The organism is Nocardia sp. NPDC003979 (genome assembly GCF_053605015.1).
In genome coordinates this window covers 509,024-566,694 of sequence record NZ_JBSGIJ010000004.1, presented here as the reverse complement: position 1 = coordinate 566,694, position 57,671 = coordinate 509,024, and the positions used below count along the sequence as shown (strand labels likewise).

Genomic DNA, 57,671 nt, shown 5'->3' with positions numbered 1-57,671 from the left:
CCCGAGCCGGATACCGCGGCCCGGCGCGGCCTTCGTCCGCGCCCCGTCTACCTGCTGATCGCGCTGACCCTGGCGGGGGGAGCGGTGTATGTGACGATCGGGTCGGTCGCCAACTTCTTTCAGCAACCCGGCTGGGTGGCCGATATCGCCTGGCTGCTCAGCCTTTCGCTCGCCGTGGCGGTCGCGGCCCTCGCCTACGCGGTGGTCTCGGCACTGGTGTTCGTCCACTACCCGTCGCCCCCTCGGCGGTTGGCGCGCGTGCTCACCAACACCCCCTTGACGACGCGGCCGGTGGACGGTGCCGAATGGTCGGCCCGCCCACCCTGGCAACTCGGTGCCGGGTTCATGGCCGCGGCGGCCGCTTCCGCGCTGCTGTCACTGGTTGTCGCGGCGTCTCCCTATGTGGTCGACGGGTTCGATCGCCGGGTCGCGGCATGGTTCCACGGGTTGTCGACTCCGGCCTTGTCCCGCTTCACGGACGCCGCGTTCGATACCAGGACGGTGCTGGCACTGGTGATCCTCGTCGGGCTGGCGTCGATCCGGTGTCGCGCGCTCGCCGTCACTTATGCCGTGGCCACCGGCTTCGGGTTGCTGGCCAGTGTGGGACTTCGGGCGGTGATCGAACGACCTCGCCCGCTCGACGGGCCGATGGCCGGTGCGCTGGATTCCTACCCCAGTGGACACGTGATGCAGGCGGTCCTCATCGCGGGCCTGGTTCCGCTGGCGGTCGCGACGCTGCTGCATCGCCGCCGGCTCATTCCGGTGCTCACCGTGGTTCTGGGGGTAACGGCCGCGGCCGCCGCCGTCGATCGCGTGGCCGAAGGTCTGCACAGCCCGACCGATGTGTTGGGCGGGGTGGGGATCGGCTTGGCTCTGGTGCTCGGAGCGCGCTGGGTGATCGTGCGCCCCCGCGCCCACGTAGCCTGCCGGAACTGCCTGTGGTCGCCGCATCCGCAACAGCCTCATGCCGCTCGCGGCGCGATTCCGCTGACGACGTCGGCAGCCCAGATCGTGCGATTGCTCGCGCACCTGTCCGCCGCGGTTGTCGCCCTGACCCTGGCCGTGCTCACTCTGACGGTGGGTGTGCCCTCGAGTGGTGAAGGCTTCGTATTCGGTTCACGCGTCGAGACGCCGGTGCAGTTGGCGCTCGCGGGTGTGGTGTCGCTCGGTGCGTTGATCTCGTGGCGATGGGAGGCGGTCGGTGCTGTGCTCATCGCGGTAGCGGCGAGCTGCCTCGGTGTGTTCGCCGCTGTCGAGTACGAGCCGATCTACGCCATGCTGCTCGCCGGCGGCGCGATGGTGCCTTCGGTATTGCTGTGGCTCAGTTGGCAGCACCGCCGCACGGCCGTGGAACTGGTCGCGCTCGCGGTGGTCACTCTGCTGTTGCTCGCCGGTACCTGGTTCGGGGCGAACCGGGTGTACGCGATCTATTTCGGGCCGACCCACCCGGAGAGCAGCGCCCCGGCACTGTCGGTGGACCGGGTGGAATGGGTCTGGTCGGGCGGTCTGCGCAGCGACGGGGTCACCGTGAACGCCAGGTTGGCTTCCGGCCGCAGCACCGCGCTGCTTCGGGTCACCGCGGCCGACGGCGGTGTCGTGGAGTCGAAACCGGCAGTCGCGCAGGAACATCGGATCGCTCGCATGGAGGTCGACGGGTTGCGGCCAGGCATCGCCTACACCTACCAGGTCGTCGTCGACGGAACACCGGACAGTTCGCGCGGTACCGGGCGTTTCACTACGCCGGTGGACGGTCCGATGTCGTTTCGTGTCACCGCGGGCGCCTGTGCTCGGGTGGGTTCCAACGGCGCGGTCTTCGACGCGCTGGCAGCCGAGAACGGACTGTTCCACCTCGCCCTCGGCGACCTGCATTACGCGAATATCGAAAGCACCACGCCCGGTGAGTTCTTCGCGGCGTACGACAGGGTGCTGACCAGTCCCGGCCAATCCGCCCTCTATCGGGACAGCCCGGTGGCCTACGTGTGGGACGACCACGACTACGGCCCCAACGACGCCGGCGCCGACTCGCCGGGACGGGACGCGGCGCGCACGGCGTTCGGCGCCACCACCCCGCATTATCCGTTCGGCTCGACGCGAGGAACCATCAACCAGGCCTTCACCATCGGCCGGGTGCGGTTCATCATGACCGATGGCCGCTCGGAGTCGACGTCGGAGTCGGTGCTCGGCATTGACCAGCGGAACTGGCTGATCGAGGAGCTGAGGCGTTCGAGCCGTACCCACGCCCTGGTGGTGTGGGGCAACTCCCTGCCGTGGATCGGGGAAGCGCGTGCCGGTGGGGACGGTTGGCCCGGACATGCCCGCGAACGCCAGGAAATCGCCGACGCGATCGCCGACGCCGGGATCCGAAACTTGGTGATGGTCGGCGGCGACGCGCACATGGTCGCGATCGATGACGGCACCAACAGCGACTATTCCGGCAAGGGCGGTGCGGGTTTCCCGATTCTGCAGGCGGCGGCTCTGGACCGCCCCGGCAGTGTGAAGGGCGGTCCCTACAGTGGTGGGACATTTCCCGGTGGCGGACAATACGGGGTGCTCGACATCACCGACGACGGGACGAACCTGCAGGTCGATCTTCTCGGAAAACGCTGGGATGGAACCGTTCTCACCAGCTACAGGTTTCTTGTTCCCCAGCGGTCCGAGTGACCGGGTCGTTTTGTGAGCGGGCCTTTTCCAGCTGCGAGCGCGCCAGGTTGACGGTCAACGGGATCAGGTGTGTACGGATGCGAGCGGTCCGGGCCAGCCGCTGGTGCGTGAGTTCTACTACTTGTCGTACGTATGCTTCGGGCAAGCTGGGGAACTTGGTGACGAACGCGCGCGCTATCGCATCGATCTCGTCTGTCTCCACTCGTGGTGCGGCGACGACCTCACCGGGGGATACGCCATCCGGTTCGGCGGCGGTATCCGAACAAGCGTAGGTAGACCTGGTCACGAATCTCTCCCTCGATGAGAACTGCGCACATCTGTGAGATGTAGATTCGCCACTTCCCGGTCGGGGCCATAGGGGCATCCGGCCTCTGGGCGAAGATCGAACGGCCCTACTCGGTCCCGCTCGGCCACCGGTTCACGGTTCGTTCCAGCGACGATGACCCGAAGTCCCTCGCAACGGGGTCGTCCTGCCCTTCTCGGTGGCCAGGTCATACGCGGACAGTACGAGTACTGACCGATCGACACCGAGGACGGACACCATGGACCGCGGACTTCCCGACGACGACACCGTGAAGGCGGCGCTGGCACTGGCCGGCCGTGCGCCATCGGTGCACAATGTGCAACCGTGGCGCTGGCGCATCGCCGACCACAGTATTCACCTGTATCTCGACCGTGAGCGGGCGCTGCCCGCGACCGATCCCGACGCGCGCGACCTGGTGCTCAGCTGCGGCGCCGCACTGCACCACCTGTCGGTGGCGCTGACGGCGATGGGCTGGGCGCCGGTGATCCACCGCATCCCCGATCCCGCCAACCCTGATCACCTGGCGGCGTTGACCCTGGTCAGGCATCGGCCCACCACACTCGATGTCGACCTGAGCAAGGCCATCACCGCCCGCCGGACCGATCGGCGTCACTACACTTCGTGGCCCGTGCCGCCGGGTTTCCTCGGATTGTTCACCGAACGTGCTGCGGCACTGGGCGCCATCGTTCACCGGATCGAGGACCGGCAACGGGTGATAGCAGCGGCACAGCAGGCGAGCGAACTCCATGCGGCCGACGAGTCGTACCGGTTCGAACTCGCCCTGTGGTCGGGTCGCCACAGCAGCGCCGACGGTGTCCCCGCACGCAACGCCCCACCCATCGATCCCGACGACGACTTTCCGCCACGAGCGTTCGCGGCGGCCGGATTTCCCGACCCGGCTACCGAGCCCGACCATGCCGAACTGCTGGTGGTAGGCACCGGGGCCGACGATCTCGGATCCAGGCTACGGGCGGGGGAGGCGCTGAGCGCGCTGCTGCTGACGGCGACGGGAATCGGGTTGGCCACCTGTCTGCTCACCGAGCCGCTCGAGGTCGGTTCGCAGCGCGCCCGGCTGCGCGACGAGTTGTTGTCCGGCACCGCTTATCCGCAGGCTTTCGTGCGCGTGGGATGGGCTCCTACCAGCGCCGGCTTGCCTCCAGAAACGCCGCGGCGCCCTGTAGAGGAACTGCTGCTGTCCGAGGAGACCTCCGATCACAGGAGCACGCGGTGGAACTCGGTCGGGAAATGAGCGGAGACAGCGTCGAAACCGCCATCGCGATTTCGGGGCTGACCAAGACCTTCGGTCGCACCAGGGCACTGGATGCCCTGAACCTCACCGTTCGCGCGGGTGAGGTCCACGGATTCCTCGGCCCCAACGGAGCGGGCAAGAGCACGACCATCCGGGTGCTGCTCGGGTTGCTTCGGGCGGACTCGGGCACGGTCCGAGTACTCGGGCTCGATCCCTGGGCCGATGCGGTAGCCCTGCACCAGCGGCTCGCCTACGTTCCGGGGGAGGTCGCCCTGTGGCCCGGCCTGACCGGCGGCGAGACCATCGATCTGCTCGCTCGGCTGCGTGGCGGTATCGACCCCCGCAGGCGTGCCGAGTTGCTCGCTCGCTTCGAACTCGACCCTTCGGTGAAAACACGCGCCTATTCGAAGGGGAACCGCCAGAAGGTGGCCTTGGTCGCCGCGCTGGCCTCGGACGCGGAGCTGTTGTTGCTCGATGAACCGACCGCGGGGCTCGACCCGTTGAAGGAGGCGGAATTCCAGCGGTGTGTGCGCGAGCTGGCAGCCGAAGGACGCACTGTGCTGCTGTCGAGCCATCAGCTAGCCGAGGTGGAGGCCCTGTGCGATCGCGTCAGCATCATCCGCGGCGGTGCAACGGTGCAGAGCGGCTCGCTGACCGAGCTGCGGCAGCTGCGAACCACCTCGATCAGTGTCGAAACAGTCTGTCCAGCAACGGGACTCGCCACGGTACCCGGGGTGAGCGGCCTGACCGTGGAGGGTTGTCACGCTCGCTTCGAGGTGGAGGGCGCGCACTTCGACGCCGTCCTGCGTGCGTTGGCCGACCTCGGCGTCGTCGCGATGACCAGTAGCAAGCCGACGTTGGAGGACATCTTCCTGCGCCAGTACACGGGAGAACCGCAATCGGTGGGAGCCCTCTCGTGAGCACCGACATGCTTCGCCGGGAGGCGACGGGCGTAGCGGCGCTCGTCCGCTTCATTCTGCGGCGCGAACGGTGGGTGCTGCCCTGGTGGCTGCTCGGCGCCGCTGCCCTGCTGGCCATGCAATCGGTGAGCAGCCAGAACTTCTACGACTCGCCTGCGAAGCTGGCGCAGCTGCGATCCACCATGAGTGCCAACGCGGCGATCGTCGCGATGGGCGGGCCGGTTCGTTTGCTGCAAACAGTCGGTGGGGAAATCGTTTTCGAGATATTCGCCTACCTGGCGATCGTCGTCTCGCTGATGAATATGTTCCTGATCGGCAGGAACACCCGCTCGGACGAGGAGACGGGCCGGACCGAACTGATCCGGTCGGCACGCGTGGGCCGGCGCGCGCCGGTCGTGGCAGCACTGTGCGTCGCCGCGCTCGCCGATGTGGCCGTGGCACTGCTGCTCGCCGTTACGGCGGCGGTGACCGGGTTACCCGTGCAGGGCGCTGTACTGGTCGGGGTGGCGATCGGCGGGCTCGGGTTCACCGTCGCCGCGGCGACGACTGTAGCCGCACAGGTATTCGAGAACCCGCGCAGCGTCTACGGGGCGATCAGCGGACTGGTCGCGGTGGCGTACGTCCTGCGCGCGGTCGGTGATGTGGGAACGGATGCGGTCGCCTGGCTTTCGCCGATCGGGTGGGGACAGCGGACCTATCCTTTCGTCGACGATCGACGGTGGCCACTGCTGCTCTTCGCGGCGGTGTCGGTGGCGCTGACAGCGGTGGGGTTCGCGCTGGCCGAACGCCGGGATTTCGGTGCGGGGCTACTGCGATATCGTCCGGGCCGCGACACCGCATCGCGCCGGCTCGGCTCGCCGATCGGTCTGGTGTGGCGTCTGCAACGGCACAGTGTTCTCGGGTGGTGCCTCGCGGCATTCGTGCTCGGCCTCGCCTACGGCTCCTTCGCCGACAGCATCGAGCAGTTCATCGCCGACAATCCTGAGATCGCGGCCTATCTGACGGGTAACGCGCGCGACGCCGTGAACGCCTACCTGGCAGTGACATTGTCGATCATCGCGCTGCTGGCTGCCGCGGCCGGGGTTTCGGCTGTGCTGCGTGCGCGGTCGGAGGAGGTCTCGGGCCGAGCCGATCTCATCCTGGCCGCACCGGTAGGGCGTGGGCGGTGGCTCGCCGGATACCTCACCGTGGCGATGGGGGGCAGCGCCATGGTGCTGATCGCCGGTGGATCGGGTGACGGTCTCGCCTACGGACTGGCGACGGGTGATCCGATGCGGATACCGCACCTGGCGGCCTCGGCGCTCGGTCACGCCCCGGCAGTCTGGGCGATCGTGGCGGTGACGGCCGTTGTTGTCGGCTGGATGCCGCACCTCGCAGTCGCCGTGTCGTGGCTGTATTTCACGTACGTGGTCGTGGCATCGCTCTTCACCGAGGCGTTCGAATTGCCCAGGTGGTTCCTTAGGGCGTCGCCGTTGCACTACACCGAGCGCCTGCCACTGGAGTCGTTCGAACTTCGAACGGGTCTGGTGTTGCTCGCGCTGGTCGCCGGTGCGACGGGTCTGGCCTGGATGGGATGCGCCCGTCGCGATCTCGGCGACTGACGGCGTGACCGTCAGCTGCCGAGGACGATCGGCCGGTCGGGCAGGGCCTTTCGCCCCTGCCCGCCGCCGTCGTCCCCGACGAGGCTGGATACCGACCCCACTGCTGATGGAAAAGGAAGCCGCGATGACATCGACGACATTCCGTATCGACGCGCTGATGTCGCACGCGCTGCGCTCTTGGCGATGCCGTCCTTGGAACTCCAATCCACTGATGAGGTGGCCGGATCGGCTGCTGGCCACAGTTCGGTTGATCAGCGTGATAGCGGTGCTCATCTCGATTCCGGTGGCAGGCGCGGTGGGCACGGTCGTTTACGCCGACGATGCCGCGCGACTGCGCGTCGAGCGCTCGCAGACGACCGTTGTCGAGGCGCTCGTGCTGGACAGGCCGCACAACACCTCCCTCCACATCCGGGTGGCATCGGCGGCCTGGACCGGTGCTGAGGGTACGACGGTCGGTATCGTGCGGGTCGGCAACCGGGTGGAGAAGGGCGATCGCATCCAGGTGTGGTTGAACCAGTCCGGTGAACCGACCTCCGCACCACGCCCACCGGAAGGCCCGGTGATGAACGGGATCGGCGTCGCGGCCGTGATCATGGTCGGCACCGGTTTCGTGGGCTGGTGTTCGAACGCGCTGACCGAGCGGCTCGTAGCGTGGCGCCGCAAAACGATCTGGGATCAACAGCTTTCGCGATTGGTGGGGTGACAAGCGCGAAAGCTGTTGATCTGCACCGCTCGAGGTCTTACGCCGGGGCGGGCGCCCACCGATCGGGGCCGAAGACCTCGTAGTGGATCTTCTCGACCGCCACACCCTTGTCCAGGAGCGCATCGCGTACGCCGAGCATGAAGGGAAGCGGCCCGCACACATAGGCACGGGTGCCTTCGGCGACGGTGATCTCGCCGAGATCGACGCGGCCTTCGCTGAGCCCGTCCCCGGGCCGGCGGGCGCCGAGATCCTCGTACCAGCGATGCATGACGGCGAAGGGCAGCCGGTCGACGAGTTCGGCCAGTTCGGCTCGGTGGGCGTGGCTGCTGGGGGCGCGATCGGCGTGGATCACCGAGATCGAGCGGGTGTCGGCGGTTTCGGCGAGGTGGCTGAGCATGCCCATCATCGGGGTGCATCCGATGCCCGCCGAGATCAGCAGCAGCGGTGCCTCGTCATCGATGAGTGTCAGGTCACCGAACGGGGTGGTCACGTCGAGTACATCATCTTCGAAGATGTTGTGGTACAGGAAGTTCGATACCTCACCAGCCGGAGCGATCGAGCCGTCGGGCAGGGTGTGTGCGTCCACGCGCTTGACGGTGATGCGCCAGTCGCCCGCCGAGGGTGCCGAGGAGAGGCTGTACTGGCGGATCTGGCGGGCGCCGTCTTCGAGCCGCACGCCCACCGACAGGTACTGTCCCGGCGCGTACGACGGGAGGGGGCTGCCGTCGAGCGAGGTGAGTACGAAGGACACGGCATCAGCGGATTCCTGGCGTCGCCCGCGCACGCGAGTCTGCCGCCAGACGTCACCGTCGGCGACACCTGCGGCCCGATACAGCCCGGCTTCCATCCCGATCAGCGTTTCGGCCATCAGCCAGTACAACTCGTTCCAGGCTGCGGCGACCTCGGCGGTGACCGCGTCGCCGAGGACCTCAGCGATTGCTTGGAAGAGGTACTTGTGCACGATCCGGTACTGTTCGGGCCGAATCCCCAAGGAGGCGTGCTTGTTCGCGATACGCGACAGAATGAGATCGACACGAGCCTGATCTGGCTCGAGCTGCAGCGCGGCGAAGGCGGCGATGGCGCCGGCGAGCGCTTTCTGCTGGTCGCCCTGCCGCTGGTTGCCGCGGTTGAACAGGTCACGTTCGAGGTCGGGGTGGGCGGCGAACATCGCGCGGTAGAACCGCGTGGTGATGTCCCCGATGGCCGCGCCCACGGTGGGCAGAGTTGCGCGAATGGTTTCCTTCGCGGTGGCAGAGAGCATGTCATTCTCCATTCGTTGTGGCAGGTGCGAAGTCTGTGTCGCTGACCTGGGGTAGGGCGAGAAGTACTGTGCGCGTGGGTGAGCCGACCGAGGCACAACGTCAAGCCCGGCGGAGCAGGTAAGCCAGCAGGCAGACGGTCATACCGAGCAGTCCGAATATCGGTTGCCACCAGTAGAATCGACCGATCACGAACGGCTGGACCATGCCCCATCCCATGAGGACGGCGCCGCCGCGGACGCCCACCGTCGAGGCGATCGGGTCCGCGCGCAGAGCGAGAACTGTGGTGGCAGCCATCGGCGCGCCGACGACCGCGGCCAGCAGCAGACCCACCAGGACCGGACTGTTGAACGGCAGGCGCGCGGTGATCTCGTCGCCGAGATCGGCGGCGCCGCCGACGAGGCCCACGGCGCCCACGAAGGCGGACAGGGCGACGAATCCGGCAGTGCCGACCAGGCCGGCGCGCAGAGCATGACGAGTCCTGCGTTGTTCGAAGGTCGACATGGCATTACTCCCGGTGAGCTATCGGCCCCAGCCGAGCACGTCGGGCAGGTCGGCGCGGCACGCCGGTTACGCCCCTGTGCCGGAGCACAGGCCGGTCTGGGGGCACCGCGACTTACCTTGCCCCTTGTCAGCCAGTGTGCGCGGACACCTCGCCCTCCGCGACGGCCGTTATGCCTGTTCGGTGAGGACCAAATGCCCTGGGTGTGGTCGCCGCGGTGACACCGCGCTCGAGGCCGCACGGCGATCAGTTGCGTCGGTGCATCGACGACAGAGTCTCGAGGCGTGCACCGGTAGGCCCTTCGTCCTGGACATCCGCGCCGTGGATCGGGGACCGCAGCGGCCGAACGGCCCTGTTTTCGCGGGAGCCGGGGACGGAATCGTGAAAGGCGGATATCGAACGCCGTTGACACATCGAGGAGATCGTGATGAGCATCGAGACTCGAACGGACGCCGAGGCAGTGCCCGAGAGAGGGCAGGCGCAGGTGAGCCGGATGCTGGCCCGCTATCTGCACGCGCAGCGGGAAACCATCATGGACGGCCAGATCGCCGCGTGCCACGACGACCCGGACTCGGTGGTCGGGGTGGTCAAAGCTGCGCGCCGCGCCCGCTGTGCGCTCAGCGCACACCCGACGGCTGTCCGCAGACAGTCCGAAGTCCGTCGCCTCGTCGAGGAACTGCGGTGGCTCGGCATCACCACCGGCGCGGCGCATGACCTGCGAGCCCAGTCGGCCCGACTGCACGCGGCGGTGGATGTGCTCCGCCCGCGATACGTCCGAGGCCCGGTGCGAGAGAGAATGGCGGCCTATTTCGACGTCCGCATCCGTCCGGCGTGGACCGCGGCGCGAGATCTGCTCGCCTCACCCCGGTTCGTGACCGTCGTCGAGGACCTGATGGCCGAAGAGCGGTTGCTGCACACCGGTGTGGTGCCCGGGATCGATGAACCGGACAACTCCGTGGTCCTGGACGCGCTGCTCGCCCGGGTTCGGCGACGGATGCGAAGAGTCGGTTCGGCAAGGGGCGAGGACGCCATCGATGCCGCGATGCACGATCTGCGGAAATCGGTGCGGCGCACCCGGTACTACGTGGAGTCGGTCCGTGATCTGGACCCATCACGAAGCGACCAGACCGTGGCGGGCCTGATCGCTGTGCAGAATCTGCTCGGCGAGTACCAGGACGCGGTGGTGGCCAAGCATCATCTGATCCAGCTCACCAGGGAAGCCGAGAACGCGGGGGAGTCCGCGTTCACCTATGGGCTGCTGCTGCAGCGCGAAATCGATCGCACCGCCGAACTCGTCGCGGCACTGCCCGGCACGTACTGGCGATCACTGCGCACTGCCCGTGTCATGGCCGACATCCATACCGACACCGGCGGCGCGGCTTCGCGAAAGACACCGTGAGAGTCACTGCGCAGCGGTCTGGCCGTTAGCGAACGAAGATCACGTCGCCCAGGACGAAGGCCGCCACCGCGAAGATCAAAACGGCGAACCACCGCTGTAGCCGCGCGACGTCGATTCGTTGTCCATAGCGGCCCGCGAGTAGCGATCCGCCGATTGCCGTAGCGGCGAAGAGCGTGGCGATTCGCCAGTCGAGGCCGAGGCCACCGAGGTAGGCGAGGAAACCGGAGGCCGAGTTGGCGGTGACGATCACCAGGGAGGTGCCGATCGCCACCGACATCTCGATGCCGAGCAGCAGGACGAGGGCGGGGACGATGAGGAATCCGCCGCCGACGCCGAACAGGCCGGTCAGGAAACCGACGCCGAGGCCGACCGGAACGGCACGTGAGGTGCATCGACGCCAATCGACGGTCGAGCCCTCCACTCGGCACGCGGTACCGATGCTGTCCTCACTCGCCAGCATCCGAGCTCCGGAGGCGACCATGACGAGCGCGAATCCGGCGAGGGTCAACGCTGGAGGAAGCTGGCGGTTCGCGGCGCTCCCGGCTAACGCGGCCGGCAGTCCGCTCACGGCCAACACGCTGGCGACCCGCCACTGGACTCGGCCGGATCGCATCTTGGGAACAGCGCCCACCAGTGCGGAGAGACCCACCACCAGCAGTGACATCGGAACCGCCTGTCCGAGCGGGATCCCGAGCCCGTAAACCAGCCCCGGCACTGCGAGGATCGACCCACCGCCGCCCAACAGGCCGAGCAGGATTCCGATGACAGCACCCAGCAGCGCGGTGACGAGGATCGTCATCGGTGACTCCTTTCGAGCCCAGGTGTTGCGGTGCCCTCGTCCGGGCCCGGCGCTCTCGCGGTCAGTCTTCGGCGGTGGTCAATGCATCGATCGCGGACTGCAGGCGGCGGCCCGCGTCGTCGGCGATCGGCGCGAGCGCGGGTTCATCGGTGACCTGCACGAGAAGTTGCGGATTCATTGCCTCGACGTGAACCGTGCCCGGCGCGGCCGGATCCTCGCGCACGATCACATTGCACGGCAGCAGCAATCCGATCTGCCGGTTCACCTCTACAGCTCGGTGCGCCAGCGGCGGATTACAGGCGCCGAGGATCAGATACCGCTCCATGTCGGTGCCGAGTTTGGCCTTCATGGTGGCTTGCATGTCGATCTCGGTCAGTACGCCGAAACCTTGTTCCTGCAAGGCCGCTCGGGTCCGCGCCACGGCTTCGTCGAAGGATGTTGTCAACGTGGTAGACACTGCGAGGTTCATCGGTGATCTCCGCTCTCGTCGGTCCAGGTTGGTGGTCGGGAGCTTGCGGTTTCTGTCAGGCCAGGGCGAGGAAGAGCTTTTCGAGCTCGGCTTCACTCATGGGTTCCTTGCCGTCGGCGGCGTCGCCGGCCAGGCATTCGCGTAGTCCACTGGCGACGATCTTGAACCCGGCCTTGTCCAGTGCGCGCGAGACCGCCGCCAGCTGCGTGACGACATCTTTGCAGTCGCGCCCGTTCTCGATCATCGAGATCACCCCGGCGAGCTGCCCGTGCGCGCGGCGCAGCCGGTTGAGGACCAGCGCGATACTCTCGTCGTTTCCGACCATGACGATTCCTTTCTCGTACCTGACTCCACTATACCCCAGGGGGTATGTGTGGTGCGGTAACCCGCACCACACATGATCTGACTTCTCAGCCGTGCGAAAAGCTGATCTTCGGCAGCGCGCGGCGTAACCAGGCGGGTGTCCACCAGGCGGCGTGACCGGTCAAGCGCAGCAGTACCGGCAGCAGGATCAGGCGGATGAACACCGCGTCCAGCAGCACCGCGACGCCGAGGATGATTCCCATCTCCTTGGGCGGCAACGGCTCGGCGAGCGCGAAGGTGAAGAACACCGCGACCATCACCGCCGCGGCGGCCGCGATGATGCGGCCCGAATGCGCCAGGCCCATGACATGCGCGACGTTCGGATCGCCTGATTCCTCATAGTGCTCCTTCGCCGTCGCGAGCAGGAACACCGTGTAGTCCATCGCGATCGCAAAGATCATCGCGAAGAAGAACACCGGGCCCCAGCCGTCCAGAAAGCCCTGCGGGGTGAAGCCGAGCAGGCTCGCCCCGTGGCCGTCTTGGAAGATCAGCTTGGCTACGCCGAACGCCGCCGCGGTCGAGAGCAGGCTCACCACGGTTCCGAGGACGGCGATGAGGGGAGCCTGGAGCGCGACCAGCAGCAGAACGAAGCCGAGCACGAGGATGACACCGATGATCACCGGCAGATAGTCGTCGAGTGCTTGTTGGAGGTCGAGGTTCTCCGCGGGGGCGCCACCGACCAGTGCCCGCGTCGGCAGATCGGCGCGCAAGCGATCGAGGATCGCGCCCATCGCCTCATCCGACGGGTCGACAGCTGGAATCGCCTGGAGCATCACAAGATCGGAGCCGTCGGTGCTCGGCATCGGCGGGGTGACCATGGCGATGCCCTCGGTTGCCCTCGCGGCGGCGGTGATCGCCTCGGCATCGGCGGTGGGGCCGATGATCTGGAACATGCCGGGCGCTCCCTCGCCCATCTGGGCTTGAATCAGTTCGTAGCCCTGGCGCACCGAAGCATCGGCGGGCACGACTTGAATCGAAGGCATGGCCACTTTCAGGCCGAGTACCGGGATCGCCAACGCCGTCAGGGCCAGAAGGGAACCGATGGCGAAGGGCCACGGGTGCCTGTGCAGCAGATTGCCCCAGGATTCGAACCGGGGCGACCGGTGTTGCTGGCGGGTCGCGTAGGGCAACGATCCGGCGTTGATCTTCGGGCCGAGCGCGCCCAATGCCGCCGGAAGCAGTGTCAGCGTGGCGGCGAGGACGAAAGCGACGGCGAGCATGATACCCACGGCCATGGTCCGCACCGCGGGCGCGGGGACGAGCAACACCGCGGACAAGCTCACCAGCACGGTCAGGCCGGACAGGACCACCGCCTTGCCCGCCGTGTCCATTGTCTCGGCCACGGCGGCACGGGTATCCGCAGCCTTTCGCTGCGCGTCACGAAACCTCGCGACGATGAAGAGGGCATAGTCGATGCCGAGCGCCAGGGCAAACATCATGGCGAAATTCATCGCCCACACCGAGATCGGCGTGGCGGAATTGAGCAGCACCAAGCCGCCCGCGGAGGCAACCAGGCCTGCGAGAGTCAGCAGCAGCGGCAGGCCCGCGGCGACGAGTGATCCGAACGCGAGCACCATGATCGCCAGTGTCACCGGCCAGGACAGCATCTCCGCCTTGATCATGGCATCGTGGTTGGCCTTGTTGAATTCGCTCCACAATGCGGACGCGCCGGTGGGGTAGACCCCGATGTCGTCGGTCGACAGTGCGCTCAGCGTGCTCCCGAGCTCGTCGACCGCCTTGACCATCTCGTCCGTGCTCGCGGCGGCGCCGGCGATCATGACGCCGGTGTGCCCGTCCGGACTGATCGTCATCCCGGGTCGAGGAGCGATGACCTCACCGAAGCGGTCGTCGCCCTGGAATACGGCGATCGCCTCGGTGAGGACCTCCTGCACCGCAGGATCGGACACCAGTGCGGAGTCGGAGTGTACGACTACCTGCACCGCAGCGGAGGAGTTCCCGCCGAAGTGCTGCTGTGCCAGCTCGCGGGCGCGCACGGACTCCGAGCCGTTGGCCTGCCAGCCTGCGCCCGCCAGGGCGTCGAACACGCTCGGTGCCGCGGCGCCGAGGGCGGCCAGCGCGATCAACCACACACCGAAAACCCACTTCGTGTGCGTGGCCATCCGCGCCCCCCAGCCGGCCAGCGCACCGCCTGGCCGCCCCGGCGGGGCGGATTCGTGCCCGCGTTTCGATGTCGTCGGGGTCTGCTCGCCGACGGTTGGGGTATTGCTGCTCAACACAAGACTCCTTATACGGGAGGGGGTATATTCTCGGGCGCGATTCGCCCCGAGGAGTAGGGAATCGGTGGAGGCGCGGCGCCTCAGGCGGTGTGGCCGCTCGTTACTCGGCCGGGCGGCTCATCGTGCCCCCGGCTCGGGTGCTCAGCGGCCCAGGATGCGGCCGAAGATTCCACGGTCGCCGGTGTGCTCGGGTTGTGTCTCGCAGGTGCACCGCCGAGATGCGGGTACTGAGTTCATCACGCTGGCGATGTGCGATCCGCAGCCGCCCCACGTGGTCTTCTTGCAGGTCGAACAGGTGACGGGGTAGCACATGAGCTCCTCCTGGGAAGTGTGGGAAGGTGAAACCAAAGATACCCCCAGGGGTACTTGCATACCCTAGGGGGTATATGGCAACCTGTCCACAGCGGCAGCGAGCACGTGTCGTCGCGGAATGGAGGAAGCGTGATGATTCTCGAGCAGTACTACCTCGAATGCCTGTCCCATGCCTCGTACCTGATCGGCGACGAGAGCACCGGCCGGGCCGTCGTCGTCGATCCGCGGCGCGATGTCACCGAGTATCTCGACGACGCACGGCGATTCGGGTTGACGATCGAAGGCGTGATCAACACGCATTTCCACGCGGATTTCGTCTCCGGGCATCTCGAACTGCTCGAGGCGACCGGCGCGTGGATCGGATTCGGTGCTGCGGCCGAGACCGCCTATTCGATCCGCCGGCTCGCGCACGGCGAACGCGTCTCGCTGGGCGAGGTCGAGCTGGAGGTGTTGTCCACTCCCGGGCACACCTGGGAATCGATCAGCCTGCTGGTGCGCGAAGACCCGACGGCCCGGCCGACGGCGGTGCTGACCGGTGACTCGCTCTTCATCGGGGACGTGGGGCGACCCGACCTGGTCAACCTGGGCGACGGCTCCACCACCGACCTCGCGCGAGCGATGTACCGGACCATCCACGAGACTCTGCTGGCCCTGCCGGACTCGGTGATCGTCATGCCCGCGCACGGTGCGGGCTCCTCGTGCGGGAAGAACCTGTCCGCGGAGCTGACCTCGACGATCGGGGAGCAGCGCAGAACCAATCCGTCGGTGCGGCCGATGAGCGAGGAATCCTTCGTCGCGCTGATCACCGACGGGCAGCCGGCGGTCCCGGAGTACTTCCACGTCGACGCGGCCCTCAACAAGGGCAAGCGCGCGGTGCTGGATCCGCACCGTGCGATTCCGGCGTTCACCGCGCGGCAGGTTCGGGACGAATCGGCCTCTAACACAGTGATCCTCGATGCCCGTACCCCTGAGGATTTCGCCGCCGGGCATCTGCGTGGATCGGTGAATGTCGGTTTCGACGGCCGCTTCGCCGAAACCGGCGGAATGGTGGCCGGGATCGGTGACCGGATCGTACTGATCGCCTATCCCGGCGAAGAACAGGACGCCGCGCTGCGACTGGCCCGCATCGGGTCCGACGAAGCAGTCGGCTACTTCACGGTCGACCACGACGGAGTCTTCCCCGCCGAGCTGGCGGATCTCGTGCAGGCGGCACCGCGAACGACCGTCGAGCGGCTACGGCAGCTGCTCGACGCAGACCGGGTCGTCCTCGTCGACGTCCGCAATCCCGGCGAGCGGGAGTTCGGCTACATCCCCGAAGCGAAGCCCATTCCGTTGGCACAGTTGCGTTCCAGGATCGGTGAGCTGCCTACCGGGGTGCCGATCGTGGTGCACTGCGCGGGTGGATGGCGCTCGAGTGTCGCAGCGTCACTGCTTCGCTCGCTGGGCATCGAACAGGTCAGCGACCTGGTCGGCGGCTACAACGCGTGGATCGATCACCGGGCGCCGGCGACGGCCTGACTTCGGCAACGCTGCCGGCCGATCGCTCGCCGTTGAGGGCGAAGGGCGGTGCACTCCTTATAAGCCAGCGAACGATACGTGGCGCCGGCGATCCTGATCGTCGAATCCCTTATGGTTTTCACCTCTTGCGGGTGAGGGAAGAAAGCACGAGGGAGTGTGAGGCTGCAATGCACCGGTCCGGTCGAGCGAGGAGTCTCAGATGAGCACAATGGTCGACGTCGACAACTTCACCAAGGTCGAGACGAACACGATGCTCATGAAGATGCTGCCCATCATCGGCGGGCTCGGTGTGTTCCATCACGACCGTGACCTGGCTCCGCTCGACGAGCAACCGGTCATCCGCCAGAATCGCGACACGTTGTACTCGGTCGCGGTCGTCTCGATCGCGGAGGCCGGAGCGACACTCGTCGTCCCGGACGCCGGGACGCGGTACCTGTCGGTGATGGTGATCAACCAGGACCACTACATCAATCGGGTGATCCACCAGCCCGGCTCCTACGCATTGAACCGGAGCGAATTCGGCACCGACTATCTCGTGATCGCCGCGCGCATCCTCTTCGACCCCCACGATGCGCGGGATCTCGCCGAAGTGCACCGGCTCCAGGACGGTCTGACACTCGATGTCGGGCCGCAGCGAGAATTCGACTATCCCGACTACGACCGTGCCAGCCATCAACAGGTATGCGAGGCATTGCTGGCACTGGGCAGGACGATGAACGGCTTCACCAGGTCGTTCGGCAGCGCTGGGGAGGTCGACCCGGTCATCACCTGATCGGCACCGCGGCGGGGTGAGGCGGCTCTACCGGCCGCGGCTGGTAGAGCTGGCCGCGTGGACGGTTCCGGAGATCGAACCCGCGTGACTCCACGTCCGCGCGCGACCTCAGGCGTCGACCTGAACCGCGGTGTCGCAGGGCAGCGGTACGTCCCAGGTCTGCCCGGGCCCGAGCGTGCGCTCCACATCCTCGACGCAGAGGCGGATGGGTGGCGCTGCGCTGGGGTGCAGGCGCAGCGTGACCCGGTTGTGGGTGACGGTGATGGTGATCGGTTGTCTTCGATAGGAGACCGTGAACTCGGTGCTGTCGAGTTCGGTGGGCAGGACCGGATGCAATCGTAGTGTGTCGTGGCGGGTCTCGATGCCGCTGTAGCAGCGCAGCACCATGTCGGCGGTTCCCGCCATGGCGCCGATGTGCACGCCCTCCCTTGTGGTGCCGCGCTGGGTGTCGGCGAGGTCGGCGCGCAGGGCCTGAGCGAACAGGCCCCATGATCGCGTGCGGTCGGTGCGAGCGAGCACCCAGGCGTGGGCGAGGCGGCTCAGGGTGGAGCCGTGGCTGGTGCGGGCCATGTAGTAGTCGACCGTGCGCGGGATGAGCTCGGGCGGTAGCGCGTACCCGAGGTGCTCGAAGCCGTCACGGAGTTCCTCGGCGGAGAACAGGTAGAAGAGCATGAGCACGTCTGCCTGCTTGGAAACCTTGTAGCGGTTGGTCGTATCGCCTTCCGCCTGCAGAATCAAGTCGAGACGTTCGATGTGGCCGTAGGCGGTACGGTAACCGTCCCAGTCGAATTCGCGAAGTTCCTCGTAACCCTGGAATTGACTGATGACCCCGTCTGAATGGAAGGGGACGCGCAGGCGGCGGCTGACCCGGTCCCAGCGCAGCGGCTCCTCGGCGGTGAGCTGCAGCCGCTCCCACAGGGGTCCGCAATCCACGCCGTCGAGCAGAGCGAGTACCTCGCGAGCGCGTCGCAGCACCCAGGAAGCGAGCACATTGGTGTACGCGTTGTTGCGGATGCCCTGGCCGGGAGCATCGGGGTACCCGTCGTGGAATTCGTCCGGCCCCATCACACCCTCGATATCGAAGCGGTCGTCGCCGGGGTCGTGGACGGCGAGCGCGCTGAACAGCCGTGCGACCTCGATCAGCATCTCCGCGCCGTGATCGATCAGGAAGCGGAGATCGGCGGTGGTCTGGTAGTACTGCCAGACGCTGTAGGCGATCGCGAGGCCGACGTGCCACTGGCGGCGCGAGTTGTCCGGCATCCATTCGCCGTTGCGTGGGTTGAACAGCGTGGTCGGTGTCTCCTCGCGGCCGTCACTGCCGCTCTGCCACGGGTACAGAGCGCCGGACAATCCCGCCGCGCGGGCGGCGTCGCGGGCACGGTCGAGTCTGCGATGCCGGTACTGCAAGAAGGCGCGGGTGAGTTCAGGACGGCGCAGGGTGAGCATGGGGTAGACGAACAGCTCGTCCCAGAAGATGTGACCTCGATAGGCTTCGCCGTGCAGTCCTCGGGCGGGTAGGCCCGCATCGATGTCGGGATGGGCGGCGATGGTCGCCTGCAAGACATGGAATACGTGCAGGTTCAAGGCGAGCCGGTCGTCCTGGCCGTCACCGAGGTCGATACCGAACCGATCCCACAGCTGCGCCCACCCGGCAACGTGCGCCGCCAGCAACGTGGCGATATCGGGAGCTTGTGTGATGCGGGCGGTGACCTCGGTAGCCGGCGTCGACAACGCGCGGTCCCGCGAGGTTGCCACCGCCGCGACCTTCTCCACCTTGACCGCGATCGCGGGTCGCAGGGGTACGACGATCTCGTGGCCGACGAGATGGTCGCTATCGAGCGCCGTGCGATCGATGCCGTCGGTGTCGGCGACGCGCGTCCGGATCGCTGTCGCGATCGTGACGCGGGATTGGGTCGTGTTCGTTTCGTAGAGCACGGTTTCCGGGTCGAGCTCTTGACGAGTGCCCGCCACGAGGTGGTCGGTCACGAGGGCGCGGTCCGCCGCCACGTTGCGATTGCCGACGTGGCCGTTGATGGCCGAGGTGACGACCACCGACCCTGCCCAGTTCTCGGCTTCGATGGTGAGTTCGACAGCGGCCAGGTGTCTTTCGGCGACCGAATGGAAACGCCGACCGGTGATCCGGGTGCGCCGGCCCGCGTCGTCGCGGTAACGATCGATAGTGGTCAACACACCCGCGCGAAGGTCGAGGTTCTGATGGTGGCTCAGCATCTGCGGCGCCCCCGGCGTCAGCGCCGTTCCGTCGGCCGTCCTGACCGTGAGATAGGTCCAGTCGGGGGCATTGACCAGGTGCTCGGTTTCGAGAGTCTGATCGGCGATCCGGGAGATCGTGCGGTTGTAGACGCCGGCGAGGTACGTGCCCGGATAGTGGACGCCGTCCATGCTGCAGCCCGTGATCGACCCGCGTGAAGCCCAGTACCCGTTACCGGTGGTGCACAGTGCTTCCCGCGTGCCTTCCTGAGTGGGGTCGTAGTCGTCGTAGAACAGGTTCCAGCCGCCCGGTTCGGCGGTCGTGGCGCCACCGCACCACCGCGGCTGAGGCCTCGGCGGGAAGCCTGGGCGGGGAACCAGGGGTAGGTCGGCCAGATCGGTGACGACGACATCGGCACCCGCCGCGTCGAGCGCGGCGCCGGCGCCCGTGCGGTCGACGCCGATGACGAGCCCGAATCCGCCGGTATCGGCCGCCTGCACGCCGGCGGTGGCATCTTCGAGCACCACGGCCTCGTTCGGGTCTACGCCGAGGCGGCGGGCGGCCTCGAGGAACATCGCGGGATCCGGCTTACTCGCCAAGCCCAGTCGTAGTGCGTCGGTGCCGTCGACGACGACGGCGAACATCTCGGCGATGCCGCCGGCGGCCAGCACGGCGGCGCTGTTGCGACTCGCGGTCACCAGCGCCGTTGGCACACCCGCGGCGTGAAGGCCCGTGAGGAGTCGCCGGGCGTCGGCGAAGACGTGTACTCCCGCACGCGCCAGGGCCTCGGCGAACAACGTTTGCTTGCGCGCGGCCAGGCCCGACACGGTCAGCTGGTCAGGTCGGTCGTCGGGTGTCCCCGGCGCGATATCGATGCCGCGCGCCGCGAGGAACCTTCGGACGCCCTCCTCGCGGCTGCGGCCGTCGACCAGGTCGTGGTAGTCGCGATCGGAATCGAACGGTGGCAGGTCGGCGCCGCCGAGCGCGGGCAAGGCCTCGTCGAACAGGGCCTTCCACGCGTCCGCGTGAATCGTCGCCGTGTCGGTGACGACGCCGTCCATGTCGAAGACGACCGCGCGGTAGCCGTTGGCGGTGCGGGGGAGCTCTGTCATGCCCACGCGGATGGTCGCTTCGGACCTCGCCTCGCCGAGCTCATCACCTCGTCCCACCATCCCTGCAGCGGGCTCGGTTCGGGCCAGCGCACCGTCGTCGCTGATCCGGCGCCGTCGTGGAGCGGCGTGGGAGCGGGATCTTGGCCGCGGGTGAGCGACATGAGTACCTCCTGGTCGGACCGGGTCGTCGTCTCAGTCTGAGATGTGGCCGGAAGGGCGGGAAGTGCCGGAAGTCCACGTCTGCTGGGCCGCACGGCCCTTCACCTACTCGGGCCGGGCGGACGGCGCACCGATGGTGTGTCGCGGCCGGTGTCAGGGATCGAATGCCCAACGGCACCCGGCCGCAGGACGAAAGCCCCTGCGATCGGTACCCGCTGCGGTGGTCGAATTGCTGTCTACCGCTGCCAGCCGAATCGCGCTCGGCGTTGAGGAGGAGTCGACTTGCCGATCATCACGTCGCCGTCGTCGACAGCCGCGCTTCACGAACTGACCTCGTATGAGGTCGTGCTGCGGCTGGAGACTGATCCACACCGTGGTCTGACCGATCAGCAGGCCGTCGAGCGCCTGGCACGCTTCGGGCACAACAGCTTGCCCGCGGCAGAGGGGGCCGGGCTGGTCGTGCGGATCGCGCGCCAGTTCCGCCACCCGTTGATCTACGTCCTGATCGCGGCCGCAGCGATCACCGCCGCGCTGGGCGAATACGTGGACTCGGCGGTGATCTTCGGTGTCGTACTGATCAACGCGGTGGTCGGATTCATCCAGGAGGCCAAGGCCGAAGCTGCCCTCGAAGGACTGCGGTCGATGGTGCGCACCCAGGCGACCGTGGTGCGCGACGGACAACGGCGGACCGTCCCGTCCGAGGAACTGGTGCCAGGGGACCTGGTCCTGCTCGAGGCGGGCGACAAAGTACCCGCCGATCTGCGGCTCGTCCGGGTGGCCGAACTGTGGGTGGACGAGTCGGCGCTGACAGGTGAGTCCGCTCCGACGGTGAAAGACGACGGGGCGCTGCCGGGGCCGACAGTGGTCGCGGATCGGCACAACATGGCCTACTCGGGGACGCTGATAACGACCGGTAGTGGAACAGGGTTGGTGGTGGCCACCGGCGCGGAAACCGAGCTGGGCGAGATTCACCGGCTCGTCGGTGCGGCGGAGACGCTGGATACGCCCCTGACGACGAAGCTCGCCCAGTTCAGCAGGATCCTGACCGTGGCAATCCTCGTCCTCGCCGCGCTGACCTTCGGAGTCGGTGTGCTGCGCGGGCAGGACGCGGCCGAAACCTTCACCGCCGCGATCGCGCTCGCGGTCGGCGCCATCCCGGAAGGACTTCCGGCGGCGGTGACGATCACGCTGGCCATCGGCGTTGCCCGGATGGCCCGGCGGCGTGCGGTGATCCGGCGCCTGCCCGCAGTGGAAACGCTGGGCGGAACCACGGTGATCTGCACGGACAAGACCGGAACCCTCACCCAGAATCAGATGACGGTGACCGGTGTGTGGACACCTGAAGGCCGGTTCGCGGTCACGGGGCTCGGCTATGCGCCGGAAGGCTTCGTCCACGATGCGCACGACAACGTGGCCGCACTCGATTCCCACCCGGCGTTGCGGTGGTCGCTGCTGGGCGGGGCCGCGTGCAACGACGCGGCCATGACCGTGCACGAGGGGCGGTGGCAGGTCGTGGGCGATCCCACCGAGGGAGCGATGCTGGTAGCCGCCGCCAAGGCCGGGCTGGGCCCAGGCGTGGTAGCGCGGGCACTGCCACGACACGCGACGATCCCGTTCAGTTCTGAGCGGCAGTACATGGCGACCCTGCACGGTGATGCGACGAGTGCGGACTCGTCGGGACAAGTGGTACTGGTCAAGGGCGCGGTCGAACGGGTCCTGTCCTTGTGTGCCTTCCATCTGGACGGCACAGGCGTTGCCGCGCCCGTGAACCGCGTGGCGGTGCTCGACGCCGCCGCGGAGCTGGCGGGGCAAGGTCTGAGGGTGCTGGCGACGGCGATGCTGCCGGTGGCCTGCTCGAACGATGTCGTCCCGGCGGACTTCGACGAAGAGCTGCTCTCGAATCGACTGATCTTCACCGGATTACAGGCCATGGTCGATCCGCCCCGGGCGGCGGCGCCCGCCGCGGTGGCCGCCTGCCATGCGGCGGGGATCGCGGTGAAGATGATCACCGGCGACCATGCAGGCACCGCCACCGCGATCGCCGGTCAGGTCGGTCTGCTGGACCGGCACGAGCCCGCCGAGGGCAGGGTGCTCACCGGCACCGAACTGGCCGCGCTGTCCGGTGCGGAGTTCACGGAGGCGGTGGAACGGGCGAGTGTCTTCGCCAGAGTCTCGCCGGAGCAGAAGCTGCGACTGGTCGAGGCCCTCCAGGCTCGCGGGCACGTCGTCGCCATGACCGGTGACGGAGTCAACGACGCACCGGCGCTGCGGCAGGCGGGGATAGGCGTGGCCATGGGGCTCGGTGGCACCGAGGTCGCCAAGGACGCCGCGGACATGGTGCTCACCGACGATGATTTCGCGACGATCGAAGCCGCGGTCGAAGAGGGCCGCGGCGTGTTCGACAACCTCACCAAGTTCATCGCCTGGACACTGCCGACGAACATCGGCGAGGGCCTGGTCATCTTCGCCGCGATCGTCTTCGGCGCGGCACTGCCGATCCTGCCGACTCAGATCCTCTGGATCAACATGACCACCGCGGTGGCCCTCGGACTGATGCTTGCGTTCGAACCCAAGGAGGCGGGCATCATGACCCGGCCACCGCGCGCACCGGATCGACCGTTGCTGACCCGCTCGCTGATGGCGCGGGTGCTGCTGGTGTCCTCGCTTCTGGTCGCCGGCTCGTGGTGGCTGTTCCAGTGGGAACTCGCCGAGGGGGCAAGCCTTCCCGAGGCCCGCACCGCCGCCGTGAATCTCTTCGTTCTGGTCGAAGCGTTCTACCTGTTGAGCTGCCGGTCACTCACTCGCTCGGCGTGGCGGCTCGGGTTCTTCTCCAATCGGTGGCTCATCGTCGGCGTCGCCGGTCAGCTGGTCGGTCAGCTCGCGCTCACGTACGTGCCCGCCATGAACACCGTCTTCGACACCGCGCCCATCAGCGGCGACGCGTGGCTGCGGATCCTGCTTATCGCCGTCGCGGCGAGTCTTGTGGTCGCGGTGGACAAACGCGTGCGGCGAGGGCACGCACGATGAGCACGATCGGCCGTGCGCGCGGACCGATCGTGACACGGCTACTCCACTCCGAGGAGCCGTCCATCCGTTGGCGCACTCTCCTCGGGGTGCTCGGCGTGCCGCCGCTTGATCCCGCAGTTGCCACGGCGGCCGCGGCGGTTCCCGGCAGCGCGCGCGTGCGGCGTCTGCTCTCCGAACGGCTGGCCGACGGCACACTGCCCTTCCATCCCTACAACGCGAAATGGCGAGGGGCGCATTGGGTGCTGGTCTCCTTGGCCGAACTCGGGTATCCGGCGGGTGATGATTCCTTGGTGCCGTTGCGTGAGCAAGCCCTGGGCTGGCTGCTGTCGCCGGAGTACGAGCGGCGCTATATCGGCCGGGTTCGAAACCAGGAGTTGCCGACGTTGCACGCGTCCATCGAGGGGAATCTGGTGTGGGCGCTGCCGCGGTTGGGGCTGGCGGACGAGCGGGTCGATCGCCTTGCCGCTCGTCTGCTCCACGCTCAGTGGCCCGACGGTGGCTGGAACTGTGATCGGCGAGCGACCGGTCGCGTGTCGTCCTTCGGAGAAAGCCTCGTCCCGCTGCGGGCTCTGAACGCCTATGCCCGCACCACCGGAGATCCCGAGGCCCGTGAGGCGGTCCTGCGTGCCTCGGAGCTGTTCCTCGGACGTCGGCTGTTCCGCCGCCGCACCGACGGCTCGGTGATCGATCGGTCCTTTCTCGAGCTGCACTTCCCGTGCTATTGGCACTACGACATCCTGTTCGCGTTGACAGTGCTGGCCGAGTCAGGGTCGATCGCTGATCCGCGCTGCGCCGAGGCTCTCGACGTACTCGAGGCGAAGCGCTTGCCCGACGAAGGTTTTCCCGCGGAGGCCAAGTTCTATCGGGTCAGCTCCGCGCACCCCGGTGGCGGGTCCTCGGTGGTCAGTTGGGGACCGACCAGTCGCCGGACGTCGAACGAATGGGTCAGTTGCTCGGCGCTGATCGCGTTGACGGCGGCCGGGCGTCGCGGTCCGTCCTCGTGATCTCGGGCGCGGCCGGTGGAACCCGACGCGCGGTAGCGGCCGAATCAGCCTGGTGGCGACCGAATCTCAAGGCCGGGGCCGCGACAGGGCCTTTGCGCAGGCGCGCGACGTCGGAGGCGTAGGTCATCGTCACCGTCCATGGGCCGGAGGTGCCCTGCTTGGGGAGCGCGCCCGCCGCCCGGCGCACGTAACCGGCATGGAAGTCGAGCATCGTACGATGCTCGATCGACGGGTCGGCTACCGGTTCCACGGTGTCGTAGCCGCGCTCGTCGAGCAGCCGCAACAGGCGGCACAAATGCTCGCACACCAGGTCCAGCTTCAGCGTCCACGACGAATTGGTGTAGCCGATGGCGTAGGCGAAGTTCGGTACGCCGCTGAGCATCATTCCCTTGAACGCCATGGTCTGGCCGACGTCGACGGGCGCGCCGTCCTTGCTCAGCTGGATGCCGCCGAAGGGAAGCAGTCGTAGACCGGTCGCGGTGACGACGATATCCGCGTCGATCCGCCTGCCGGACGTCAATGCGATGCCGTGTTCGAGGAACCGGTCGATGTGGTCGGTGACCACTTCGGCGCTTCCCTCGCGGATGGCCCTGAACAGGTCGCCGTCGCGGACGGCGCACAGCCGTTCGTCCCAGGGGTCGTAGCGGGGGTTGAAGTGCACGTCGACCTCGTACCCGCGCGGCAGCAGCGCCTTGTTCACCGCGCGGATCAGGCGACGGGTCACCGCCGGATGCCGCCTGCTCAACTCCCAGAGCAATCGCTGGCGCGCGATATTGAGGCGCCGGGCGACGCGGTAGGCCGTGGCATCGGGAAGTACCGTCCGCAGCGCGACCGCGAGATAGTCGGTACCAGGCAGCGGCAGGGCATAGCTCGGTGACCGTTGCAGCATGACGACGCCGGCCGCGGTCGCGGCCAGCGCCGGAACCAGGGTGACCGCGGTCGCTCCGCTGCCGATCACCACCACCCGTCGCCCCCGGTAGTCCAGGTCCTCGGGCCAGAACTGCGGATGGACGATCTGCCCGGCGAAGTCCTCCTGCCCGGCGAAATGCGGGGCGTGCGCCTGCTCGTAGGAGTAGTAACCCGCAGCGCTGAACAGGAATCTGCAAGTCATCGTCACGATCTGGTCGTTTCTCACCTGCACGCGCACGGTCCATCGGGCCTCGTCGGTCGAGAAGTCCGCGCTGAGCACCTTGTGCCCGAATCGGATGTTCGGTGACAGCTCGTCGTCGTCGACGGCCTCGGCCAGGTAATCGAGGATGTCGTCGCCGTCCGCGATCGCCGAGTCGTGGGCCCACGGCTTGAATTCGTAGGCGTAGGTCTGCAGGTCGGAGTCCGATCGAATGCCGGGATAGCGGAACAGGTCCCACGTTCCACCGATCCTGTCCCGCGCGTCCAGCAGCAGGAAGGACTTGTCCGGAAGCTGCGTCTTCAAGTAGTGGCCCATGCCGATGCCGGAGAGGCCGGCGCCGACCACGAGCACGTCCAGATCCACCGCCGAATCGTGCGGAGCATGTTCGGTTTTCGGCTCACAGCGCATGATGTGAAAACTCCTGTCCAAGATGTGATCTCTGGTGATTCCGCGTGACGGCCCCCCGTCGAGGCAACGGTGGGTGACCTGTTCGCGGGGGGTTTCAGGCCGACCGGCGGGCGGGTTCGCTGCGGTATCGCGAAACCGGGCCGTCGATGCCGAGCAACCGCCACAAGTGCCGGGCGAGGGGGTTCATCAGTCCGGCGTCCGTCGCCAGTGCGCGGACATCGGCGAAGACGTCCCGCAGTTGCCGGGCGGACTCCGCGTGGTTCCAGAACGCCTCGCGGATAACGTTTTTCAAGATGCCGAGCTCCTCGGTCATCTCCTTCGGCGGGATCACGATGACGTCACACAACACTCGCATGATGAGGGGGAAGGCCAGCGACAGCAGTAGTCGGCGGACGGGCCGATAGGTGGCGACGGTCTCGTGCAGATAGCGATGCGCGAAGGAGATGTGACGCGCTTCCTCGGCGACGTGGATCTGCATGATCCGCTCGATCAGCGGATGCAACTCGACATCGGACCGGAGGTAGGCCTTCTGGATGTGGTCGATCGGTTCCTCGCCGGCCAGCACTCCGGCCCAGAACAGTGCCGGCGTGAACTGACCGGCCAGCGAGATGAACGGCCCCGCTCGACGGAACAGCCGGCGCGCCCCGGGCACATCGGCCCCGGAACGGTTGACGAACTCCTGGAACATCTGCGTGTGGTGGCATTCCTCGGTCGCCTCATGGGTGATGTAGCGGAATTCGGGTCTGCCGTTGGGAAGGGTGATCGCGAACGCCATGATCCCGCCGATCAGGATCTCCTCGAAGGTGCGCCCGACCTTGCAGACGTTGGCCTGGCGCCAGATGCCGATCTGGATCTGCCGCTCGACGGGAAGGGCCCGGTACCAGGGGTGCCTGCCGAGTGGATCGACGGCGGGCAGCACCCAGCGGGGGTCGCTCCAGGAGATCTCGTAATCGGGGTCGTCCCAGGCGATGTCGGTGAAGGCGTCGAAATGCGCCGTGACGGACGCTTCGGAGAGCGTCTGCATGGTTTCGTCGAAGGTTTGCTCGCTGGTCATGTCACTCCCAGGGCTCGGCGGCTGCGATGCCGCAAATATGTGTTACTGAGAGTTGCATGTTTGTGTGGTCGTGCCAACGCTCCGAAAGGCAACACCGTCGAGGGCTTCGGTCCCTGGTGAGAAGGTCTTTGGGCCCTGGGCGGTTCCGTAACGTCAGCGGATCGAATGTGGCCCGGTGCGGTACTCGGCGCACCGATATCGGTCCGAAGTCATCGCGGGCGGTGTCTTCGTGCTCTAACCACGTCCCGGGGCGCGGTGGCACCGTGGGATACGCAGACGAAAGGACGATCAATGGCCCCCGGAATGCCCGACCGCCGCACCGTGATCGCGGCACTGACGCTCGCTGGGCGTGCGCCGTCCCGGCGCGATACCCAGCCGTGGCGGTGGCGGGTGACCGACGGTGCTGTCCATCTGTACCTCGACCGGCTGTTCTCGCCGTACGCGACCGACCCGGATTCGCGCGACGCGGTGCTCAGCTGTGGCATGGCACTTCACCACCTGAATGTCGCCTTCGCGGCGGCCGGGTGGGCCACGGTGGTCCACCGGCTACCGGATGGCGCCCGACCCGAGCTGCTCGCATCGCTTCGGTTCGTGCCGCATCGCCCCACGATGCTGGAGCGATCGCTACGCGAGGCGATCATCGAGCGACGCAGCGATCACCGCCCTTACCCGATGCGGCCGATACCCGGTGGGTACCTGAGCTTGTTCCGTGAGCGCGCGGCGGCATTGGGTGGCGTCGTGCGCCTTGTCTCCGACAGCGACCGTGAATGCCTCGCCGCCTACGCGGGCACGCCTCGCCCGAAGGTGCCCTGCGAAAGCCGGCCCGCGCTTGCTCTTCGGCGGGACCCGAGCGTGCACGGCGAGGGACTCATCGGGGATTCACCGCGTTGGTCGCCGTTCGAAACCGATTCCGTGCAGAGCCTGGATGGGGGATTCGTCGACTATGCCGAGTTCTTCGTCGTCGGTACACCCACCGACGATGCGGTGTCGCGGTTGCGTGCGGGCGAGGCGATCAGTGCGGTGCTGCTGACGGCGACCAATATCGGTCTGGCCACGTGTTTGCTCGCCCAACCGCTCGAGTCGCTACGGAGCTTCTTCCGGACCGAAGCAGTGGGCGGCCCGCTGTTTCCCCAAGCGCTCTTCCGCGTGGGATGGGCACCGGATACCGACGAAGCACTGGAGATCCCGCCTCGTCGCCCGGTCGAGGACCTGATACTTCCCTAGGGCGATTACTGCCCCTGGTCCTCAGCGAATGCGTGGATGCACCACCATGACGGGGCAGCGAGCGCACTGGATCAGCGCACTCGTGGTCGAACCGAGCCGCAACCCATCGAACCCGCCGCGGCCTCGGTTGCCGAGGACGAGGAGCTGTGCCGACGACGACCACTCGATCAAATGGTGAGCCGGCCCCGACACGAAGGTCTCGCGTGTGACCGAGACGGCGGGGTACTTGTCCTGCCAGCCGGCGAGTTGTTCGTCGATCAACTCCTGCGCGTCGGCACGGGCGCGACCGTCGGCCAGAACGTCTGGTAGCCCGGCGAACCATCCGAACCGCAGGTCACTCCAGGAGTGCACGACGACCAAGTCGGTCCGGCGCTCGTCGGCCTCGGCGAAGGCGGCGGCCACCGCGGCGCGGCTGTGCTCGCTGTCGTCGACACCGACGACTACCGGTCTCGCGCCTGTGCTCGGCCGCACGGGAGCCGTGTCGCGCACCACGACCACCGAACCGTGTCCGTGCGCGGCGACAGCGAGAACGGTCGACCCGAAAAGCCCACCACCACTGAGGCCCACAGCACCGACAGCCGTCGAGTGCGCGGTAGCGGATTCCTCGACCAGCACCGGCGCCGCGGTGCCGTCGACGATGGCGGTTTCGATGTCCAATGCCGGATCGATGGCTACCGCCTGCGATTTCGCCGCACGGAGGCAGTCGGCACCGAATTCCCGCATCGCTTCGGTGACCGAGCTCAGCGGCAGGTCGTAGGGGTCGAGCAGGATTTGCGCGGCAGTGAGATCGGCGGCGTGCACGATGCGCAGCGGTCGCGCGCTCGCGGCGGCGGTCTCGGCCGCCCAGCGGACCGCCAGCCCCGCGGCTTCCGATCCGTCGGTGCCGACCACGATCGGTGCGACGTGCGAGCGCTGGTCGGCGCCGGTCTGGTTCTCGGTCATGTCAGGTCTCTTCCCGTGGTCGAACTGTCGGATGTTGTCGAGGTTCGGCACCGACTCCGCGATGCGGCGGCCGGGCGATCCAGAGCGACAGGCTCAGCCGATCGTCTGTTCGGCCGGCAGGTCGCGGTTGGGCAGCCGGAAGCGGAAACGCTCCATCGTGGTCGAATTCGACGGCTGTTCGGGGACTACGAGGACCGCGCACCGCGTGTGCTGGAGGGCCGAGTAGGTGGCTCCGCTCAGCAGTGGCCAGAATTGTCTGCGCTGCCGGGTGGTGACAACCAATTGCGCTGTAGCAGAGAACTTCTCTATCGCGGTTCGGGTATGTCCGAAGTAGGTGACCAGCCTGGTCCGCACAGTGGGGAAGTCTCGTTCGTGCTCGGCCAGGAGCGCTGCGACGTGGTCCTCGAGTCGAGGCGTGGCTACCCGTGCGGTCGGTCGGGTGACCATGACGACCAGCACCTCGCAGTGGCGTTCGGCGGCGGCACGCATCGCGGCCGACAGTGCCGGGGAGACGGCGCTGTCTGTGGCCGTGACGACTACCAGCACCGGCCCGACCGCCGCAGCTGCGCTGGTCGGCGGCCGGATCACCGCGAGAGGACAATTCGAGGCCGCCGCGAGCGTGGTCGCCACGGAACCGAGTATTGATCGGGTAATCGTGCCTCGGCACCCGCTACCGACGACTACCTCGCAGGCGCGCGTCGACAAGCCGAGCAGTCTGGTTGCCGGATCCCCGGAGAGCACGACGGTGCTGATCCTCGGCGCCGGGGCCGACGAAGTCCGCGCCCATCGCTCGAGAACCGCGCGACGGGCGTTGTCCAGGATTTGCCCGCTCGCCGATACGGTGGCATCGCGCTCGGCGACATGGACCAGTTGCAACGGTGCCTTCCGGGCGTCGGCGACCACCGCGGCCCACTGTGCCGCGCGGATCGCCGTCGAAGAATCGTCGACGCCGACGATCACGGGCGCGGATGTGGCCGGCTGTCGGTTGTGCTCGTCGGTGGTGATCTCGCTCATATCCTCAGGGTGGCTGTCAGGCGCGACAACCGGCAGGGCAGCAGTGCCCGAACAGCCGGGACTTTCGGCACAGTGCCTCCGGTCGACGGCGGCGTCATCCGGTTGTCGAGCCGGTCGCCGGCACAGGGCGGATCTGGGCAGCGAGTGTCTCCACGGTCGCGGACTCGAAGACGTCGGTACCCGGCAGCATGACCGTGGCAGCCGCCGCGGCCACCCCGAGTACGCAGGCTTGTGCCACCTCGGCGCCTTCGGTCAGGCGTTGGGTGATCGCCGCGACCAGGCTGTCACCGGCACACGCGTCGCTACGTGGCGGCGCGGTGAGGACCGGCGCCGCTATCACCTGGTGGCCGCCGCTGTCGGAGCACACAGCGCCGAGGGCGCCGACCGTGGTGATCGCGTACTCGCAGGCGCCACGCTCGAGCAGCAGAGCATTGGCCGCGCAGGCGTCGTCGTACCCGGTGATCGGGCGGCCGATCAAAGCGGCGGCTTCGACTCGATCCAGCCGCAACAGAAAAACGCGCTCGGCCAGCATCGTTGTCAGCTGCGTGCCCGCGATGTCGGCGATCAGCGCGGCGCCCGCGGCGGCGACCTCCCGCGCCACCGCGGCACCGAATCCCGCACTCAGGCCAGGCGTCGCGCTCCCCGACAGCACGAAATAGTCGCAATGCCGGGCGGTTTCGGCGATCATCTCGAGATTCTGTCGCTCCTCGGCGGCGGACAACGTCGGTCCCGCAGGTACGACGTGGTAGCTTCTGCCCGACTCCCGCTCCGCGACGACGAAGGCCTCACGCGTGTCCTCGCCGATCTCGATGGGAAGGTGCGCGATGCCTTCGTCGTCGAGCAGCCGATTCAACCGCGCGCCCACTTCTCGTCCCGCGGTGTGCAGGGCCAGGGCCGTACCGCCCAGACGACGCACACCGCGCGCCACATTGAGGCCACCGCCCCCACCGCTGATCGAGCAAAGTCGTGCGCGGGACTTTCCCTCGGGCCGCAAGCACTCGACCTCGACAGAGAGGTCCACTGTGGGATTGATGGTGAAGGTCGTGATCGGTACCGGATGCGTGATGGGGTCCATGGCGCCAGCATGTCGCGACAGGCGACGGTCCCGGCAGTGCCGAATGTCCTCGCCGGGCTCGCCGTTGGTCGCCTGCGTCCGCGGTCTCGAACAGCGAAGGATCGGCTGCCGCGCGGTTCGACCCTATGTCAAGCTCGCGCCCGGTCCCGGGCGAGCGCCCGATCGCGCTGCTCCTCGAACCGGGGAATCTTGACCGTCGCCAGGTCGTCGAGGAAGCCGGCCAGGTGCTCCCTGGCCCGCTCGCCGCGCGCGGTGAAGTCGTTACGCTGGAAGACATTCCACTGCCGCAGAACGGGATTCAGTACCTCTTCCAGATGCTGACGCAGGTCGTAGACTCCATGCTTGGCCATCAGCACGCCGTGGCGGCGGAAGTCGGGCATACCGGCGCCGGGCATCTGGAAATTGCAGACGATGGTGTCGATCGCTTCGATCGCCTGGTCGGGTACGAGATCCAAAGCGGCCGCGCAGACGCTGCGATAGAAGATCATGTGCAGGTTCTCGTCGGCGGCGATCCGCTGCAGCATTCTGTCGGCGATGGCGTCGGCGCAGACCTTTCCGGTATTGCGATGGGTGACCCGAGTGGCCAGTTCCTGGAAACTGACGTAGGCCACCGAATACAGCAGGCCGGCACCGCTGTCGAGTTCGGCCGCGTCCGACCCCGCCGTGAACCCGTTGGTCATGTGCATCATCCGTGCCGATTCGAGCCGAACGGGATCGACGCCTCGGGTGACCACCAGATAGTCACGGATCACCGTGCTGTGCCGCATCTCCTCCGCGGTCCACCGGCCGACCCAGGTGCCCCAGGCGCCGTCGCGGGAGAAGTTCTGGGAGATCTCGCGGTGATAGGACGGCAGGTTGTCCTCGGTGAGCAGATTGGTGATCATCGCCGCCTTGGCGACATCGCTGAGCGTGGATTGGTCGGGGTCCCAGTCGGTCCCGCCGAGCATGGCGAAGTTGCGCCCTTTGTCCCAGGGGATGTAGTCGTGCGGTTGCCAGTCCTTGCTCATGCCGAGATGACTGTTGAGGCAGCTCTCGGCGACCGGTTCCAGTTCGTTGAGGATCTCTCGCTGTGTCAGGTCACGATGCACGGCGGTCGTCTGCCCTTCTGCTCTGGACGAGATGGATGCCCGACGGTGGCGGCGGGCCGGTCGGGGCCGCCTTACCTCACCACCACGGCGTCGGTGGCTCGTAGAGCTGAAAGACCCACGGTGGAGGGGCTTCAGGCTCTACGCCTCGCTCTGCCGGTTTGGTCTCATCACAACAACGACAGGCTCGTCGCGAGTCGAGGAGTCTGTTGATCAGGGGTAATGGAGAGGAGTACCGGTGTCAGGTACAGCGTCCGACCGCGAGTTGATCGACCGCTATGTATACGCGGTGCTCGCTCACATCCCGCGCGGGAGCCGCGGCACGGTCGCGGCCGAATTGCGCACCAGAATCGCCGAGGAGGTGCCCGCACGTCCCGTACGCGCGGTGCTTTCCGAATTGGGTGCGCCCGAGGATCGAGCTCGACGCTTTCGCGGCGCGCCGCGCCAGCTGATCGGACCTCACCTGTACGACACGTATCTGAGGGTCTTGTGGCCGGCTGTGCGGGCGATAGCGATTGTCGCGGGCGGTGTGAGTCTGCTGACGGCCGCCCTCGGCGGAGAAGCCGCGCCGACTGTCATCGATGTCCTCCGAGACGGTCTGACATCCGCGTTCGCCGGCGCCGTCTATGCGGCCTTCTGGGTGACGGTCGTCTTCGCGGTGATCGAACGCGTCGCGCCGAGCACGGTCTTGTATACATGGCGACCGGACGACCTGCCCCCTGTGCCGCACGGGCGAGAGATCCCGCTCGGTGACGCCGTGGGTGATCTGGTTTTCGCGCTCATCGTGTTGACCGTCGCGTTGTGCTTCTTCCCGGCGCTGGCTCCGCCGTTTCTCGCGGACGTGGTGGGGGGATTGGACTCGGGTGTGGTGACGCGGCTGTTGCCCGCGGTGGTGGTGGTGGCCGTGTTGTGGATCGCGGTCGCCGGCGCGCAGCTGCTCGTCCGCGCGTGGACCTTAGCGGTCACCGTGCTGTCGATCGCGGCCGATCTGCTCGCCATCGCTACGGCGGCGGCAGTCCTGGTGCACCGGCCCTACTTCTCCGATGTCTTCCTCGCCGACCTGCGCGGCGAGGACGGTGATGTGGTCAGGGCTGTCGATATCGGCATCGGGATCGGTGCTGTCGCGGTGATTCTGGTCTGCGCCACCGCAATCGTCACAGCCGCGCGGCGGTATCTCGGCCATCGTCAGGGCGACCTGGACGGTGGTCGCCGAGCCGGTGGCTCGGTGCTCGATGTGCGGGTGTGACCGGGAGATACTCGGTCCAGTCGATCCGCGTGAGCATGACGACACCGGCGAGAAACGCGATCTGCACGGCGATGCCATAGGGCGTGGTGAGCGAGGAGGTCAGAGTTTCGCCGAGACTGCGCTCGGCGACCTCGGCGGCGCTGATGTACAGCGAGAAACTCACTATCCTTCCCTCGATATGCGCGGTGGTCAGCGGAAACAGGCGCAGACCCATCAGCCCGGCCGCCTCGAACATCTGCGCCGACGGTAGCGGGGAGACGAGAAAGACCCCGATCGTGGTGATTCTGCGGCCACGACGACCGGTGAGATAGTCACTGGCGGCGCGGAGATTGGCTCTGCGCCGCGGGCCGAGACGGCCACCGGCGCGACGGGTGACTGCGGCGAGGACGTAACGCCCCGCACCCGAAGCGACAGCGGCGCACACGACGAGCGGGGCCGGGTCAAGGTTCCAGTTGAGCCCGAAGAACACCACGAGCACCGCATTCGGTGGCCCGAACGCCGGCAGCAAGTTGACCGTGAACACGACGGCGACGACAAGGAGCAGGTGTGCCACCGTCGTGCTCATGACGGTGCTTTCGGCAAGGCACCGAGGGCGATGTCGGTGTCGGACATGGCGGTCCTTTCCGCTTGCGCGGGGCGACGGGTGGTGATCCGACGACGTGTCCTCAGCGTCGGGCGGCGAGCCTGCGCAGCCGCTCGTGTTCGAGAACGAATACGGCGATGCTCCCGGTGAAGCTCAATGCCGTCGCGATCGCTCCGAGTGTGGTCCAGCCGCCGAACCCGTAGCCGGCCGCGGTCAATGTCGAGGCGAGCCCGACGATTCCGGTGAAGAAGAGCAGAATCCCGGGAATGTTGTACGGGTCGGCGAGGCTCTCGCCCGGCTTGCTGTGGTAGGCGGCGCTGGAAGTGCTGTCGCTCACGGTGATTCCTCCGATGTGTCTCATCAGACCTGGACATCGTTTCCGAGGTCTGTCGACACACTGTCTCTTCGCCGCCTGGTTCACCGTGAGAGGCGTTGGTCCCGAAGGGTTTCGACCAAGGTCATCTGGGGGCAATTGGTACTCCGCGATGGTGTCCGTCGGCCCTTACCCCGCCCGGTCCGGACGGGCCATGGTTGCACTGTCGGCACACCGCGATCTCGCGCGGTGTGAACCGCCGGAGGAGGCATGAAATGTACTGGTACGAGCATGATGTCAATGGGTGGGGCTACGTCTGGATGGGTTTCGGAATGATCCTGTTCTGGGGTCTGCTGATGGCTGGGTTCCTGCTTGCCCTGCGGTACCTGTTCCGCGCGGACAGCGAACGCCGCGCGCACCCGGTACCGCCGGGCCCCGAGCACGTTCTGGCGGAACGCTTCGCCCGAGGAGAGATCGATGCGAAGGAGTACGCGGATCGGTTGTCGGTGTTGCGCTCGGTCACCCGGCAGTGATCCGTGGCAGCGTCCGATGCCACCCCGGCGTAATTCCTCGCATATCAGGGACAAGCGACCGTTCCGGCGAGGACCTTCGGCACTTTCCCGGTTGCAGGCCCGGCGGTGAGTGTAGGGACGCTCGATGCCGACGTGGCTGCTGAGCGGAAAGGTCAGGCCTGGTGGTGCATTCGTCGGATATCTTGTCACGATTTCTCCTTGTCCCCGGGGCGACGGTGAGCGTTCGTGGCGCCGTGCCCGGAGCCGATGTCGCGCGGTTGGGCACCACCGTCGGCCGCACCCTGCGAGATCACGGTGCCGACCGGCATGTGCGGATCCGGGTGAGCGGACCGAACGACGGCGACGGCCCACTGCTGGTGCAGGTGAACCTCGCGCTGGACGGCGTCGCGATCCGGATGCAGACGACGGCTTTCCCCGATCGCGTCGCCGACACGGTGGAGACGCGGCTGCGCAGGCAGATCGTGCATGCCCGACGATGGGCACCGCGCCCGTGGTCGGCTGGATCGTCGGCGGGACCTTCGCTGCTCGTGCCGGGCCCGCTCGTCCGACGCAAACGGATCACGCCGCGAGTGCTGTCCCCGGTCGCGGCGATCCGCACGATGGACGCACTCGACTACGATGTCCACCTCTTCACCGACAGCGAGACCGGCGAGGACTCGATCGTCTACCGCGGCGGCCCGTGGGGCTTGCGGCTTGCCCGGCAACACGATCTCCGGCCACCGGACGGGCTCTCGACGACAGGGCCGACCGTGCCGACGCTGCATATACATCCAGCTCCGATACTCGATGAACACACCGCCACAGCCAGGATCTGTGATCACCGCCTCCCGTTTCTCTTCTACAACGACCTGGGGTCCGGGCGGGGCGCGCTGCTGTACCGGCGATTCGACGGGGGACTCGCCTCGTTGTCGATCGTCGGCGACGGCTGAGAAGACCCGGATGGATACAGACGCGGCGTGTGCACGGCAACTTCCCGGCGGCCGTGGTATTTCGTGCCAGGGTGGACAGGACACCGGCGGTGCAACGTGAAGGGAGCGGCGAGATGATGCGAGCGTGGCGAGTGGCCCGTCCCGGCCCGATCGGGTCCGCTGTTCCGCTGCGGTTCGGCCAGGAGCCGATGCCGGAACCCATGGCCGACGAACTACTGGTCAGGGTCCTTGCCTGCGGGGTGTGCCGTACCGACCTGCATGTGGTCGAAGGCGACCTACCCGTCCACCGTTCGGGGGTGACCCCAGGGCACGAGGTCGTCGCGCAGGTCGTGTCGGTTCCGGAGGGATACAGCGGTGTGGCGGTCGGTGACCGGGTGGGTGTCCCGTGGCTGCGACACACCTGTGGGGTCTGCCGATACTGCCTGCGTGGCGCGGAGAATCTGTGCCCTCGGTCGCGCTATACCGGATGGGACGCCGACGGCGGATACGCCGAATTCGCCGCGGTCCCCGTCGACTTCGCGCTCCCATTGCCTGCCGGCTATTCCGACGAGGAGCTTGCGCCGCTGCTGTGCGCCGGGGTGATCGGGTACCACGCGCTGGTGCGGGCCGAGGTACCGCCGAACGGCGTTCTCGGCATCTACGGATTCGGCGGTAGCGCCCATCTCACCGCGCAGATCGCATTGGCGCGAGGAGCTCGCGTCCATGTGATGACCAGAGACCCGGCGGCCAGGGAGCTGGCCTCGGCGCTCGGCGCGGCTTCTGTGCAGGGTGCGGCCGACCCGGCACCGGAGCCGCTGGATTCCGCGATCCTGTTCGCCCCCGTCGGTGAACTGGTATTGCCCGCGATGGAGGCGCTGGACGCCGGGGGGACGCTGGCGATCGCCGGAATCCACCTCACCGACGTCCCTCCGCTGAACTATCAGCGACACCTGTTCCGGGAACGCCAGATTCGCAGCGTCACATCCAACACCCGAGCACAAGCCCGGGAATTCCTCAGCCTGGCGGAGCACTACCGGCTGAGGGTTTCGACCCATCGTTATCCGCTGGAGCACGCTGACCGCGCTTTGCTCGACCTCTCGCTCGGCCGATTCGACGGCGCGGCCGTGCTGGTGCCTTGATCACGTCCGTCCGGCGGCCGGCGGCGCGTGACCGACAGTCCGCGGGGAAGTGTCTGCGGCGAGCGCGTGATCGAGCAGGACGCGGCGTTCTGCGGAGGCGACGACCCGGCGGGTCGCTGCGACCGCATCCGGGGTCACCGACACCGACGTGATTCCCATGCGCACCAGATGTTCGGCGAACTCCGGCCGGTTCGAGGGCGCCTGACCGCACAGCGACGAGGTGATGCCAAGGCGCCGTGCGAGTCCGACGATGCGTGAAATGGCATCCAGCACAGCCGGATCCGATTCGTCGAACAGCTCGGCGCAGTCTTCGGAGTCGCGGTCGACACCCAGCATCAGCTGGGTCAGGTCGTTGCTGCCGATGGAGACACCGTCGATACCGAGACCGACGTATTCGGGGAGCCAGTGCAGCACCGAGGGGACCTCGGCCATCACCCAGCGGTGCAGGCCGCGTTGCAGACCCAGCTCGCTGGCGTCGATGAGTTCCAGGCACGCTTCCAGCTCCCACTTGGTGCGCACGAACGGGATCATCACGTGCAGATTGGGATTGTCCTGGCGGGCGCGCGCCAGCGCGCAGAGTTCGGCGTCGAACAGGTCCGGCTCACGGATGTAGCGGTAGCAGCCGCGGTATCCGATCATCGGGTTGTGTTCGACGGGCTCGTATCGTTCGCCCCCGCGCAGTGCGCGGAATTCGTTGCTGCGGAAGTCGGTGGTGCGGTAGACCACCGGTCGAGCGCCGAACGGCGTGGCGATCCGGTCGAGCGACTCGCTCAACCGGTCGATGAAGAGCCGCTGTTCTCCTCGCGCGAGAAGATCTCGGGGATGGCGGCCCTCGAGCGCGCGGGTCAGCAAGGTTTCGGCGCGCAACAGCCCGACTCCATCGACATCCTGCGCGGCGACGGCGACGGCCGCGTCAGGAGTGGCCAGATTGACGTAGATCTTGGTCGCGGTGGGCTCGGTGGCGAAGCTGTGCGGTGCGACGCGTCCAGCCGGACGTGGTGCCGGGACGTCGGTGGTTCCTGCCCTGACCTGCCCGGTGGAACCGTCGACCGTCACCAGGGTGCCGTCGACGAGAGCCGAGGTGGCGGTGCGGGCACCGACGATGCAGGGAATTCCCAGTTCACGTGCCACGATCGCGGCGTGACACGTCATGCCGCCGCTGTCGGTGACCACGGCCGCGGCTCGCGACAACGCCGGTAGCCAGTCCGGATTCGTCATCGGCGCCACGAGAACCTCACCCGCGCGCAGCAGCCGCCCGAGATCCGGCGAAGCCAGCACGCGAACGGGCCCGGACGCCACACCGGGCGCCGCGCCGATGCCCTGGACAAGGGCCGCGTCGCTGGAGGATTGCGAACTCGGCGAGGTGGCGGCCTCGGTCGGCGTCGTGATGGGTCGCGCCTGCACGATCCAGAGGACACCCTTGTCGTCGAAAACCCACTCGACATCCTGGGGGATCCCGCCAAGGTGGGCCTGTACCGACAGCGCCAGCCGCGCGACCGCCCGGGCCTGCTCGTCGGTCAGGACCGGGGAGGCGGCGTCGGTGGCATCCAGTTCGACCCGACGGTCACCTTCCGGCCCGGACATGATCGCATAGCTCTGCCGTCCGATCCGGGTGCGCAGCAGGTCCGGGCCCGCCGCGTCGAGTAGGTAGGTATCGGGCTCGACCGCTCCCGAGACGACGACCTCGCCCAATCCCCGGGCGGCTTCGACGACGACACGATCGCGTCGCCGCGTCGCGGGATCCGCGGTGAAGGCGACCCCCGCGGCTCTCGCATCGACCATGCGCTGCACGACGACGGCCATCGCCGGTCGCCCGCGCATCCCACGGCGGGCCCGGTAGGTCAGCACCCGAGGGCTGAACAGCGAGGCCCAGCAGTCGACCACAGCGGCCAGCAGGGCGTCCCTGCCGCGAATGTTGGTGCGGGTCACGTTCATCCCGGCGAAGGAAGCGCCCGCGCTGTCCTCGCCGATCGCCGAGGAACGCACTGCGACCGGAATATCGTCACCGAGCGCGCCATAGGCCGACGAGACGGGCTCGCGGACCATATCGTCGAGGTCGACAGCGCGGACCATCTCCGCCATCTTCTCGCACAGGTCGGCGAGCTGGGCGGTGTCTGTCACCGAGGCCAGAGCTCGATCGTGGAGTTGCCCGAGTGCTGTGCCGACGGGACTGTCGGTGATCGCGTGTTCGTACGCGGCGGCCAGCACGACGAAACCGGCAGGCACCGGCAGATCCGCGGCGACGAGTTCGCCGAGATTGGCGCCTTTGCCCCCGGCTCGATCAGCGTCCTCGATCCGCAATTGCCTGAATTCTGCGACGAAATCGCCCATTTCGGTCCTCGTTCCTCTTCGGTGTCGGTTTCCAGCCTCGCCGGGAGCCGGACCCGCCGATACGGTCGAAGGTCCCGGGTGGTGACGGGCATTGGTCCCGAGCGGACCCGGCCGGAACAAAGGGCCTTCAGCCGTCTCGGCGATGCCTTTCGGATCTGGGTCGGTCCGGCCCCGGCGCCGATGATGGAGTTATCGAGCACGCCCAGGGTGGACGACAACGAGGTTGGTCACCCAGCTACATCGGCACAGCGTGGTGATGGTGTAGCTCGTGCACCCCTCGCAGGTGAAGCCGTGGGGGACGGCGTCGACAACCAGGAGAAACTTCATGTCGAACCATCATGATCCACTGGCCCCGACGGTCCACACCGCCCATGTGTGGCTGCGCGCCGTAGCCGACGGCCTCGACACCGATGATCGCCGGTTCGCCCTTCGCGCACTGCGTGCGTGGTTGCACACGGTGCGTGATCGGATCGGGACCGACAGTTCGGCGCACCTGTCCGCGCAGCTGCCCGAGCTGCTGCGTGGTGTCTACTTCGAGAACTGGGTGCCGAGCCATCTGCCGGTGCGGCACGGCATTCGGGAGTTCTGCGCCCAATTCGCCCGCGAAGCCGGGATCGAGCCCGCAGAGGTTCCCGCCGTGGTGGCGGCGGTGACCTACGCGCTGGACTCGCGATTCTCGCCCGGGCTGCTCCCGCGCGTCTTCGCCGGGATGCCGATCATGCTGTTCCGCCTGCTGTACGGGGCGACATCCGACATCGCGGGCGAGCTTCGGCTGCCGGCACCCGATGTCGAGGAACAACCAGAGCCGGATCGCTTGACACGACTCGAGCAACGCGTGACGACGCTCACCGAGGCGGTCATGGCGCTGTCGCACGGACTCGAACAGCTGCCGACCGACCCGGACACCCCCACACGGACCGCGGAATCCGCTCGCCACGCGCATGATCTGCTGCTCGCGAGTGGCATCGGTACCGGCGGACCGGCATGACGGCCGGTGACTGGAACGGGGCCCCCGATGAGGATCACACGAACACCTGACCTGGCGACTGTGCGAGCCGTGTACGAGCGAGCGGCCCGGGCTCCGTCGTTGCACAACAGCCAACCGTGGCGATGGCGCTGGGACGGCGCCCGGGCCGCGCTGCTCGTCGATCGGGATCGGCTGCTGCCAGCCACCGACTCGTTCAACCGGGAGGGCATTCTCGGCTGCGGAGCGATGTTGCACCACGGCGAGGTCGCGTGGGCGGCGGCGGGTTGGGATACGCGGACCGCCCGCTTCCCGTCGCCGACCGTGCGCGGCCACATCGCGACGATCGAACCCAGGGACTGGTGCGAGCCCCGAGAAGCCGACCGAGAGCTCGGTGCGGCGATCGACCGGCGATACAGCGACCGGATGCCCATGGACCCCCCGCCCGAATGGGTGACGACGCCGAAGATCTTGGAGTTCCTCGGCGACAGATCGCACACGAAGGTGACGTTTCTGGATGGCGACGGTGTCGACGCGCTGCGGCGGATCTCGCAGCTCACCTGGCGACTACGCCGATACGACCCGAAATACGGTGCCGAATTGAGCTGGTGGACCTCGGGCCCGGAACGGAACAGTGATGGAGTTCCCGCTGCCGGGTTGCCTGCCGCTCCGGACCGGGGCCGCGTGCCGCTGGGCAGGGAGTTCCCCGCCGGTTCGGCCGCGTCACCGGATTGCGTCGCCGACGACGCGGCCGAGGTCGTCGTGCTGTCGACCGAGAGCGATTCGGTGGAGGCCGTGCTGGATTGTGGGTACGCGCTGTCGGCGATTCTGCTCGAATGCACGGTGCACGACCTGTCCACCTGCACCGTCTCTCACGTCACGGAGCTGCCGTCGTCACGCGCGAAGGTGACAGATCTCGTGGGGCACTCGCACCCGCAGGTATTGGTCCGGATCGGTAGTGCAAGAACGCCTGCGCCTCCGCGCAGTCCGCGGCGCTCCGTCGACAGCGTTCTGGATGTCGAGGTCCGTGGCGGTGCGCCGATGATCCGATCATGAGCGTGTCGACGAAGTTCCGAGCACCCGGAGTCGGCGCGTCGTTACTGCTTTCGGCTCTGGGGATACCGTTCGTAGCCCGGTGCAGCCCTACGATGGCCGAGCTGCGCTACCGGGGGCGGCGCTCCGGGCGTCGCATCGCGCTCCCCGTGGCGTACGCCAGAGTAGGGGAGCGCGCCGTCATCCGGGTGGCGCGCTCCGACACCAAGCAGTGGTGGCGCAATTTCACCTCGCCTCACCCGGTGTCGATACGGCTACGAGACCGATGGGTCAACGGCGTGGCTCACGTCGCCCGGCCGGGCTCGCTCGAACACGAGGAGCTCGCAGCCCACTATCAGCAGATTTTCACCCGCTGTGCGGTTCCGGTGGACGATCCCCTGGTGGTGATCGAATTGTCCCCGCGCCGAGTCGACCCTCGCGAATCGCGTGCCATGCGCGCGCCGAGCGCGTTCTGGCGACGCTGGATGGTGTCGGTGACAGCCGGTGAGGCAGTAGGTTTCGCCGCTCCGGCGGTGATCGGAGTGCTGGTCCGCGATGCCTCGCCCGGTATCTCGGTCGCGGCGCTGCTCGCAGCGGGAACAGTGGAAGGCGCCGTTCTCGGGTATGCCCAGGGTCGGGTGCTGGCGTCGGTGCTGCCCGGATTGCCGGTGCGAACCTGGACGATCGCCACCGCTATGGGTGCCGCGGTCGCCTGGTCGATCGCGCTGATCGCGATATCGGTCGGCGACACAGCGGCGCGGTGGCCTGTCGCGGTATCGGTGCCGTTGGTTCTGTCCGGCGTGGCGGCGCTGTTGTCGTCGATCGGGATCGCGCAGTGGACCGTGCTGAAGCGGTTCGTGGCGCGCGCGCATCGATGGATCCTCGGCACCGCGTTGGGCTGGTCGAGCGGATTGGCGACGTTCTTCGCCCTCACCACTCCGCTGTGGCAGCCGGGCCAGTCGCTCGGGCTCGTGATCCTTATCGGCCTGGCGGGCGGATGCGTCATGGCTGCGGTGATGGCCGCGGTGACAGCTCGGTTCCTCATCGCGCTCCTCATGCCCGCGCAATCAGCGGGCGCGGGCCCTCGGCAATAGCGTCCACTCGGCAGTGTGCGTGCCTGCGAGGAAGATGCGTGACGTGGTAGATCCCACAGTGACTCACACCAGGCGATCAGGGCAGCGGTCCTGTCCGACGGCGCCGCAGCATCTTGTGCGCTGTATCGGCCGCCAAGAGCGCAGGTATCGCGCAGGCCGCGAGGACCCATCCGAGCACGGGCGGCGGTGAGCCGCCGAGTAGTTCGGGAATTGGTGGTACCCACAGAAATACGACAAGCAGCGCGATCTCGATCGCGACGGTGGTCAGCAGCAGTGGATTCCCGCGCCATCCGGTCGCTCCCACCCAGCGTGTCTCACTCCGGCAGGCGAACGCGTTGGTCAGCTGGCCGAGGACGATCGCGACGAACAGCGCGCCCGACGCCGACGCGAGAGTGCCTGCGGCGACCTCGTCGCCCAGCCGCCAGCCCGCGACAGTCAGCACCGTGAGGAACGCACACATGGCGACGGTGGCCTCGGTAGCACCGAGCACACCGAATACCCGCCGCAACAACGTGCGATCGATGAGCGTGCCGGCCTTGGGCGGCCCGGACATGGTGCGCGGATTCGGTGGCTCGGCGCCCAGCGCGAGAGCGGGCAGCATGTCGGTTCCGATGTCGAGCGCGAGCACCTGCAATACGGTGAAACCGAGTGGAATCGTTCCGCCGCTCGCCGCCCAGAGCGCGAACGGCGCGAGTTCGGCGACATTGTCGGTCAGGTGATAAGTGAGAAACCGACGAATGTTGGCGAAGGTCGCACGGCCGAGCCGGATCGCGGCGACGATGGTGCCGAAATGGTCGTCCAACAGAACCAGGTCGGCCGCCTCGCGCGCCACGTCGGTACCCGAGGCGCCCATCGCGATGCCGATGTCGGCAGCGCGTAGCGCGGGACCGTCGTTCACCCCGTCGCCGGTCATCGCGACGACATGCCCTCGTCGTTGTAGCGCGGCGGCGATCCTCAGTTTCTGTTCGGGTGCGACCCTCGCGACCACCACTCCGCCGCGCTCGAGCAAACTCGCCAGCCGGCCGTCGTCCTCGGGGAGGTCGGCCCCGGACAGGACGAGGCGGTCCGGACCGAACAGTCCGACCTGCTCGGCGATCGCGGCTGCTGTGCCGGGGTGGTCGCCGGTGACCATGGCCACCCGGATGCCGGCACTGCGGCAGTCGGCGATCGCCGTGGCGACGTCGGCGCGTGGTGGGTCTTCGAGGCCGATGACGCCGAGCAGGCGTGGCGTCGAGGCCGGGTCCGCGGCGCGGGCGACGGCGAGGACTCGGAGTCCACGCGCGGTCATCTCCGCTACCCGGGCGGTGGCATCTTCGGTATCGGACTCACAGAGCGCCAGTATTGCTTCCGGTGCGCCGGTAATGTGCTCGCCGTCGGCATCGATCACGGATGCGCGGCGGGTATGGGTGTCGAACGGTGTGCGGTGCCATGGAGCGGGTGGTGGGGCCGCGCCGGTGCGGGTGGCCAAAACATGGACGGCGACTTCCATCGGGTCGCCGATCGGCACCCACTTCGCGTGCACGAATTGCGCGCGGGCGTCCGGGGAGCATCGCGCGGCGGAATCCGCCATCGTCCTGGTCGCCGCGATTGCCTCGGCGGTTCCGGTGAGGGTGGCGTCCGGGCTGTACCCGGTTCCGTCGACGGTCACCGGTCCTGGCGGCGTCCATACTTCGACGACCTGCATCTCATTGCGCGTCAGGGTGCCGGTCTTGTCGGTGCAGATGAAGGTCGTCGCGCCCAGCGTCTCGACCGCCTCGAGCCTGCGGACCAAAGCGTTCTGCCCGGCCATGCGCTGTGCCGCCCTTGCCAGAGACAACGTGACCGTAGGCAGCAGTCCCTCCGGAACCAGGGCGACGGTGACACCGATCGAGAACAGCAGGCTCTCGGGGAGGTCCCGTCCGAGAGCGGCGAAGACACCGAACGACGACACGCCGACCAGGACGGCGATGAGCGCGACCAATCGCACTACCCGGTGCAGCTGACGAGTCAATGGGCTCGGCGGTCTGGTCGCCCGAGCGGTGGCGGCGGCCAGGGTGGCCAGGCGGGTGGCCGACCCGATCGCGTTAACCTCGGCCTCACCTTGGCCTGCCACGACGTAGGTGCCGGCCAGGACGAGCTCGCCAGAACCTCGTGGCACCGGTTCCGCCTCGCCCGTCAACATCGATTCGTCCACGGCGACACGCCGAGTGGTCCGCATCGTCGCGTCGGCGCAGACTCGATCGCCCGCTTCGAGGACGAGGAGGTCACCGATCACGAGGGTGTCCGAGTCGACGGTGACGACGCGCCCATCGCGTCGTACCGCCGCTGTCACCGGGAGCAGATCGTGGAGTCGTTGAGCTGCCCGATCGGCCCGGTACTCCTGGACGAACGCGAAGATGCCGTTGAGGATCACCACACAGGCGATGGCGATGGCAAGTGCCGGCATGCCGGCGATCAGCGCCAGTGCGGCGGCTATCCACAACATGGCCGCGAAGAAGTGGGTCAACTGGCCCGCGAACTGCGAAATCCGATTCGGCGGAGGCGTCGCCGGCAGTGCGTTGGCGCCGTCACGGCGATGGCGCACGGCGGCTTCCGCAGATGTCAGTCCCCGGTAGCCGACCGTGGTCATCGCGACCTCGCGTGCGCCGGGGTCGAGCAGCATCGTGTTCCCGGTTCACCGATCATGGTGCCTGCCGGCGGCCGTGACAACGGAGAGGTCGGGGCCGGGCATCCGCCTGGCTGTTTTCGATGTCATGACTACTAGCGTCGCCCTGCGCGTGGGGAGAGGAGCAGGGCCGAGGTGCCCGCACCGTGGGGACCAAAGCCACACTGAACGAACGCGATCAGGACCGTCGGCCGCGGACCATCGCCTCTGACCGCTCCGGTCGGCACGTCGGAGGATGGATGTGGCGCCTCGCGACTGTATGCGCGTTGGCGAAATGACACGTACACCGATCGTGAGGTCGACTGATGAGCGAGCTGCATCCCCTGGACGGGGGATTCATGGAGTTGGAGGACACCGACCGACATATCAGTCTGGGGATCGGTGCCGCGGCGATCGTGGCCGGGCCCGCACCGACACGGGCGGAATTCGTCGAATGGTTACAGAGTCGCCTCGACCACGTGGATCGTCTCCGTGAGCGGGTGCGAAGTTCGCGATGGGACCTGACCGCACCGGTATGGGAGGCGGATCCACACTTCGACCTGGCCCATCATGTTCGCTGGATCGCTTTGCCGGAGCCGAACGACGAGTCGGCTCTGCGCGAGGTGATCGCCGCGGAGCTGGCGCAACGCCTGGACCGTGACCATCCGTTGTGGCAGTGCGTAGTCGTCGAACACCTGGCGGGTGATCGATGGGCGCTTATCGTGAAAGCCCACCACGCCATGGTCGACGGCATCTCGGGGATCTCTTTGTTCGAGCGGCTGTGCGAGCCGGCCGAGGATCGCTCCGTACCGGAGGCGGAGCCGAGTTCGCCTGTGCCGGACCGCGGTCGGTTCGCTCTCGCGGCCAAGATCGTGCGCTTACCTGTGACGGCGCCCCGCTTCACGATCACGGCGATACGAAGCCTCGTACCGGTCGTGTGCGCCGCTGTCGCGCCGAGCGGCTCGTCTTCGTTGAACGGCCCCATCGGGCGGCAGCGAAGGTACGTCGTCGCCCGGACTTCGTTGACCGACGTCCGTGAGATCGGTGCGGCGTTCTCGGCGTCGGTCAACGATGTCGCTCTGGCGGCCGTTACCTCCGCCTATCGCACCCTGCTGCTCCGGCGAGGCGAGGATCCGGGCATAGCGCGCCTGCGCATCCTGGTTCCGATCTCGGTCCGGCCGGGTACCGTCGGCGATGCGCTGGACAACCGTGTGTCGGCCATCATTCCGCATCTGCCCGTCGAGGTATCAGACCCGGTCGAACGGCTCGCCGCGGTCCACGCCCGGGTCACCTACCACCGCGCCAGAGGGGAAGCCGAAGCCGAGCGATCGATGCTGGAGGTGGCCGAATCGCTTCCCTACGCGGTCGTCGCATGGGCTTTCCGACTCGCGGGACATTTCCCTCAGCGCAGTGTCGCGGCCCTGGCGACGAATGTTCCCGGCCCGAGACGGCGGCTGGCCCTGATCGGGCGTCCGGTCCTGGAGATCTTGCCGTGTATCCCGATCGCGATGCGACTGCGTACCACGATCGCGATTCTGAGCTATCAGCAACATCTCGTCTTCGGGATCACCGGTGACTACGACACGACTCCCGACATCGATGTGCTCGCAGAGGGTATCGAGTGCGGCATCGCCGAGCTGTTGGCGCCGGCCCAAGATCGCGGTGAAGGCCACCCTTCGGATCCGGTCGGGTAGAGCGCACTCTCGTGATGCGAACAGGTCGTCGGTCTTCGCGTCGCGCTCCACCGCTCTTGGGTGCGAGAGGTTGTGCGAAAAAGGACCGTCAGTTCTCGCCCCGCGGTCGGGCGATGATCAGGGGGCGATCCGTGCCGTGCAACACGGCCTGGGCGACCGAGCCGAGGGACATACCGGCGAACCCACCGCGACCGTGGCTGCCGACCACGATCAGCTGCGCGTCCGCTCCGGCGGTCAGTAGAGCCCGCGACGGCCGGTCCTCAACCGCGATGAGATCAACTTTCACCTCGGGATACCTTTCCGCGTGGTCCGCCAGGCCGTCCGAAAGCAACGCTTCGGCCGCGATTCGCACGGTGGTGTGTGCTTGCTGGCGGTAGGACCGGGACCAAGCGTGGACAGCGACGAGCCGGACGCCTCGATGCGCTGCCTCGTCGAAGGCCAACGCGATCGCATCGGTGCTGCAGGCCGAGCCGTCGACTCCGACCACGACCGGAGCATCGACGTCGAACCCGGTTTCCGGGATCACCGCGACCGGGCAGTCCGCGTGCCGGGCGAGCGCGGTGCTGACCGACCCGAGCACGGTCCGTCGCAGGGCACCCAGACCTCGGCTGCCGACGACCAGCAGACGTGCCGATCGACCGTGATGCAGCAGGGCGGCGACGGCGGAGCCGTCGAAACTGGCCGTCGAGATCGTGATTTCGCGGGTCGGCGCGCTGAACTCGGCAGCTCGCGCCGAGGCCGCCGCGATGACGGCCGCACTGTGATGGTGCAGTGCTTCGTAATCGAAAATCGGTGCGATCAGGCTGAAGTCGTAGTCGACGGGGGTATCGACCGCGGTGACCAGCTGCAGTGGGGCGCGATGTCGCATCGCGTACTCGACCGCCCAGCGCAGCGCGACAATTGCCTGCTCAGAGCCGTCGACGCCGACCACGACCGGAGGACTTGCGTTGGGCGGAGTGGGCACAAGGACCGCCTTTCTGTTCCTGCCACTGTGCGCCGGGCACCGGGGTGGAGGGCAGGGCCGGACGACCCGGCACGAAAGGGACGAGGTTGTCCCGCGGATCCGTGCCGTACGGGACGAAGGGCCTCGGTCGAGGGGTCCGTCGTCCCTAGGCGGCTCGCTCGCCCCCTGGTCGAATCGAAGACGTCCGATTCACCGCACAGGAGATGACCATGAGCTTGCTCCCCGCACACCGCTCCCACTCGCTGCTCCCCGAGTTCACCGACTGGTTGTCGGGCTTTCCCTCCGCCCAGAATCTGCGGCCGCTCTTCGAAGGAAGGCTGATCAAGGTCGAGGACGAGGTCGCTGACGGTAAATACCTTGTCCGCGCCGAACTTCCCGGGATCGATCCCGCCGAGGACATCGACGTCACCGTCCGCGACGGCGTGCTCACCATCAAAGCCGAGCGCAGTGAACGCACCACCACCCAGGGGCGAAGCGAGTTCGCCTACGGCTCGTTCACACGCTCGGTCGCCTTGCCGCCCAGCGCGACCGAGGATGACACCACAGCCACCTACAAGAACGGCATCCTCACCGTTTCGGTTCCTTTGTCGGGCCCTGAAAAGGACACCGAGGAAAAGCACATTCCGGTCGAATCCCAGGACGCCGGCCCGACCGGGAAGTAGCACTCCGCCACGGCCGGGCCGCTTCCAGGGAACCGTCTTCCCGCGTCCCGGCCGTCGCGGGCTGGTCGAGTGCTATCCGAATCCGAGGACCCCCTCGGCCGAGGATCCACGCCTGTAGCCGTGCGGGCGCGCCATTCCCACATTCGAGTGCTGTTGACAGACAAGGAGATTCGCGATGTTCGCCATGGTCTATGACGGTCCGGGACTTCCGCATTTTCGTGAGGTGGACAACCCGACGATCCGCGACAGCACCGATGCCGTCGTCAGGGTCGACACAGCCACCATCTGCGGGACCGACCTGCACATTCTGCGCGGCGACGTGCCCGAGGTCGTGCCAGGACGGATACTAGGCCACGAAGCCGTCGGAACTGTCACCGCTGTCGGCAGCGGGGTCCGCACCTTGCGCGCCGGTGACCGGGTGCTCGTCTCCTGCATCAGCGCGTGCGGCGTGTGCTTCTCGTGTCGCCATGCGCGGTACGGGCAATGTGTCGGTGGCGGCGGTTGGCTGCTCGGCCACGAAATCGACGGTACCCATGCCGAATCGGTGCGCGTGCCCTTCGCCGACATGTCGACCCATCTGATCCCGTCGGGGATCAGCGACGAGCAGATGCTGATGCTCGCCGACATCCTGCCCACCAGCTACGAGGTCGGCGTCCGCAACGGAGCGGTGTCGCCCGGCGACACCGTCGCCATCGTTGGGGCCGGACCGATCGGGCTCGCCGCGGTGATGACGGCGCGGCTCTACAGCCCGAGCCACATCGTCGTCATCGACATCGCCGACGCGCGATTGGCCGCGGCACGAGAACTTGGTGCCGATTCAGTGCTCAACAGTCGTCGCGACGAGGTGACCGCGATCATCGCCGAGCTCACCGGTGGCCGGGGTGTCGACGTGGCGCTCGAGGCGGTCGGCGTACCCGAGACGTTCGAGCTGGCCATCGATCTCGTGCGGCCCGGTGGTCACGTCGCCAACATCGGCGTCCACGGCGCCTCGGCGTCACTACCTCTGCAGGACATCTGGAGTCGTGATCTGACCATCACCACCGGTCTGGTGGACACCGATTCGACACCGCGACTGATCGAGTTGATCCGATCAGCCCGTCTCGATCCGACTCCGCTGATCACCCACCGTTTCGATATGGACGAATTCACCGATGCCTACGACACTTTCGCGCGCGCCGCGGAAACCGGCGCGCTGAAAGTCGCGGTCGCCCGAGCGAAGAAGGAGGAGCGGTGACGACCACGATATCGAACGTGAGTTATCGGGAACTCGCTCCCGCCGACCGCGACTCGGTGTGTGCGTTGCATGCCGGTCTGGGGGGTAGGGACGGCTATTTCCGGTTCTTCGCCCCACCTCCCAAGGACCTGGATCGGGTGGTCGGTCCTATCGCTTCGAGTGATCGCGCGCATTGCGCTGTCGGCGCCTTCACCGGCGACCGGTTGGTCGGTGTGGCCAATTCCGTCGTTCTCGAGGACGGTGTCACCGCGGAGATCGCGATGGTCGTCGCCGCCGATGAACAGCACCATGGCATCGGTACCGACTTGCTCGGCCGCCTCGCTGACTGCGGCCGTGCGCGCGGTATCGACCGGTTCATCGCCGAGGTGATGCCGGCGAATGCCAAGGCGATGCGGCTGATCATCGATTCCGATCTCCCGATCTCGGCCCACCGCACAGAAGGTGTCATCCAGATCGCCTTCCACCTGTAAGGCGCCCGAGCCGGGCTCGGCCTGTCGGACCAACGATCTTTGTGCGGAGCAGGGGATCAGATCGCCGACGTCGGCCGGTTCGACGGTTTTGCCGAGTTGGAGCCGACGCTGAGGGTCCTGCCCGAAGGCTTCGGTGGGCTCATCGATACGGGAGGGACGCAGCCCTCCGTCGTACGCTCGACCCGCTGAATCGATCGGCCGCGGGGGCCGATTCTCGACGAATGACTTCGATCGGGAGGTGGTGGCGATGACAACGGTGGACGCAGACGCGGTGATCGGCTTCCGGCTGCGGTCGCACCACCTGCTCGAGCGGGAACCTTTCGACACCCTGCTCGCTGTCACGGGTGCCTGTGCGGTGCAGAACAGCCCGCCCGGTTCCGCGTTGCTCGCGCTGGCGGCCCGCGTGGACGGTGTCACCGGAGCGCGTATCGATGAGCTTGTCGGCCAGGGCAAGTCGTTGCTGCAGACCTGGTGTCTGCGCGGCGCGCCGTTCTTCTTTCCGACCGCCGACGCCGCCACATTCACCACCGGCGTGGTGCCGCCGACCGAAGCGTCACGCTCGCACCTCGTCCGTGGGGTCGAGCAGGCATTGCTGACCCTGGACATGGGATTGGACGAGATCGTCGACCACACGGCCTCGGTGATCCGGCCGGTGCTGTCGGGACGGGAACTCGCGATCGGCGAGCTCGGTGAGCAGCTGGCCGATCGGGTCGCGGGTGGTCTGACGACAGCGCAACGAAGGGCATGGGCGGCACCTGGACCGTATGGCAGCAACCAGCCGCTCGGGCAAGCGGTTGCCCACTTCTGCCTGCGCATCCTCACGCTGCGCGGAATCGTCTGTATGGCGCCACGCCGAGAAGGCACAGCCCCGTTCGTCCTTGTCGAAGACTGGTTGGGAGCGCCGTTGCCCGTAACCGACCCCGAAGTCGCGCGTGCCGATCTCCTACGCCGGTTTCTGCGATGCTATGGACCGTCCAACCGCCGTGACTTCGCTGCTTGGCTGGGTGTCGCGGCGGGCGATGTGGACCCGTGGTGGAACACCTTGGGAGACGAACTCATCCCCGTCGATTTCGCGGGGCGATGTGCCTGGATCCACGTCGACGACCTGGACGAGCTGCGGTCCCCGCCTACCGCACGCGCAGTTCGATTGCTGCCGCCCGGTGATCCATTCACCCAGGCACGCGACCGCGACACCCTCGTGGACCGGCTACATCGGCGGTCGGTGTGGCCGGCGGCGGGCGCTCCCGGCACCGTGCTGGCCGACGGGGTCATCGCCGGGGTCTGGCGGCCACGCAAGAACAGAAAGAACCTCACCATTACCGTGACATCGTTCCGGCGGATGAGCCGACGGGTGCGCGAGGAGCTGCGTGTCGAAGCCCGGCTCGTCGCCGAGCTGCGAGGCGCCACCGATGTTCGGGTCGACTACGACTGAGACGACGACCATGTCGGATGCGCGCGGCGAACCGGGGAGGCTGCCCAACGTCGTCGACCGGGTCACCCGGTGACTCGATCTCGGCCAGACCCCTGACCGCTCAGCCGCCGAGGGTGTCGGTGAGCGTGCCGATCGCGTAGGTCACTGCCATGGCCAGTGCGCCGCCGACGACGACCCGCAGCACTGCTCTGCCTCGCGCGCTTCCGCCGAGTCGCGCGCTCAGCGATCCGGTGAGCGCGAGCGCTACGAGTACTGCCACGAAGGTCACCGGCACTCGCCACTGTGCCGGTGGCAGCACGATCGCCAGTAGCGGGAGCAGCGCTCCGCAGGTGAACGCGATCGCCGAGGAGCCTGCGGCGGCCCATGGATTGGTGAGTTCGCTCGGGTCCAGTTTTAGTTCGGCCTCGGCGTGGGCGGTGAAGGCGTCATGGGCGGTCAGTTCCTCGGCCACCTTGCGTGCGGTCGCCGGGCTCAGGCCCTTGGCCTGGTAGATCTCGGTGAGCTCGGCCAGTTCGTAATCGGGGAAATCGGCCAGTTCCCGCCGTTCCTTGGCCAGCAGCGCCTTCTCCGAATCGCGTTGAGTGCTCACCGATACGTACTCACCGGCCGCCATCGAGATCGCGCCCGCGACGAGTCCGGCCACGCCCGCGGCGAGGATGGTCGTGCTGTCGTTCGTCGTCGCCGCGACACCGACCACCAGTCCGGCGGTGGAGACGATGCCGTCGTTGGCGCCGAGTACCCCGGCGCGCAGCCAGTTCAGCCGGGAGGCGAGGCCCTCGGCATGGGGTTCGTGCGGGTGGGTGTCGGTCGGCGAGTCCTGCACCCGATCAGCCTAAACGAGCTCATCGCACCGTTTGTCCACGAGACCTGGCTACGCCCGTCGGATCGGTACCGCCGTCCGCACAGGGCTGGTGAGCTCCATGTCGAGTCATGCTGGCCACACCCCGTTATTCAACCTGCGGACCCGCTTGCGGGGTCGGATCGGCTGACTTCGCGTCGATGGCGAAGAATCTCCACGATGCGCTCGCGAGCGGCTTTCGCACTGCGCGTCGGAAGTAGCGGGAAGACATGCACGGCACCGGGCCGCTCGATGAAGGTCACGTCCATACCCGCCGCGCGAGCCTTGTCGACAAGAAGGTGCGCGTCGGGGTTGAGGACGTCATGAGTTCCAGAGAAGAGCAGCATCGGGCCGAGGCCGCGCATATCGCCGAGGAGCGGGCTGACTTTCGGGTCGTTCATCGGGAGGTCTGCGGCCCAGTTCTCAGCCAGCACGCGTGTCCCGTCGACCCCGAGCCAAGGGTCGGTGGGGAGCACCGCGGGAATCCTCGGGTTCGAGAGGGTCAGCTCCAGTGCAGGAGAGATGAGTACGGTGTGAATGTTCTCGACGCCTTGGTCGCGAAGGGACAGCGCGGCGGAAAGTGTGATCTGGCCGCCCGCGGAGTCGCCGGCAAGTCGCACATTGCCGTGTTGGTTCTTCAGATCGTGAAAGAGCCGGAGAATGAGTTCGTTCGCCTGGGTGGCGTCGCCGTAGGGCAACAGCTTGTAGATCGGGACGGTGACCGCCACGCTCGCTTCTGCGGCGATCTGCGCGACCAATGCCCAATGCTCGGAACTGATCTCGTGAACCCAGCCCCCGCCGTGTGTGTAGATGACGCTGCCGGTGGGGGTGGTCAGCCTGGGCGTCACAGTGTAGATCGGGTACTCCTCCTCTCGTCTTACGCTGATGGTTACGTCGGGGCGAAGTTTTGCCGGTGGGTTGTAGGACGTGGGGCGCAGTGCCTGGTTCTGTATTGCCTCCGCGGCGCCCTCGGCGGTGATGAAAGGCGCATTCTTACGGGTAGCCCGGAGATAGATCGGGACAAGTCGATCGGGGATGTTCACAGGCTTCCTCCACATCTGCTGGATGTGCTGTCGACGGTGACCGGTGACGCGTGGGCTCGAGTATTCTGTATCACTACGCGACAGTCCTGGACCGCTGAGGATTGTGTCTAGGCTTCTCGATGTTCGCGCCGTCATTTCCAGCTTGGCGCAGCAGGGCGACAACTCTTTCGGCATGGGGTGCAGGCATAAGCCCAGGTCTTAGGAATTGCCGACGTGGATCGCGATCAGCGCCATGGCGAGTGCCAGGCATCGAGTACCCGGTCTCTGCCGGGACCTTCTGTGCAATCTCGACCGTGGGTCAGCGCTGTTGTCGACCAGCATGCTGAATGCGAGCGCTCCTAATGGTCGCGGTCGGAGCGGCGTAGGCGCTCGGGTTGTTCGTCGCGCCGGGGCGTGGAGATCGGTGGATGTCGTCTGCGGCAGGGAGGTCCGATGATCCGCGATGCCGTCAGTTTCTCAAGGATCTCTCAGATTGACCCGTGTTGAACCCCCACGGGCTCCTACCTGTGTTTTCGCGGCTTACCAGACTCGGCTGACCTCAGTGCACACGGCTATATGTGCAGGTCAGAGAGGTAAATCAATAAAAAGCGTTGTGTCCGGAGGGCGATTCGACCACTACGCACACCGTCTGATTCGGCGGACGTCTTTGGTGCTGGACTGACGACATGATCGCACTGAAGCCCTTCTGATCCAGCGATCTTCGCCGCCAACCGCCGCTCCGGGCATGGCGGTTGGCGGAGGATTGACCTGCGACCACTTGACCACGGTTTACGTCGTCCGGAAGCTACCTGAAAGTTCCTAAATTTACTGGTAGAGCCGGACTTTAGCGCGCGCTGTATCCTGGTTGCTTCCCATCGTTTCCCGCTGTTTCCGGCTATTTCTGTGTGATTAATCTGTGTTGGGGTCGAGTACCGCGGACGCGGCCCGGTCCACGCTGTCGTCCGACAGTTCTTGGCACCTCTAGACCTTGAACCTGGCCAATGTGTCCTGGGTGACGATCCCAGATGTTGGCAAGTCTCAGGCCGACCACGGCCGCGGCGGCGTTCAGGGGTTGTCAGTCGTAGCGTTCGGCAGTACGACGCCTATAAGCGCCACCGAGATCAGTCGTTGGCGGTCTCTAAGGTATGCCCCGTAAGGCGTTGAGCGGCAACAGGTATCGTCTCGCCGGTGGTGATCTCGGCGTCTGACGCGGTGATGGTGGAGTTGTTTTCCGGGGCTGCAGCCAGCCACGTTCGCGCGCCTGATCACACAGTTACGGCGCGGGGGCGCTGACCGTCCGTTGTGCGGCCGCCCGTGGGGCTTGTGCTTCGAAGACCGAGTGCTGCTGGTGGCCCCCTACGGGCGAACTAACCTCACCATGCGGCAACTCGCGGCCGTGTTCGGCATTTCGAAATCGGCTGCGGCACGGGTGATCGAGGACCCCGGACCAGCGTTGGCGCTATTGTCCCGCACCCGGTTCCCTCGTGGTGCCGTGCTGATCGTTGAGCCGCAAACCAGCGGCAGGTCATGTCGCCCGGGTCACAGTGGCTGCGGCGAATTGCAACCCCGCCGCCGCGCGCCAGTGGCGCGCTGTGCAGCTGAACTGGCCAAACCGTGCAACGGGGTCTGGCTGGCTGGCCTACCCTGGTGGCACGGGGCGAGTTTCGCAGTCAAGCCGATCGACTGGCATCGTGATCCGCAGTTCACCGCACCCGTGGGCTCGGGCGGTCCGAGTGCTACTTTTGAAACTCCGCCACCGAGTGCGCTGCTAGAGTCGCAAAATGAATCTCGTAGCGCACGCGGGTGTTTCGCTCGCGGCACCGGCGGCGGTCTGTCTTGCGGCGGGACAGACGCCCAGTCCGAGCCTTCTGGTCTGGGGGCTAGTCGGCGGCGTGCTGGTCGACCTGATCGACCATGCGGTTTTTCAAGTTCGTTTCGCCCGGTCGTATCCCAATCTACGCGAGGCTTGGACGCAGCTGGCTAACAGAGAGTTTCATGGAGCCTTCGTCCTGTTTGGCAGGATCGAGCGTGAGCGACAGATCGACAGGTTGATCTTGCACTCGCGCGGCGGCTTGGCGGCGCTGACTGTGCTTTCGATCATCGCCATCTCGATCACCGACAGCAGGCAACTTGCAGCAGCGGCACTTTCTGCCGTCCTCGCACTTCACTGCGATGTTCTCTGGGACTGGCGCGAAGTCGGTCATGCTCGAAACTGGTTTGGTCGTCCAGTGATGATAGGATCGTCCGGATCAAAATGGCCAAAACGCCAAGCCGCACACTTTTGGCTTACCTGGCCCTTCGCTTACGTCGGATTACTGTCGATTGGGTGGCAGCTATATTTTCTCGTCAGGCCGTCGACGGGAAAGAGTCTAGTTGGCCAGTATTTTTCAGTGCTATTGCCACTATCCTGGATCGTATCCATCTTCCTTATGATTGGAATATCGTGCTTGTTGGTTTGGCGCCGGCGTTTAGAGCTTGGAGTTGACTTCAGAGTATTACACCTCCCGTGGGCGAAATATCGTAACCTTCATACGGCACCCTCGCTCCTTGCGCGTCTGCTTCGAGTATGGCGTTTCCTTGTGATCAATCATGCTCTTTTCGCAGTCGTGCTAGGCGCAGTCGTTTCAGCGCTCGTGGCGATACTTGCCTGGGCTGCGCACTCCATCAGCAAAATATCGCTGCCCGTCATCGGAGATAATCTGCTGGCGATCGCAATGGCCATCTCGGTATTGATACCATCGTTGATAGTTACTTATTTTATCAATTCAACCGCAGGTGCCCTCGGCGGATTGCTCGGTGCGGCGGTCGGCGTCTCGTTAGCGGTGACGGTGGTCGGGTCGGGGGCAACCCTGGCCGATCATCCCGGCGCGCTGACAGCAGCATTGGCTGCGGCGATTCTGTCTTGGATAGCTGGCCTTCTGTTTCTGTTTCTTCCCGGTCGGGACAGGTCGTCGGTTTCCTTCGCCATCTTTGAATTGCCTGATGTGCCTGGTGAATCCGTGGAAGCATCGATAAACTCCGTTGCCGAGATCTGTCACGATGCGCTGGATGAGATGTCTGCTCTCACGCGAATCTTCACACCGGGCAAACCGGTTGAGGAGCATCGGCCCCCGTTGGCGGTCATCAACGGTAGCTCTGGGGTAAGTTTTGATACGGGCGGACGACTCATGACGATGGGCCTTGAGTTTTTTCCACGGCAACTTGAACTCACCGCACCTCTGCTTCCAACGTTCACCCTAGTAGCCCCATCCGTGCCATACCTTGAGCCGCGAGGCGAAGCGGACATCACGCCTGCGGTCAAATCGCTGAGTGAGGTTCTGGACAATTTCATGACTCGCAAGGCGTTGTTGATATGCGACATTGTTCTAACGGAAGGCAATCACGGACGAAAGCGCAAGCTCCTCGTTCGATGCTACGAGCAAACTTCGACCAAGGAGTACGCCACACCACACTCACGCATATTGCGAAAGTCTATCCAAGAACGAGTTAGCGATGCAGTCGGCATACATTGTCGAACATCAGCGGACCTGCACAGCAACAGTGGGCCGTATCCCGTGTACGGATTATCGTGGCAGACAACCGTGCCAAGCATATCCATGGCTGATATCGACGAGGTCCGATCGGAGGCGGATCTCCTTGGGAAGCAGAAACGGCATAGCGGCAGTCGAAAGGGAATTGCCGCAGTAGCGCAACTGGTCACTCTGGTTTCTATTGTCGTACGTATCGCCACGCTTCTGAACTAGAAGTGCCTCGCAAGCACTAGGATCCTGATGGATCGTCTTCAGCGGACGGTGCCGGAAGGAGCGCTGCTAACTCTTCGACGCGTCGCGGCGATGTCATGGCTATGTTGGCCAGCCCAGATGGCCTTGGCAAGGTTGTGGCCTACGTCAAGTCGCTCGGCCTTGAGCCGCGCGCCGATGGGACCACATCGGCGGTTTGATCGTCGATGCCGCGTTGCCCTGCGGCGAGGCTCCGACCACGGTGAGCTCAGAGTAGATCCCACCGCTAGTCGACAAATTGCCGATTTCAGTAGCAATCGCTTCCGGGGACATGTCGGAGGGGAGCTCGTTTGTCTCGGC

46 protein-coding genes and 1 pseudogene (2 of these 47 running past the window's edge) are annotated in these 57,671 nt (G+C 66.8%); 25 read left to right on the top strand and 22 right to left on the bottom strand.

Annotated features, from left to right (window positions below; translation table 11 throughout):
* A protein-coding gene (locus ACWEVR_RS12355; protein ID WP_452466993.1) for an alkaline phosphatase D family protein crosses the window boundary here: on the top strand, positions 1-2,661 show its 3' portion. It extends 207 nt beyond the left edge of the window; 2,661 of the gene's 2,868 nt are visible here — the last part of the coding sequence; its start codon lies beyond the left edge, outside the window; it ends in the stop codon at positions 2,659-2,661.
* Here ACWEVR_RS12355 and ACWEVR_RS12350 read toward each other — a convergent pair.
* Positions 2,621-3,025, bottom strand: coding sequence for a three-helix bundle dimerization domain-containing protein (locus ACWEVR_RS12350; protein ID WP_452466992.1), 405 nt, complete (start codon positions 3,023-3,025; stop codon positions 2,621-2,623). The two genes, ACWEVR_RS12355 and ACWEVR_RS12350, sit on opposite strands and share 41 nt — an antisense overlap.
* Before the next feature lie 178 nt (positions 3,026-3,203).
* Here ACWEVR_RS12350 and ACWEVR_RS12345 point away from each other — a divergent pair, with 178 nt between their 5' ends.
* From ACWEVR_RS12345 to ACWEVR_RS12330, 4 genes are all read left to right on the top strand, one after another.
* Positions 3,204-4,214, top strand: a complete 1,011-nt coding sequence (locus ACWEVR_RS12345) for an Acg family FMN-binding oxidoreductase (RefSeq protein WP_452466991.1) — start codon at positions 3,204-3,206, stop codon at positions 4,212-4,214.
* The gene (locus tag ACWEVR_RS12340) at positions 4,211-5,134 is read left to right on the top strand and encodes an ABC transporter ATP-binding protein (RefSeq protein WP_452467031.1); all 924 of its coding nucleotides are present in this window, start codon (positions 4,211-4,213) and stop codon (positions 5,132-5,134) included. Before ACWEVR_RS12345 ends, ACWEVR_RS12340 begins: the two co-directional genes overlap by 4 nt.
* Entirely contained in the window at positions 5,131-6,735 is a 1,605-nt protein-coding gene (locus ACWEVR_RS12335) for an ABC transporter permease (protein WP_452466990.1), read from the top strand. Before ACWEVR_RS12340 ends, ACWEVR_RS12335 begins: the two co-directional genes overlap by 4 nt.
* Before the next feature lie 124 nt (positions 6,736-6,859).
* Positions 6,860-7,438 (top strand): Rv1733c family protein, encoded by a 579-nt coding sequence (locus ACWEVR_RS12330; protein WP_452466989.1) that lies wholly within the window; start codon positions 6,860-6,862, stop codon positions 7,436-7,438.
* A 37-nt stretch (positions 7,439-7,475) separates the two neighbouring features.
* Here the strand turns inward: ACWEVR_RS12330 and ACWEVR_RS12325 are convergent, their stop codons facing one another.
* Together ACWEVR_RS12325 and ACWEVR_RS12320 are read right to left on the bottom strand one after the other, a co-directional pair.
* The gene (locus ACWEVR_RS12325; RefSeq protein ID WP_452466988.1) at positions 7,476-8,699 is read right to left on the bottom strand and encodes a globin domain-containing protein; all 1,224 of its coding nucleotides are present in this window, start codon (positions 8,697-8,699) and stop codon (positions 7,476-7,478) included.
* Positions 8,700-8,799: 100 nt separating this feature from the next.
* Positions 8,800-9,201: a hypothetical protein gene (locus ACWEVR_RS12320; protein WP_452466987.1), complete on the bottom strand. Its 402-nt coding sequence runs from the start codon at positions 9,199-9,201 to the stop codon at positions 8,800-8,802.
* 425 nt (positions 9,202-9,626) lie between these two features.
* Between ACWEVR_RS12320 and ACWEVR_RS12315 the strand changes: the two genes are divergently transcribed.
* Entirely contained in the window at positions 9,627-10,598 is a 972-nt protein-coding gene (locus ACWEVR_RS12315) for a CHAD domain-containing protein (RefSeq protein WP_452466986.1), read from the top strand.
* A gap of 25 nt (positions 10,599-10,623) precedes the next feature.
* Here the strand turns inward: ACWEVR_RS12315 and ACWEVR_RS12310 are convergent, their stop codons facing one another.
* From ACWEVR_RS12310 to ACWEVR_RS12295, 4 genes are all read right to left on the bottom strand, one after another.
* The gene (locus tag ACWEVR_RS12310) at positions 10,624-11,397 is read right to left on the bottom strand and encodes a sulfite exporter TauE/SafE family protein (RefSeq protein ID WP_452466985.1); all 774 of its coding nucleotides are present in this window, start codon (positions 11,395-11,397) and stop codon (positions 10,624-10,626) included.
* A 61-nt stretch (positions 11,398-11,458) separates the two neighbouring features.
* Positions 11,459-11,866: a DUF302 domain-containing protein gene (locus tag ACWEVR_RS12305; RefSeq protein WP_067487807.1), complete on the bottom strand. Its 408-nt coding sequence runs from the start codon at positions 11,864-11,866 to the stop codon at positions 11,459-11,461.
* A 55-nt stretch (positions 11,867-11,921) separates the two neighbouring features.
* Positions 11,922-12,191, bottom strand: coding sequence for a metal-sensitive transcriptional regulator (locus ACWEVR_RS12300; protein WP_067487809.1), 270 nt, complete (start codon positions 12,189-12,191; stop codon positions 11,922-11,924).
* A gap of 85 nt (positions 12,192-12,276) precedes the next feature.
* The gene (locus ACWEVR_RS12295; RefSeq protein WP_452467030.1) at positions 12,277-14,349 is read right to left on the bottom strand and encodes an MMPL family transporter; all 2,073 of its coding nucleotides are present in this window, start codon (positions 14,347-14,349) and stop codon (positions 12,277-12,279) included.
* 561 nt (positions 14,350-14,910) lie between these two features.
* Here ACWEVR_RS12295 and ACWEVR_RS12290 point away from each other — a divergent pair.
* Both ACWEVR_RS12290 and ACWEVR_RS12285 read left to right on the top strand, forming a co-directional pair.
* Entirely contained in the window at positions 14,911-16,296 is a 1,386-nt protein-coding gene (locus ACWEVR_RS12290) for an MBL fold metallo-hydrolase (RefSeq protein WP_452467029.1), read from the top strand.
* 199 nt (positions 16,297-16,495) lie between these two features.
* On the top strand, positions 16,496-17,068 hold the full coding sequence (locus tag ACWEVR_RS12285) for a DUF1254 domain-containing protein (RefSeq protein ID WP_452466984.1): 573 nt from the start codon (positions 16,496-16,498) through the stop codon (positions 17,066-17,068).
* A gap of 108 nt (positions 17,069-17,176) precedes the next feature.
* On the opposite strand, the gene ACWEVR_RS12280 is transcribed toward ACWEVR_RS12285, so the two are convergent.
* Positions 17,177-20,389, bottom strand: coding sequence for a beta-phosphoglucomutase family hydrolase (locus ACWEVR_RS12280; protein ID WP_452466983.1), 3,213 nt, complete (start codon positions 20,387-20,389; stop codon positions 17,177-17,179).
* A gap of 447 nt (positions 20,390-20,836) precedes the next feature.
* Between ACWEVR_RS12280 and ACWEVR_RS12275 the strand changes: the two genes are divergently transcribed.
* Together ACWEVR_RS12275 and ACWEVR_RS12270 are read left to right on the top strand one after the other, a co-directional pair.
* Positions 20,837-23,575: an HAD-IC family P-type ATPase gene (locus ACWEVR_RS12275; RefSeq protein WP_452467028.1), complete on the top strand. Its 2,739-nt coding sequence runs from the start codon at positions 20,837-20,839 to the stop codon at positions 23,573-23,575.
* Positions 23,572-24,579 (top strand): hypothetical protein, encoded by a 1,008-nt coding sequence (locus ACWEVR_RS12270; protein WP_452466982.1) that lies wholly within the window; start codon positions 23,572-23,574, stop codon positions 24,577-24,579. The genes ACWEVR_RS12275 and ACWEVR_RS12270 overlap by 4 nt, the downstream gene beginning before the upstream one ends.
* On the opposite strand, the gene ACWEVR_RS12265 is transcribed toward ACWEVR_RS12270, so the two are convergent.
* Together ACWEVR_RS12265 and ACWEVR_RS12260 are read right to left on the bottom strand one after the other, a co-directional pair.
* On the bottom strand, positions 24,521-26,116 hold the full coding sequence (locus ACWEVR_RS12265) for a flavin-containing monooxygenase (RefSeq protein ID WP_452466981.1): 1,596 nt from the start codon (positions 26,114-26,116) through the stop codon (positions 24,521-24,523). The two genes, ACWEVR_RS12270 and ACWEVR_RS12265, sit on opposite strands and share 59 nt — an antisense overlap.
* A 94-nt stretch (positions 26,117-26,210) precedes the next feature.
* The gene (locus tag ACWEVR_RS12260; protein ID WP_452466980.1) at positions 26,211-27,170 is read right to left on the bottom strand and encodes an AurF N-oxygenase family protein; all 960 of its coding nucleotides are present in this window, start codon (positions 27,168-27,170) and stop codon (positions 26,211-26,213) included.
* Positions 27,171-27,461: 291 nt separating this feature from the next.
* Here ACWEVR_RS12260 and ACWEVR_RS12255 point away from each other — a divergent pair, with 291 nt between their 5' ends.
* Positions 27,462-28,394: an Acg family FMN-binding oxidoreductase gene (locus tag ACWEVR_RS12255; protein ID WP_452466979.1), complete on the top strand. Its 933-nt coding sequence runs from the start codon at positions 27,462-27,464 to the stop codon at positions 28,392-28,394.
* Between the two features lie 21 nt (positions 28,395-28,415).
* On the opposite strand, the gene ACWEVR_RS12250 is transcribed toward ACWEVR_RS12255, so the two are convergent.
* The 4 genes from ACWEVR_RS12250 to ACWEVR_RS12235 all read right to left on the bottom strand — a co-directional run bounded on the left by ACWEVR_RS12250 (position 28,416) and on the right by ACWEVR_RS12235 (position 32,513).
* A complete protein-coding gene (locus ACWEVR_RS12250) occupies positions 28,416-29,336 on the bottom strand; it encodes a universal stress protein (RefSeq protein ID WP_452466978.1) in 921 nt (306 codons plus the stop codon).
* A 93-nt stretch (positions 29,337-29,429) separates the two neighbouring features.
* Positions 29,430-30,350 (bottom strand): universal stress protein, encoded by a 921-nt coding sequence (locus ACWEVR_RS12245; protein WP_452466977.1) that lies wholly within the window; start codon positions 30,348-30,350, stop codon positions 29,430-29,432.
* A gap of 94 nt (positions 30,351-30,444) precedes the next feature.
* Positions 30,445-31,425 (bottom strand): 1-phosphofructokinase family hexose kinase, encoded by a 981-nt coding sequence (locus ACWEVR_RS12240; RefSeq protein WP_452466976.1) that lies wholly within the window; start codon positions 31,423-31,425, stop codon positions 30,445-30,447.
* Positions 31,426-31,553: 128 nt separating this feature from the next.
* Entirely contained in the window at positions 31,554-32,513 is a 960-nt protein-coding gene (locus tag ACWEVR_RS12235; RefSeq protein ID WP_452466975.1) for an acyl-ACP desaturase, read from the bottom strand.
* Positions 32,514-32,748: 235 nt separating this feature from the next.
* Here ACWEVR_RS12235 and ACWEVR_RS12230 point away from each other — a divergent pair, with 235 nt between their 5' ends.
* Positions 32,749-33,756 carry an HAAS signaling domain-containing protein gene (locus ACWEVR_RS12230; RefSeq protein WP_452466974.1) on the top strand — a complete coding sequence of 336 codons (1,008 nt, stop codon included), beginning with the start codon at positions 32,749-32,751 and terminating at the stop codon, positions 33,754-33,756.
* Here the strand turns inward: ACWEVR_RS12230 and ACWEVR_RS12225 are convergent.
* Complete coding sequence (locus ACWEVR_RS12225) at positions 33,665-34,321, bottom strand: hypothetical protein (RefSeq protein ID WP_452466973.1); 657 nt, start codon at positions 34,319-34,321, stop codon at positions 33,665-33,667. The two genes, ACWEVR_RS12230 and ACWEVR_RS12225, sit on opposite strands and share 92 nt — an antisense overlap.
* Before the next feature lie 100 nt (positions 34,322-34,421).
* Positions 34,422-34,676, bottom strand: coding sequence for a hypothetical protein (locus ACWEVR_RS12220; protein WP_452466972.1), 255 nt, complete (start codon positions 34,674-34,676; stop codon positions 34,422-34,424).
* A 251-nt stretch (positions 34,677-34,927) separates the two neighbouring features.
* On the opposite strand from ACWEVR_RS12220, the gene ACWEVR_RS12215 reads away from it, so the two are divergent.
* The 3 genes from ACWEVR_RS12215 to ACWEVR_RS12205 all read left to right on the top strand — a co-directional run bounded on the left by ACWEVR_RS12215 (position 34,928) and on the right by ACWEVR_RS12205 (position 37,232).
* Positions 34,928-35,185 (top strand): SHOCT domain-containing protein, encoded by a 258-nt coding sequence (locus tag ACWEVR_RS12215; protein ID WP_067488314.1) that lies wholly within the window; start codon positions 34,928-34,930, stop codon positions 35,183-35,185.
* 215 nt (positions 35,186-35,400) lie between these two features.
* Entirely contained in the window at positions 35,401-36,114 is a 714-nt protein-coding gene (locus tag ACWEVR_RS12210; RefSeq protein ID WP_452466971.1) for a sigma 54 modulation/S30EA ribosomal C-terminal domain-containing protein, read from the top strand.
* 116 nt (positions 36,115-36,230) lie between these two features.
* On the top strand, positions 36,231-37,232 hold the full coding sequence (locus ACWEVR_RS12205; RefSeq protein ID WP_067487913.1) for a zinc-binding alcohol dehydrogenase family protein: 1,002 nt from the start codon (positions 36,231-36,233) through the stop codon (positions 37,230-37,232).
* Here ACWEVR_RS12205 and ppsA read toward each other — a convergent pair whose 3' ends face one another.
* Positions 37,233-39,563, bottom strand: a complete 2,331-nt coding sequence (ppsA, locus tag ACWEVR_RS12200; RefSeq protein ID WP_452466970.1) for a phosphoenolpyruvate synthase — start codon at positions 39,561-39,563, stop codon at positions 37,233-37,235.
* Between the two features lie 325 nt (positions 39,564-39,888).
* Between ppsA and ACWEVR_RS12195 the strand changes: the two genes are divergently transcribed.
* From ACWEVR_RS12195 to ACWEVR_RS12185, 3 genes are all read left to right on the top strand, one after another.
* Positions 39,889-40,551 carry a DUF2267 domain-containing protein gene (locus tag ACWEVR_RS12195; RefSeq protein WP_452466969.1) on the top strand — a complete coding sequence of 221 codons (663 nt, stop codon included), beginning with the start codon at positions 39,889-39,891 and terminating at the stop codon, positions 40,549-40,551.
* Positions 40,552-40,620: 69 nt separating this feature from the next.
* Positions 40,621-41,583, top strand: coding sequence for an Acg family FMN-binding oxidoreductase (locus tag ACWEVR_RS12190; protein WP_452466968.1), 963 nt, complete (start codon positions 40,621-40,623; stop codon positions 41,581-41,583).
* 92 nt (positions 41,584-41,675) lie between these two features.
* A complete protein-coding gene (locus tag ACWEVR_RS12185; RefSeq protein WP_452466967.1) occupies positions 41,676-42,653 on the top strand; it encodes a hypothetical protein in 978 nt (325 codons plus the stop codon).
* Positions 42,654-42,729: 76 nt separating this feature from the next.
* Here ACWEVR_RS12185 and ACWEVR_RS12180 read toward each other — a convergent pair whose 3' ends face one another.
* Positions 42,730-45,294: a cation-translocating P-type ATPase gene (locus ACWEVR_RS12180; protein WP_452466966.1), complete on the bottom strand. Its 2,565-nt coding sequence runs from the start codon at positions 45,292-45,294 to the stop codon at positions 42,730-42,732.
* A gap of 308 nt (positions 45,295-45,602) precedes the next feature.
* On the opposite strand from ACWEVR_RS12180, the gene ACWEVR_RS12175 reads away from it, so the two are divergent.
* Positions 45,603-46,970 (top strand): wax ester/triacylglycerol synthase family O-acyltransferase, encoded by a 1,368-nt coding sequence (locus tag ACWEVR_RS12175; RefSeq protein ID WP_452466965.1) that lies wholly within the window; start codon positions 45,603-45,605, stop codon positions 46,968-46,970.
* 88 nt (positions 46,971-47,058) lie between these two features.
* Here ACWEVR_RS12175 and ACWEVR_RS12170 read toward each other — a convergent pair whose 3' ends face one another.
* The gene (locus ACWEVR_RS12170) at positions 47,059-47,934 is read right to left on the bottom strand and encodes a universal stress protein (RefSeq protein WP_452466964.1); all 876 of its coding nucleotides are present in this window, start codon (positions 47,932-47,934) and stop codon (positions 47,059-47,061) included.
* Between the two features lie 209 nt (positions 47,935-48,143).
* Between ACWEVR_RS12170 and ACWEVR_RS12165 the strand changes: the two genes are divergently transcribed.
* From ACWEVR_RS12165 to ACWEVR_RS12150, 4 genes are all read left to right on the top strand, one after another.
* Positions 48,144-48,596, top strand: a complete 453-nt coding sequence (locus ACWEVR_RS12165) for an Hsp20/alpha crystallin family protein (protein ID WP_452466963.1) — start codon at positions 48,144-48,146, stop codon at positions 48,594-48,596.
* Positions 48,597-48,771: 175 nt separating this feature from the next.
* On the top strand, positions 48,772-49,830 hold the full coding sequence (locus tag ACWEVR_RS12160; RefSeq protein ID WP_452466962.1) for a zinc-dependent alcohol dehydrogenase family protein: 1,059 nt from the start codon (positions 48,772-48,774) through the stop codon (positions 49,828-49,830).
* A complete protein-coding gene (locus tag ACWEVR_RS12155) occupies positions 49,827-50,300 on the top strand; it encodes a GNAT family N-acetyltransferase (protein ID WP_452466961.1) in 474 nt (157 codons plus the stop codon). Before ACWEVR_RS12160 ends, ACWEVR_RS12155 begins: the two co-directional genes overlap by 4 nt.
* A 247-nt stretch (positions 50,301-50,547) precedes the next feature.
* A complete protein-coding gene (locus tag ACWEVR_RS12150) occupies positions 50,548-51,732 on the top strand; it encodes a winged helix DNA-binding domain-containing protein (RefSeq protein WP_452466960.1) in 1,185 nt (394 codons plus the stop codon).
* A 100-nt stretch (positions 51,733-51,832) separates the two neighbouring features.
* Here the strand turns inward: ACWEVR_RS12150 and ACWEVR_RS12145 are convergent, their stop codons facing one another.
* Both ACWEVR_RS12145 and ACWEVR_RS12140 read right to left on the bottom strand, forming a co-directional pair.
* Positions 51,833-52,555 (bottom strand): VIT1/CCC1 transporter family protein, encoded by a 723-nt coding sequence (locus ACWEVR_RS12145; RefSeq protein ID WP_357143682.1) that lies wholly within the window; start codon positions 52,553-52,555, stop codon positions 51,833-51,835.
* A 128-nt stretch (positions 52,556-52,683) separates the two neighbouring features.
* Positions 52,684-53,613, bottom strand: coding sequence for an alpha/beta hydrolase fold domain-containing protein (locus tag ACWEVR_RS12140; protein WP_452466959.1), 930 nt, complete (start codon positions 53,611-53,613; stop codon positions 52,684-52,686).
* A 1,279-nt stretch (positions 53,614-54,892) separates the two neighbouring features.
* On the opposite strand from ACWEVR_RS12140, the pseudogene ACWEVR_RS12135 reads away from it, so the two are divergent.
* Positions 54,893-55,021: pseudogene (locus tag ACWEVR_RS12135) on the top strand (helix-turn-helix domain-containing protein); the annotation flags it as partial.
* Between the two features lie 352 nt (positions 55,022-55,373).
* Positions 55,374-57,335, top strand: a complete 1,962-nt coding sequence (locus ACWEVR_RS12130; RefSeq protein WP_452467035.1) for a hypothetical protein — start codon at positions 55,374-55,376, stop codon at positions 57,333-57,335.
* Positions 57,336-57,479: 144 nt separating this feature from the next.
* Here ACWEVR_RS12130 and ACWEVR_RS12125 read toward each other — a convergent pair whose 3' ends face one another.
* Positions 57,480-57,671 carry the 3' portion of a hypothetical protein gene (locus tag ACWEVR_RS12125; protein ID WP_452466958.1) on the bottom strand. It continues 177 nt past the right edge of the window, so only the last 192 of its 369 coding nucleotides appear in the window; its start codon lies beyond the right edge, outside the window; the stop codon is at positions 57,480-57,482.

Coding starts and splice junctions, on each gene's coding strand:
- ACWEVR_RS12320 (WP_452466987.1), bottom strand. CDS start 9,201: ATGTCGACCTTCGAACAACGCAGGACTCGTCATGCTCTGCGCGCCGGC.
- ACWEVR_RS12315 (WP_452466986.1), top strand. CDS start 9,627: ATGAGCATCGAGACTCGAACGGACGCCGAGGCAGTGCCCGAGAGAGGG.
- ACWEVR_RS12250 (WP_452466978.1), bottom strand. CDS start 29,336: ATGACCGAGAACCAGACCGGCGCCGACCAGCGCTCGCACGTCGCACCG.
- ACWEVR_RS12225 (WP_452466973.1), bottom strand. CDS start 34,321: ATGAGCACGACGGTGGCACACCTGCTCCTTGTCGTCGCCGTCGTGTTC.
- ppsA (WP_452466970.1), bottom strand. CDS start 39,563: ATGGGCGATTTCGTCGCAGAATTCAGGCAATTGCGGATCGAGGACGCT.
- ACWEVR_RS12160 (WP_452466962.1), top strand. CDS start 48,772: ATGTTCGCCATGGTCTATGACGGTCCGGGACTTCCGCATTTTCGTGAG.
- ACWEVR_RS12245 (WP_452466977.1), bottom strand. CDS start 30,350: ATGAGCGAGATCACCACCGACGAGCACAACCGACAGCCGGCCACATCC.
- ACWEVR_RS12265 (WP_452466981.1), bottom strand. CDS start 26,116: ATGCGCTGTGAGCCGAAAACCGAACATGCTCCGCACGATTCGGCGGTG.
- ACWEVR_RS12180 (WP_452466966.1), bottom strand. CDS start 45,294: ATGCTGCTCGACCCCGGCGCACGCGAGGTCGCGATGACCACGGTCGGC.
- ACWEVR_RS12150 (WP_452466960.1), top strand. CDS start 50,548: ATGACAACGGTGGACGCAGACGCGGTGATCGGCTTCCGGCTGCGGTCG.
- ACWEVR_RS12195 (WP_452466969.1), top strand. CDS start 39,889: ATGTCGAACCATCATGATCCACTGGCCCCGACGGTCCACACCGCCCAT.
- ACWEVR_RS12285 (WP_452466984.1), top strand. CDS start 16,496: ATGAGCACAATGGTCGACGTCGACAACTTCACCAAGGTCGAGACGAAC.
- ACWEVR_RS12175 (WP_452466965.1), top strand. CDS start 45,603: ATGAGCGAGCTGCATCCCCTGGACGGGGGATTCATGGAGTTGGAGGAC.
- ACWEVR_RS12340 (WP_452467031.1), top strand. CDS start 4,211: ATGAGCGGAGACAGCGTCGAAACCGCCATCGCGATTTCGGGGCTGACC.
- ACWEVR_RS12240 (WP_452466976.1), bottom strand. CDS start 31,425: ATGGACCCCATCACGCATCCGGTACCGATCACGACCTTCACCATCAAT.
- ACWEVR_RS12345 (WP_452466991.1), top strand. CDS start 3,204: ATGGACCGCGGACTTCCCGACGACGACACCGTGAAGGCGGCGCTGGCA.
- ACWEVR_RS12165 (WP_452466963.1), top strand. CDS start 48,144: ATGAGCTTGCTCCCCGCACACCGCTCCCACTCGCTGCTCCCCGAGTTC.
- ACWEVR_RS12295 (WP_452467030.1), bottom strand. CDS start 14,349: ATGGCCACGCACACGAAGTGGGTTTTCGGTGTGTGGTTGATCGCGCTG.
- ACWEVR_RS12185 (WP_452466967.1), top strand. CDS start 41,676: ATGGCCGAGCTGCGCTACCGGGGGCGGCGCTCCGGGCGTCGCATCGCG.
- ACWEVR_RS12330 (WP_452466989.1), top strand. CDS start 6,860: ATGACATCGACGACATTCCGTATCGACGCGCTGATGTCGCACGCGCTG.
- ACWEVR_RS12130 (WP_452467035.1), top strand. CDS start 55,374: ATGAATCTCGTAGCGCACGCGGGTGTTTCGCTCGCGGCACCGGCGGCG.
- ACWEVR_RS12270 (WP_452466982.1), top strand. CDS start 23,572: ATGAGCACGATCGGCCGTGCGCGCGGACCGATCGTGACACGGCTACTC.
- ACWEVR_RS12280 (WP_452466983.1), bottom strand. CDS start 20,389: ATGACAGAGCTCCCCCGCACCGCCAACGGCTACCGCGCGGTCGTCTTC.
- ACWEVR_RS12310 (WP_452466985.1), bottom strand. CDS start 11,397: ATGACGATCCTCGTCACCGCGCTGCTGGGTGCTGTCATCGGAATCCTG.
- ACWEVR_RS12300 (WP_067487809.1), bottom strand. CDS start 12,191: ATGGTCGGAAACGACGAGAGTATCGCGCTGGTCCTCAACCGGCTGCGC.
- ACWEVR_RS12305 (WP_067487807.1), bottom strand. CDS start 11,866: ATGAACCTCGCAGTGTCTACCACGTTGACAACATCCTTCGACGAAGCC.
- ACWEVR_RS12325 (WP_452466988.1), bottom strand. CDS start 8,699: ATGCTCTCTGCCACCGCGAAGGAAACCATTCGCGCAACTCTGCCCACC.
- ACWEVR_RS12205 (WP_067487913.1), top strand. CDS start 36,231: ATGCGAGCGTGGCGAGTGGCCCGTCCCGGCCCGATCGGGTCCGCTGTT.
- ACWEVR_RS12350 (WP_452466992.1), bottom strand. CDS start 3,025: ATGCCCCTATGGCCCCGACCGGGAAGTGGCGAATCTACATCTCACAGA.
- ACWEVR_RS12260 (WP_452466980.1), bottom strand. CDS start 27,170: ATGACCAGCGAGCAAACCTTCGACGAAACCATGCAGACGCTCTCCGAA.
- ACWEVR_RS12255 (WP_452466979.1), top strand. CDS start 27,462: ATGGCCCCCGGAATGCCCGACCGCCGCACCGTGATCGCGGCACTGACG.
- ACWEVR_RS12290 (WP_452467029.1), top strand. CDS start 14,911: ATGATTCTCGAGCAGTACTACCTCGAATGCCTGTCCCATGCCTCGTAC.
- ACWEVR_RS12215 (WP_067488314.1), top strand. CDS start 34,928: ATGTACTGGTACGAGCATGATGTCAATGGGTGGGGCTACGTCTGGATG.